General features: G+C 58.5%; 58 protein-coding genes, 1 tRNA gene and 1 riboswitch (1 of these 60 running past the window's edge). Of the genes, 33 read left to right on the top strand and 26 right to left on the bottom strand.

Annotation, left to right across the window (positions count from 1 at the left end):
* The 5 genes from ACS1BR_RS06205 to ACS1BR_RS06185 form a co-directional block, all read left to right on the top strand.
* On the top strand, positions 1–136 hold the end of the coding sequence (locus ACS1BR_RS06205; protein WP_463561090.1) for a cupin domain-containing protein. 269 nt of this gene lie to the left of the window's left edge; only the last 136 of its 405 coding nucleotides appear in the window; its start codon lies beyond the left edge, outside the window; it ends in the stop codon at positions 134–136.
* Between the two features lie 152 nt (positions 137–288).
* The gene (locus ACS1BR_RS06200; RefSeq protein WP_463561089.1) at positions 289–1,659 is read left to right on the top strand and encodes an FAD-dependent oxidoreductase; all 1,371 of its coding nucleotides are present in this window, start codon (positions 289–291) and stop codon (positions 1,657–1,659) included.
* A 120-nt stretch (positions 1,660–1,779) separates the two neighbouring features.
* Entirely contained in the window at positions 1,780–2,433 is a 654-nt protein-coding gene (locus ACS1BR_RS06195) for an isochorismatase family protein (protein ID WP_463561088.1), read from the top strand.
* Positions 2,430–3,203, top strand: coding sequence for an SDR family oxidoreductase (locus ACS1BR_RS06190; protein ID WP_463561087.1), 774 nt, complete (start codon positions 2,430–2,432; stop codon positions 3,201–3,203). The genes ACS1BR_RS06195 and ACS1BR_RS06190 overlap by 4 nt, the downstream gene beginning before the upstream one ends.
* Before the next feature lie 184 nt (positions 3,204–3,387).
* On the top strand, positions 3,388–4,386 hold the full coding sequence (locus tag ACS1BR_RS06185) for an isochorismate synthase (RefSeq protein ID WP_463561086.1): 999 nt from the start codon (positions 3,388–3,390) through the stop codon (positions 4,384–4,386).
* Between the two features lie 72 nt (positions 4,387–4,458).
* Here the strand turns inward: ACS1BR_RS06185 and ACS1BR_RS06180 are convergent, their stop codons facing one another.
* Positions 4,459–4,854, bottom strand: a complete 396-nt coding sequence (locus ACS1BR_RS06180) for a hypothetical protein (RefSeq protein ID WP_463561085.1) — start codon at positions 4,852–4,854, stop codon at positions 4,459–4,461.
* 126 nt (positions 4,855–4,980) lie between these two features.
* On the opposite strand from ACS1BR_RS06180, the gene ACS1BR_RS06175 reads away from it, so the two are divergent.
* On the top strand, positions 4,981–5,601 hold the full coding sequence (locus ACS1BR_RS06175; RefSeq protein WP_463561084.1) for a hypothetical protein: 621 nt from the start codon (positions 4,981–4,983) through the stop codon (positions 5,599–5,601).
* Positions 5,602–5,644: 43 nt separating this feature from the next.
* Here ACS1BR_RS06175 and ACS1BR_RS06170 read toward each other — a convergent pair whose 3' ends face one another.
* A complete protein-coding gene (locus ACS1BR_RS06170) occupies positions 5,645–6,463 on the bottom strand; it encodes a 4'-phosphopantetheinyl transferase family protein (protein WP_463561083.1) in 819 nt (272 codons plus the stop codon).
* A 132-nt stretch (positions 6,464–6,595) separates the two neighbouring features.
* Between ACS1BR_RS06170 and ACS1BR_RS06165 the strand changes: the two genes are divergently transcribed.
* Positions 6,596–7,516, top strand: a complete 921-nt coding sequence (locus ACS1BR_RS06165) for an RNase H family protein (RefSeq protein WP_463561082.1) — start codon at positions 6,596–6,598, stop codon at positions 7,514–7,516.
* Here the strand turns inward: ACS1BR_RS06165 and ACS1BR_RS06160 are convergent.
* From ACS1BR_RS06160 to ACS1BR_RS06135, 6 genes are all read right to left on the bottom strand, one after another.
* Positions 7,513–8,970, bottom strand: a complete 1,458-nt coding sequence (locus ACS1BR_RS06160) for a sensor histidine kinase (protein WP_463561081.1) — start codon at positions 8,968–8,970, stop codon at positions 7,513–7,515. The genes ACS1BR_RS06165 and ACS1BR_RS06160 overlap by 4 nt on opposite strands.
* A 2-nt stretch (positions 8,971–8,972) precedes the next feature.
* Positions 8,973–9,677, bottom strand: a complete 705-nt coding sequence (locus ACS1BR_RS06155) for a response regulator transcription factor (RefSeq protein WP_463561080.1) — start codon at positions 9,675–9,677, stop codon at positions 8,973–8,975.
* Positions 9,678–9,740: 63 nt separating this feature from the next.
* A complete protein-coding gene (locus ACS1BR_RS06150) occupies positions 9,741–9,986 on the bottom strand; it encodes a hypothetical protein (RefSeq protein ID WP_463561079.1) in 246 nt (81 codons plus the stop codon).
* Positions 9,987–10,053: 67 nt separating this feature from the next.
* A complete protein-coding gene (locus tag ACS1BR_RS06145; protein WP_463561078.1) occupies positions 10,054–10,620 on the bottom strand; it encodes a hypothetical protein in 567 nt (188 codons plus the stop codon).
* Positions 10,621–10,798: 178 nt separating this feature from the next.
* Positions 10,799–11,650 (bottom strand): alpha/beta hydrolase, encoded by an 852-nt coding sequence (locus ACS1BR_RS06140; protein WP_463561077.1) that lies wholly within the window; start codon positions 11,648–11,650, stop codon positions 10,799–10,801.
* Positions 11,647–12,687, bottom strand: a complete 1,041-nt coding sequence (locus tag ACS1BR_RS06135; protein WP_463561076.1) for a hypothetical protein — start codon at positions 12,685–12,687, stop codon at positions 11,647–11,649. The genes ACS1BR_RS06140 and ACS1BR_RS06135 overlap by 4 nt, the downstream gene beginning before the upstream one ends.
* 286 nt (positions 12,688–12,973) lie before the next feature.
* Between ACS1BR_RS06135 and ACS1BR_RS06130 the strand changes: the two genes are divergently transcribed.
* Entirely contained in the window at positions 12,974–13,522 is a 549-nt protein-coding gene (locus ACS1BR_RS06130; protein ID WP_463561075.1) for a DUF3027 domain-containing protein, read from the top strand.
* Here the strand turns inward: ACS1BR_RS06130 and serC are convergent.
* Positions 13,519–14,643, bottom strand: coding sequence for a phosphoserine transaminase (serC, locus tag ACS1BR_RS06125; RefSeq protein WP_463561074.1), 1,125 nt, complete (start codon positions 14,641–14,643; stop codon positions 13,519–13,521). The two genes, ACS1BR_RS06130 and serC, sit on opposite strands and share 4 nt — an antisense overlap.
* Positions 14,644–14,996: 353 nt before the next feature.
* Between serC and ACS1BR_RS06120 the strand changes: the two genes are divergently transcribed.
* From ACS1BR_RS06120 to ACS1BR_RS06110, 3 genes are all read left to right on the top strand, one after another.
* Positions 14,997–15,689 (top strand): metal-dependent transcriptional regulator, encoded by a 693-nt coding sequence (locus ACS1BR_RS06120; protein WP_463561073.1) that lies wholly within the window; start codon positions 14,997–14,999, stop codon positions 15,687–15,689.
* Between the two features lie 535 nt (positions 15,690–16,224).
* A riboswitch (cyclic di-AMP (ydaO/yuaA leader) is annotated at positions 16,225–16,369 on the top strand.
* A gap of 3 nt (positions 16,370–16,372) precedes the next feature.
* On the top strand, positions 16,373–17,005 hold the full coding sequence (locus ACS1BR_RS06115) for a C40 family peptidase (protein ID WP_463561072.1): 633 nt from the start codon (positions 16,373–16,375) through the stop codon (positions 17,003–17,005).
* Positions 17,006–17,254: 249 nt separating this feature from the next.
* Positions 17,255–17,476, top strand: coding sequence for a hypothetical protein (locus ACS1BR_RS06110; RefSeq protein ID WP_463561071.1), 222 nt, complete (start codon positions 17,255–17,257; stop codon positions 17,474–17,476).
* On the opposite strand, the gene ACS1BR_RS06105 is transcribed toward ACS1BR_RS06110, so the two are convergent.
* The 4 genes from ACS1BR_RS06105 to ACS1BR_RS06090 all read right to left on the bottom strand — a co-directional run bounded on the left by ACS1BR_RS06105 (position 17,432) and on the right by ACS1BR_RS06090 (position 22,150).
* A complete protein-coding gene (locus tag ACS1BR_RS06105) occupies positions 17,432–18,385 on the bottom strand; it encodes a DUF4031 domain-containing protein (RefSeq protein WP_463561070.1) in 954 nt (317 codons plus the stop codon). The genes ACS1BR_RS06110 and ACS1BR_RS06105 overlap by 45 nt on opposite strands.
* A 59-nt stretch (positions 18,386–18,444) precedes the next feature.
* Positions 18,445–18,517, bottom strand: a tRNA-Arg gene (locus tag ACS1BR_RS06100).
* A gap of 112 nt (positions 18,518–18,629) precedes the next feature.
* Complete coding sequence (locus ACS1BR_RS06095; RefSeq protein ID WP_463561069.1) at positions 18,630–20,396, bottom strand: amino acid ABC transporter ATP-binding/permease protein; 1,767 nt, start codon at positions 20,394–20,396, stop codon at positions 18,630–18,632.
* On the bottom strand, positions 20,393–22,150 hold the full coding sequence (locus ACS1BR_RS06090) for an ATP-binding cassette domain-containing protein (RefSeq protein WP_463561068.1): 1,758 nt from the start codon (positions 22,148–22,150) through the stop codon (positions 20,393–20,395). Before ACS1BR_RS06090 ends, ACS1BR_RS06095 begins: the two co-directional genes overlap by 4 nt.
* 70 nt (positions 22,151–22,220) lie before the next feature.
* On the opposite strand from ACS1BR_RS06090, the gene pcrA reads away from it, so the two are divergent.
* The 9 genes from pcrA to ACS1BR_RS06045 all read left to right on the top strand — a co-directional run bounded on the left by pcrA (position 22,221) and on the right by ACS1BR_RS06045 (position 32,290).
* The gene (pcrA, locus tag ACS1BR_RS06085; RefSeq protein WP_463561067.1) at positions 22,221–24,671 is read left to right on the top strand and encodes a DNA helicase PcrA; all 2,451 of its coding nucleotides are present in this window, start codon (positions 22,221–22,223) and stop codon (positions 24,669–24,671) included.
* A 265-nt stretch (positions 24,672–24,936) separates the two neighbouring features.
* Positions 24,937–25,890: a CAP domain-containing protein gene (locus ACS1BR_RS06080; protein ID WP_463561066.1), complete on the top strand. Its 954-nt coding sequence runs from the start codon at positions 24,937–24,939 to the stop codon at positions 25,888–25,890.
* Between the two features lie 171 nt (positions 25,891–26,061).
* Entirely contained in the window at positions 26,062–26,706 is a 645-nt protein-coding gene (locus ACS1BR_RS06075) for a sarcosine oxidase subunit gamma family protein (RefSeq protein WP_463561065.1), read from the top strand.
* An 89-nt stretch (positions 26,707–26,795) separates the two neighbouring features.
* A complete protein-coding gene (locus tag ACS1BR_RS06070) occupies positions 26,796–27,161 on the top strand; it encodes an SdpI family protein (RefSeq protein ID WP_463561064.1) in 366 nt (121 codons plus the stop codon).
* 1 nt (position 27,162) lies between these two features.
* The gene (locus tag ACS1BR_RS06065) at positions 27,163–27,615 is read left to right on the top strand and encodes a hypothetical protein (RefSeq protein WP_463561063.1); all 453 of its coding nucleotides are present in this window, start codon (positions 27,163–27,165) and stop codon (positions 27,613–27,615) included.
* Between the two features lie 258 nt (positions 27,616–27,873).
* Positions 27,874–29,052, top strand: coding sequence for an ADP-forming succinate--CoA ligase subunit beta (sucC, locus tag ACS1BR_RS06060; RefSeq protein WP_463561062.1), 1,179 nt, complete (start codon positions 27,874–27,876; stop codon positions 29,050–29,052).
* A 25-nt stretch (positions 29,053–29,077) separates the two neighbouring features.
* The gene (sucD, locus tag ACS1BR_RS06055) at positions 29,078–29,995 is read left to right on the top strand and encodes a succinate--CoA ligase subunit alpha (RefSeq protein ID WP_463561061.1); all 918 of its coding nucleotides are present in this window, start codon (positions 29,078–29,080) and stop codon (positions 29,993–29,995) included.
* Between the two features lie 275 nt (positions 29,996–30,270).
* Complete coding sequence (locus ACS1BR_RS06050; protein ID WP_463561060.1) at positions 30,271–31,299, top strand: hypothetical protein; 1,029 nt, start codon at positions 30,271–30,273, stop codon at positions 31,297–31,299.
* A gap of 13 nt (positions 31,300–31,312) precedes the next feature.
* Complete coding sequence (locus ACS1BR_RS06045; RefSeq protein ID WP_463561059.1) at positions 31,313–32,290, top strand: trypsin-like serine protease; 978 nt, start codon at positions 31,313–31,315, stop codon at positions 32,288–32,290.
* 3 nt (positions 32,291–32,293) lie between these two features.
* Here the strand turns inward: ACS1BR_RS06045 and ACS1BR_RS06040 are convergent, their stop codons facing one another.
* The gene (locus ACS1BR_RS06040; protein ID WP_463561058.1) at positions 32,294–33,379 is read right to left on the bottom strand and encodes a VIT1/CCC1 transporter family protein; all 1,086 of its coding nucleotides are present in this window, start codon (positions 33,377–33,379) and stop codon (positions 32,294–32,296) included.
* 400 nt (positions 33,380–33,779) lie between these two features.
* On the opposite strand from ACS1BR_RS06040, the gene ACS1BR_RS06035 reads away from it, so the two are divergent.
* Positions 33,780–34,139: an SdpI family protein gene (locus tag ACS1BR_RS06035; protein WP_463561057.1), complete on the top strand. Its 360-nt coding sequence runs from the start codon at positions 33,780–33,782 to the stop codon at positions 34,137–34,139.
* Positions 34,140–34,281: 142 nt separating this feature from the next.
* Here ACS1BR_RS06035 and ACS1BR_RS06030 read toward each other — a convergent pair whose 3' ends face one another.
* The 5 genes from ACS1BR_RS06030 to ACS1BR_RS06010 form a co-directional block, all read right to left on the bottom strand.
* Entirely contained in the window at positions 34,282–35,580 is a 1,299-nt protein-coding gene (locus ACS1BR_RS06030; RefSeq protein ID WP_463561056.1) for a phytoene desaturase family protein, read from the bottom strand.
* Positions 35,580–35,762: a hypothetical protein gene (locus tag ACS1BR_RS06025; protein ID WP_463561055.1), complete on the bottom strand. Its 183-nt coding sequence runs from the start codon at positions 35,760–35,762 to the stop codon at positions 35,580–35,582. Before ACS1BR_RS06025 ends, ACS1BR_RS06030 begins: the two co-directional genes overlap by 1 nt.
* Positions 35,749–35,910, bottom strand: a complete 162-nt coding sequence (locus ACS1BR_RS06020) for a hypothetical protein (protein WP_463561054.1) — start codon at positions 35,908–35,910, stop codon at positions 35,749–35,751. The genes ACS1BR_RS06025 and ACS1BR_RS06020 overlap by 14 nt, the downstream gene beginning before the upstream one ends.
* Before the next feature lie 353 nt (positions 35,911–36,263).
* A complete protein-coding gene (locus ACS1BR_RS06015) occupies positions 36,264–36,764 on the bottom strand; it encodes a Dps family protein (protein ID WP_463561053.1) in 501 nt (166 codons plus the stop codon).
* Positions 36,765–36,880: 116 nt separating this feature from the next.
* Positions 36,881–37,552 carry an HAD family hydrolase gene (locus ACS1BR_RS06010; RefSeq protein ID WP_463561052.1) on the bottom strand — a complete coding sequence of 224 codons (672 nt, stop codon included), beginning with the start codon at positions 37,550–37,552 and terminating at the stop codon, positions 36,881–36,883.
* A 41-nt stretch (positions 37,553–37,593) separates the two neighbouring features.
* Between ACS1BR_RS06010 and ACS1BR_RS06005 the strand changes: the two genes are divergently transcribed.
* The 5 genes from ACS1BR_RS06005 to clpB all read left to right on the top strand — a co-directional run bounded on the left by ACS1BR_RS06005 (position 37,594) and on the right by clpB (position 42,650).
* The gene (locus ACS1BR_RS06005) at positions 37,594–38,169 is read left to right on the top strand and encodes a hypothetical protein (protein WP_463561051.1); all 576 of its coding nucleotides are present in this window, start codon (positions 37,594–37,596) and stop codon (positions 38,167–38,169) included.
* Between the two features lie 136 nt (positions 38,170–38,305).
* On the top strand, positions 38,306–38,887 hold the full coding sequence (locus ACS1BR_RS06000; protein WP_463561050.1) for an NAD-dependent epimerase/dehydratase family protein: 582 nt from the start codon (positions 38,306–38,308) through the stop codon (positions 38,885–38,887).
* Between the two features lie 8 nt (positions 38,888–38,895).
* Positions 38,896–39,378, top strand: coding sequence for an RrF2 family transcriptional regulator (locus tag ACS1BR_RS05995; protein WP_463561047.1), 483 nt, complete (start codon positions 38,896–38,898; stop codon positions 39,376–39,378).
* An 8-nt stretch (positions 39,379–39,386) separates the two neighbouring features.
* On the top strand, positions 39,387–39,827 hold the full coding sequence (locus tag ACS1BR_RS05990; RefSeq protein WP_463561045.1) for an SRPBCC family protein: 441 nt from the start codon (positions 39,387–39,389) through the stop codon (positions 39,825–39,827).
* Positions 39,828–40,040: 213 nt separating this feature from the next.
* Positions 40,041–42,650 (top strand): ATP-dependent chaperone ClpB, encoded by a 2,610-nt coding sequence (clpB, locus tag ACS1BR_RS05985; protein WP_463561043.1) that lies wholly within the window; start codon positions 40,041–40,043, stop codon positions 42,648–42,650.
* 38 nt (positions 42,651–42,688) lie between these two features.
* Here clpB and ACS1BR_RS05980 read toward each other — a convergent pair whose 3' ends face one another.
* Together ACS1BR_RS05980 and ACS1BR_RS05975 are read right to left on the bottom strand one after the other, a co-directional pair.
* A complete protein-coding gene (locus ACS1BR_RS05980; RefSeq protein WP_463561041.1) occupies positions 42,689–43,261 on the bottom strand; it encodes an NADPH-dependent FMN reductase in 573 nt (190 codons plus the stop codon).
* A gap of 11 nt (positions 43,262–43,272) precedes the next feature.
* Positions 43,273–44,019: an SDR family oxidoreductase gene (locus tag ACS1BR_RS05975; RefSeq protein WP_463561037.1), complete on the bottom strand. Its 747-nt coding sequence runs from the start codon at positions 44,017–44,019 to the stop codon at positions 43,273–43,275.
* Between the two features lie 36 nt (positions 44,020–44,055).
* Between ACS1BR_RS05975 and ACS1BR_RS05970 the strand changes: the two genes are divergently transcribed.
* The 5 genes from ACS1BR_RS05970 to ACS1BR_RS05950 all read left to right on the top strand — a co-directional run bounded on the left by ACS1BR_RS05970 (position 44,056) and on the right by ACS1BR_RS05950 (position 48,945).
* Entirely contained in the window at positions 44,056–45,021 is a 966-nt protein-coding gene (locus ACS1BR_RS05970; protein WP_463561035.1) for a Sir2 family NAD-dependent protein deacetylase, read from the top strand.
* 143 nt (positions 45,022–45,164) lie between these two features.
* Positions 45,165–45,761 carry a DUF4956 domain-containing protein gene (locus ACS1BR_RS05965; protein WP_463561033.1) on the top strand — a complete coding sequence of 199 codons (597 nt, stop codon included), beginning with the start codon at positions 45,165–45,167 and terminating at the stop codon, positions 45,759–45,761.
* 143 nt (positions 45,762–45,904) lie between these two features.
* Positions 45,905–46,807, top strand: a complete 903-nt coding sequence (locus tag ACS1BR_RS05960; protein ID WP_463561031.1) for a polyphosphate polymerase domain-containing protein — start codon at positions 45,905–45,907, stop codon at positions 46,805–46,807.
* Positions 46,808–46,854: 47 nt separating this feature from the next.
* Positions 46,855–48,426 (top strand): carbohydrate-binding domain-containing protein, encoded by a 1,572-nt coding sequence (locus ACS1BR_RS05955; RefSeq protein WP_463561029.1) that lies wholly within the window; start codon positions 46,855–46,857, stop codon positions 48,424–48,426.
* Between the two features lie 303 nt (positions 48,427–48,729).
* Positions 48,730–48,945 (top strand): DUF3073 domain-containing protein, encoded by a 216-nt coding sequence (locus tag ACS1BR_RS05950; RefSeq protein WP_463561027.1) that lies wholly within the window; start codon positions 48,730–48,732, stop codon positions 48,943–48,945.
* Positions 48,946–49,102: 157 nt separating this feature from the next.
* Here the strand turns inward: ACS1BR_RS05950 and purM are convergent, their stop codons facing one another.
* From purM to ACS1BR_RS05925, 5 genes are all read right to left on the bottom strand, one after another.
* Positions 49,103–50,218 (bottom strand): phosphoribosylformylglycinamidine cyclo-ligase, encoded by a 1,116-nt coding sequence (gene purM, locus ACS1BR_RS05945; RefSeq protein ID WP_463561025.1) that lies wholly within the window; start codon positions 50,216–50,218, stop codon positions 49,103–49,105.
* Positions 50,215–51,954: an amidophosphoribosyltransferase gene (gene purF / locus ACS1BR_RS05940; protein ID WP_463561023.1), complete on the bottom strand. Its 1,740-nt coding sequence runs from the start codon at positions 51,952–51,954 to the stop codon at positions 50,215–50,217. Before purF ends, purM begins: the two co-directional genes overlap by 4 nt.
* Before the next feature lie 114 nt (positions 51,955–52,068).
* Positions 52,069–52,440: a hypothetical protein gene (locus tag ACS1BR_RS05935; RefSeq protein WP_463561021.1), complete on the bottom strand. Its 372-nt coding sequence runs from the start codon at positions 52,438–52,440 to the stop codon at positions 52,069–52,071.
* A 105-nt stretch (positions 52,441–52,545) separates the two neighbouring features.
* Positions 52,546–52,929 (bottom strand): sterol carrier family protein, encoded by a 384-nt coding sequence (locus tag ACS1BR_RS05930; protein ID WP_463561020.1) that lies wholly within the window; start codon positions 52,927–52,929, stop codon positions 52,546–52,548.
* A 1-nt stretch (position 52,930) separates the two neighbouring features.
* Positions 52,931–53,953: an asparaginase gene (locus tag ACS1BR_RS05925; RefSeq protein ID WP_463561018.1), complete on the bottom strand. Its 1,023-nt coding sequence runs from the start codon at positions 53,951–53,953 to the stop codon at positions 52,931–52,933.
* A 132-nt stretch (positions 53,954–54,085) separates the two neighbouring features.
* On the opposite strand from ACS1BR_RS05925, the gene purD reads away from it, so the two are divergent.
* Together purD and ACS1BR_RS05915 are read left to right on the top strand one after the other, a co-directional pair.
* On the top strand, positions 54,086–55,369 hold the full coding sequence (gene purD, locus ACS1BR_RS05920) for a phosphoribosylamine--glycine ligase (protein ID WP_463561016.1): 1,284 nt from the start codon (positions 54,086–54,088) through the stop codon (positions 55,367–55,369).
* Between the two features lie 98 nt (positions 55,370–55,467).
* Positions 55,468–56,400: a phosphoribosylaminoimidazolesuccinocarboxamide synthase gene (locus tag ACS1BR_RS05915; protein ID WP_463561014.1), complete on the top strand. Its 933-nt coding sequence runs from the start codon at positions 55,468–55,470 to the stop codon at positions 56,398–56,400.
* The last annotated feature ends 55 nt before the right edge of the window (positions 56,401–56,455 follow it).

Here is a 56,455-nt window from a genome sequence, read left to right as displayed (position 1 = left end):
TGTGGCGGTGGCCCGCAAGGGGGTAAAGCACTGGCACGGGGCCGCCCAGGATTCCTGGTTTAGCCACATTGTGGTTACCGCCGGGGCAACCGAGTTTCTTGAGCCGGTGACCGACGAGCACTACGGGTCTCTCTAGGGTTTGTCTGCGGACTCTTTGAGCGGTGTTCGTATGCCCGCTGTGAACCTCGATGGGGTCTCACAGCGGGCATATGTATGATGGTCGCGTTCGATAGTGCTGGCCGGGTCGGCTTCTGCTGTCCTTGAGCTACGGTTTGAGATTGGAGAGATATGCGCGCCCACTATGATTTGCTGGTGATTGGTTTTGGTAAGGCCGGTAAAACCCTTGCCGGAGCTTATGCCCGTTTGGGTAAGAAGGTGGCCCTGGTGGAGCAATCAAACACCATGTACGGGGGTACCTGTATCAATATTGGGTGTGTGCCCACCAAGGCTTTGGTGCATCGTGCCGATGAGTTCCGCATTCGGCAGCAGGGGGCAGATACTGCTTTTGAGGAGGCTGTTGCTTTCCGTGCCCGGCTCACCGATGCTATGCGGGCTAAGAATAAGCAGATTCTTGAGGCCAATGACACCGCTACGCTGATCGATGGGCATGCTCGTTTTCTCTCCGATACCGAGGTGGAGGTGACCGCGAGGGAAGACCGCATGGTGATTACCGCCGACTACACGGTGATCAATACCGGGTCAACCCCGGTTATTCCGCCCATTGAGGGTGTGCGGGATTCGCGGCGGGTGTACACCTCTACGGAGATTCAGCAGCTACCGGAGCGGCCTGCCCGGCTGGCGGTAGTGGGTGGTGGCCCTATCGGAACAGAGTTTGCCGGTATCTTTGCCGGATTCGGTAGTGCGGTGACTATTTTTAACTCGGGGACCAGGCTGTTTGCTCACAATGACGACGATGTCGCCTCGGTTGCCACCGAGATTTTGAGGGGGCAGGGGGTGGAGGTGGTGAACTCTGCCCGTGTGCTATCTGTTCGCGATGGGGACGGTGAGAGCGTGCTGACCTATGAGGCCGGAGGTGTGAGCGCTGAGCTGTCGGTGGACGCGGTGCTGTTGGCGACCGGGCGCCGTCCGGCGGTTGAGGGTCTGGGGCTTGAGAATACGGGTATTGAGCTGACCGAGAGGGGCGCGATACGGGTTGATGACAGGTTGCGCACCTCTGTTGAGAATATTTTTGCGGTGGGTGATGTGAACGGTGGACCGCAGTTTACCTATATCTCCTGGGATGATAGCCGGATTGTGCTGGGACAGCTGACCGGTGAGGGCGATCGTCGGGTGAGTGATCGTGTAGCTGTTCCCTGGGCTATCTATATGACTCCTCCTTTGGCGGCGGTAGGTTTGACCGAGCGGGAGGCCAGGGAGGCCGGTATGGATGTGCGGGTGGTATCGGCTCCGGTTGCGGAGGTGGCGGTGATGCCCCGGCCCAAGATAGTTGAGAGTCCCGAGGGGATTCTGAAGTTTGTGGTGGAGGCTGGGACCGAGAGGATTGTGGGTGCGCAGCTGCTGGTGGTGGATTCGCACGAGGTGATTAATACGGTGGCTTTGGCTATGCGGGCGGGGCTAACTGCCGGGCAGCTGCGGGATCAGATTTTTACCCACCCGTCGGTGACGGAGGGTATTACGGGGGTTCTTTCTAAGCTGTAGCAAAAATAATTCTTAGGTTACCCTTTGCAAATAGGTTAGGTTGGGCTTATATTGGCTAGGTGCTGTTTTAAAGCACCTAGCCAATACGGTTTTAGATGCCAATGATGTCTGGAGTCTGCCATGTCGCTACCGCTGATCTCGTCCTATCGGGCCTCTTTTGAGGGGGTGAAGAACAGGGTTGATTGGCCGGTTGAGGTGCTGCGGGCAGCCCTTTTAGTGCATGATCTTCAGAATCATTTTGTCAAGGTTTTTGAGCGCGATTCCGGTGGCCAGATTGATTCAGCGATAGCCAACACCGCCCGACTGGTGGCTGCCGCCCGGGCCGCGGGCGTTCCGGTCTACTACACGGCACAGCCGCCGAGGCAGGATCCGCAGGACAGGGCTCTTCTCACCGACTTTTGGGGGGAGGGGCTTCAGGACGACACCGCCGCAGAAATTCTAGCCGATGTGCGGCCGACCTCCGGTGACAGGGTGCTGACCAAGTGGCGCTACTCGGCCTTTGCTCGCACCCGGCTTGAGGAGGAGCTGAGGAGTGAGGGGAGAGATCAGCTGCTCATTACCGGTGTCTACGCGCATATCGGGTGTCTCACCACCGCCCTGGAGGCTTTTATGCGCGATATTCAGCCTTTCTTTATAGCCGATGCCATGGCTGACTTCAGTAGGACTGAACACGAGATGGCCTGCGATTACGCGGCAAAACGGTGTGCCCGTGTGGTGACTGCGGAAACGGTGCTCACCCGTCTGGGGGCCGGTGTGGACGGCGGTGCGGCGTGAAATATGTGGTGGTTACCGGTGCCGCCGGTGGGATAGGTGCGGCCACAGTTGCCCTTTTAGCGGAGGCTGGCTACGGTATTATTGCCGCGGATCTCAGTTTGGACGGTGGAGATGCCCTGGAGGAGGTTGTCGGTGACTCTTCTAGCCTGCACTATATCCAAACCGATGTGGCGGACGAGGAGTCCGTGATCAACCTTGCCTGGAGAATTCGGGCCCTCAATGTTGAGGTGCATGGGTTGGTGTGCTGCGCGGGGGTGGTGCTATCGAGGCCCCTGGTTGAGACTACCTTTGAGCAGTGGCGGGCGGTGCAAGCGGTTAATTCGGACGGTGTTTTTCTCACGGTGCGCGGGATTGCCCGGCTCATGGTGGAGCAGCGGGCTAAAGACCCGGCCAATGCGCGCTCGATTGTGGTGGTGAGCTCTAATGCGGCCCGGGTGCCGAGGGCAGAGTTCGGAGCCTACGGTGCCTCGAAGGCGGCGGCGTCGAGGCTTGCTTCAAGTTTTGGTCTTCAACTGGCCGGGAACGGGATACGGGTGAACACGGTGTGCCCGGGAACCACCCGAACCCCCATGGTGACTGATGGCTGGGCCGGTGAAGACAGGAGTGAGCTGCCTATTGCCGGGTGTGCGGAGACTTTCCGGCTGGGGATCCCTCTGGGAAGAATAGCTGAGCCGCGCGACATAGCGGACACCATCGGTTTTCTGGTCAGTGAACGTTCCCGTCACCTCACCATGCAGGAAATCACCGTGGACGGCGGAGCGACCTTCTAGGAAGTGCCGTGTTTTCGGTGTGTGAAGCATAAAATGCTGAATCGTTAGTGCGTGAGAATAGGTTTAAGAGATTTTTAGGAAAGGCTACCCCGTGCAGATAAAAACAGGATCAGGGTCTAGTTTTGCGCCCTTTCTTTTCTCCACTCCCAGCCGCAGTGTGCGTGCTTCTGGTGCTCTGCGGAGGGTGAACGAAAGTGATGCGCTGGATACAGCACGGCGGGTGGGCACCGGGGTGGTGGGGATTGTTCCCTTTGCGCCGGATGAACCGGCTTATCTTGTGGTTCCCGAACACCTTGACTTTGCTGGGCCCCTGGCGGGGCGGGAACACGTTTTTGCTGCTCCCGGATCTGTTGATGGCGTTGATAGCCCCGGTTTCCGGGCCGCTGTCGAGCAGGCCGTTTTACGCATGGGGCGGGGAGAGTTCGAGAAGGTGGTGCTTTCGCGCCTACTGCACGCCCACTACGATTCCGGGGCGCCGGCCCCGGAAGATATTTTTGAGACCCTGCTGGTGCAGCAGCCGGATGCCTATGTTTTTTCTGCCCGGCTTCCGGGCCGTCAGAGCTATCTGATGGGGGCCTCTCCCGAACTGGTTTTCTGTAGCGAGGGCGGAGAGTTCACCACTTTTCCGTTGGCGGGAACCGCGGCCAGAGGCGCCGAGATAGGCTCAACCGAGGATACGCAGATCGGTGAGCAGCTTCTGCGCTCTACCAAAGACAGGGCTGAGCATGCCACGGTTATCGACGATATTCGGAGGCGGTTGGGGCCTGTTACTCAAGAACTGACGGTGCCGTCTACCCCGCAGCTGCTAGCCACACCGCAGCTGTGGCACCTGGCAACCAGGATCACTGGCAGGCTGGCGGCGGGCATGAGCTCGCTTGACGGTGCCCGGGCGATTCACCCGACCCCCGCTATTTGCGGTTACCCGATGGAGACGGCGCTCGGGGTGGTGAGGGAGCTTGAAGATTTTGAGCGCGGCTATTTTGGTGGTCTTATCGGCTGGATGGATCCCGAGGGCAACGGTGAGTGGGCCCTGGTTTTGCGCTGTGCCGAGGTGGGCGCGAACAGGGTAACCCTGTTCGCCGGTGCCGGGATTATTAAAGATTCTGTACCCGCTCACGAGCATACGGAAACAGGCAATAAGCTGGGCTCTTTTGGCAGGGCCCTGGGAATTTCTACCCGGTAGCTCTATTTTTGTCTGGCAGGAGCGAACGGATCTCGGATAGGATGCAGGCAGATTCAATCTGACGAGTAGAGGTTAGTTGGTAATTTTATCTACGTTAGATTTGTAGAAATACTTCATTACTATTATGGCAATAACTGCAAAAATCAATCCGTATACCGCAGATTCAAGTATTGCCCCAAAATTCCTTGAATTAAGAAAATTTCCATATAAGGTAAATAGGAATATTGAAGAAAAAGCGGTGTAAAATAAAAAAGATGTGTTCGATACCAGTAGGGGAGTGTCTAATTTTTTTCTTAGGAGAACCCCGGAGAGATGTAATAAGAGGTAACCAGATGTCGCGAGTACGGGGAATACGAGAGTCCATCCTTCCAAAGAGTTGTTTAGAAGAGAAGCTTTAATAATTTCCTTGACCGAGCCAATGGAAGCTGCCCCCAGTGACATTACTAAGAACGTATATTTTGAAAACACGATAAACCTACTTCTTGACAGTATCCGTACTTTCTATTAGTGTAACATACATGTTGTAAATTTGAACTCATACGATTTAAATTTACAGAAATTAAACATGCTTAGTATATGACAAGGATGATCACTATGTCAAAGAAGACGGTTGAGACTTTGGTTGTCGCTGCTCTATGCGGCGGCATGATGTTGGGTGGGGGTGTTCCCGCCAATGCTGCTGTGGCTAAAGATGGGGTCACAGTCAGCGCGTCTCCAGTTAGCGCGAATAACCTTATTTATCTCTCGGAGGTAGAGCTAGGTAAGATTGGTTTAACTAAAGAGGATGCAGATAAACTGACTAGTGATATAATTGCCATTATCGAGAGAGAAAAGAGAGAGGGGAATATTTCTGCAAAGGATGCTGATATATTTTTCGATATATTTCTTACCGATAATTTAAATAAAAGAGATAATGAGTTTAGGGCTTTGCCGGTTTGGGCGGCTGCTGCGATTGTAGGCTGTGCAGGCAGTGTTGCGCTAGGTGAGGGCAAAGAGCAGATTAAAAATGCTTTGGAAGAGGGAAAATCGGTAGACGAAACTTCTAATATTGCAATCGGGGTTGCTGTTGACTGTGTATTTGGGGCTATGCCGGGTGGAGCGGTCGGTGCAACTATTAAGAATACTTTAACAAAACCGATTAAAGATGCTTTAAGACCTCATGTAAAGAAAATTGTTTCAGATATGGAAAAACGTTATCGCGAGGGAAATTTTTAGAATATAAATAATATGGGTTTTATGTGTACGCATGAAACCCATATTATTGTGTCTTTTGTGCGGAGAGAATGTTTTTCTCTATTATTTCTCTGACCTCGGTTGGTGTCCTTACCGGGTGGAGGGTCAGCCTGTAGGGAGTATCGAGGGCGGTGGCTAGCAGAAACCGGTCCACGATCTGCCATTGTAACCAGAAGTTTTGCGGTGGTGAGCTGCCCAGTGTGAGCTGCCCTCGGCAGGAAAAACCTGCCACTTGCCGGGGTGTATCCGGTGACCGGGGCAGGGAGATTTCAACAGACTGCGGACCGGCGGTAAGACCGTGACCGGTCGCTTTGAGTACCGCCTCTTTGGCGGTCCACAGCATAAGCCGGGCAAACTGTCTCCGCGTGTCGGGTAAACGAGCCACAGCGGCAGCTTCGTCGGGCGTTAGCGTGAGACGGTCAAAACCGCTAAAAAGGGTGTCTCGTATACCCTCGATGTCGACACCCAGCCGCGGTGATCCCTGCCAGGAAGAGGCATCAAGGCACAGTGCCCCGGCAACCATACCGCGGGACCGCGACATACTGAAATTAACCCCTCGGATACGCGGTTTCCCGTGAGGGTCGGGGCTATCGCAGAGTAGACAGGTGCGGTCAACGGGGATTTCCGGGGCCTTACCCGGCTCAAGCCCCAGCGCACCGGCGGCCAGAGTACGCATGAGAGCCCGGGTAGCCAGATAACCGAGCGCATCAGCACCGTTGCTAAATTGTGTTGCCCGGCTCCGCTCGAAAACTGCCGGGTAGGTGAGCCAGCCGCTACCGGTACGGACTGCGTCAGTGGGGAGGGCAAAAAGCTCGATACTGACCGGTGTCTGCGCGGAAACCATACCGCCAATTGTAGTAGATGCACGAACCCGATGAACCCGTATCGGCCTCGTGGATACCTGGCCCACATGCTAGCCTGATACTAGATGTTTTGTGCCGTATTCTAGGTCCAATCAAACTCACTGAAGAGAGCAATGATGACTGTAGCTGAACCCCTCGTGGCCGCGGCGGATGGGTCGTGCCTGGGTAACCCCGGCCCCGTTGGCTGGGCCTGGTACATCGACGAAAACTGCTGGGCAGCAGGCGGCTACCCGAGCGGTACCAACAATATGGGGGAGCTGAAGGCGGTCATCGATCTTTTTGAATCGAGCGCACACATGGCTGACCGGCCCCTCTACGTGCTGTGCGACTCCCAGTATGTGGTGAACACGGTGACCAAATGGATGCCGGGCTGGAAAGAAAAAGGCTGGAGGAAAGCAAACGGGAAGCTGGTGCACAATCTGGAACTCATCCAGGCGCTGGACGCGGCTCTCGAAGGGCGCACCTATATTTTTAAATGGGTGAAAGGCCACGCCGGGGTGAGACTCAACGAGCGGGCCGATGAGCTAGCACGTGCGGCATCCACCGCTATCCGCGACGGCGAAGAACCCGAGGCAGGCCCCGGTATGGTCACAGCATCGAGGCGGAGAAAGAACGACGCCCGGAAAGCTGAGACGCAGCAGACTGTTTTCGACAGCGAACCCGCAGAAGAGACCGTCGGGGAGGTGCCGGAGGTCAGCCGTGAAGAAGAGCTTGAGGCCCTTGCCCTGGAACTTGAAAGCCTGCCCGCCCGTAAGCGAGAGGACCTCATCGAAACAGAGGCCCTGCTCACCGATGACCTGGTATGGATTACCGCAACAGGCCGCAGAGTTGGCCGCGCCACCGTGCTTGAGTACCGTGAGCGCGCTTTCGCAGATGTTACAGTCCCGAAAATTGTGCGGGTGGAGGAGCTCGGAGACTCGGCCCTGCTGATCTGCACCATGGTAGAAAACGCCAGGGAAGAAGTTATACGCACCAGTATTTGGGTGAAGGCCGCCGGCTGGCAGCTTCATTTCCGGCAGGAAACTGCCTGCTAGCCGCGGTAGAGAGGGAAGCGCACAGTGAACGTTGCGCCCCCGCCGTCGGTTTCGCTAATCTCGACGCTGCCCTCGTGCTGCTCCACGATCCCGGCAACGATAGACAGGCCCAAGCCGGTGCCACCGGTTTCTCTGGTCCGCGAAGTGTCGGCACGGTAGAAACGCTCAAACACCCGCTGGCGTTCCTCACCGTGGATACCGGGGCCGTGATCGCGCACCTGAATCTCTGCCAGCTGCCGGCCCGCTCCATCGACGACTACACCCACGGCAATTTCTAGCGGGCTGCCGGCGGGCGTGTACCGGAGGGCGTTGGTCATCAGGTTAGCAACCACCTGCCTCAGCCGCATCTCATCACCGAACACGGGAGCCTCGGCCGGGGCCTCACCGGGGGTAAGGCCAACCAGGTTAACCTCGCGGTCCGGGGCGGTGGCAAAAGTGTCATTGGCGGCATCGCGGGCGATGTCGAGCAGACTGACCTTGCTATTCTCGGCGGCGCGGCGCTCATCGATTCGGGCCAGGGTGAGCAGGTCCTCTACCAGCTGCCCCATGCGCTTTGACTCGGCCTCGATACGGCCCATAGCGCCGGCAACAGCCTCCTCGGTTTGAAGGGCACCCTGGCGGTAGAGCTCCGAATAGCCGCGAATAGAAACCAGCGGGGTACGCAACTCGTGGGAGGCGTCCCCAACAAACCGGCGCATCTTAATCTCTGAGCGTTTCTGCGAGTCAAAAGCCTTCTCAATCTGCGAGAGCATGGTGTTTAGCGAGGCGGAGAGATGGCCGATCTCGGTGTAGGGGTTATAGTCGTTGATCCGCTGGGAAAGATCACCTGCGGCAATACGGGCGGCGGTCTGCTCAACCTGGGCCAGCGGCTCAAAAGTGCGGGTGACCATCACCCAGCTCATGGCAATGGAAGCAAACAGGGTAGCTAAACCAAAAGTCACCGTGAGCATAGTAACCAGGGCTACCGAACTATTCATCTGACTCAGCGGGGTCGCAATAATCACCGAATAGTTTGTGCCGTCGATACTCACCCGCAGAGGCATAACCCTCCAGGGAGTCACGCCCGAATCCGAGGGCACGTTAAGGCCGGACCCGCTGTACTTCTCCACCTTCTCTACATCCCAGCCCGAAATATCGGGGGCGGAACTATCCGAGGTGATGGAGGTGATGGAGGTGAGCCTATCTCCGCTGTCATTGAGCAGGTAAGCCTGAAAACGGATGAGAGGACCGTCTGAGGGTAACTCGGTACCCTGCACCATATAGGTCGTGAGGGTGGTGGCGTTTGATTTCAGCTCGTCGTCAATCTGGTCTGTCATCTGACTTCGCAGGGCCGAGATAGCCACCAGGGATGTCACCGAGATAGCCAGGGCAAGAAGCATGCCGGTTAAAAGAACCAACTGGGTGCGCAGTGAGAGCGCACCCAGTTGACCAAAGGTTCTTTTGAGTCTTTCCACGGCTATTTGGCGGTGCGCAGAAGGTAGCCTACACCGCGCTTGGTGTGGATGAGCGGAGGCTGGTCAGAGATATTATCGATCTTGCGCCGCAGATAGGAGATGTAGGATTCCACAATAGAGGCGTCCCCATTAAAATCGTATTCCCACACGTGATCGAGGATCTGCGCCTTGGAGAGCACTCGGTTAGGGTTGAGCATGAGGTAGCGCAGAAGCTTAAACTCGGTGGGGGAGAGGTCGATTTCGCGGTCGCCGCGGAAGACCTCGTGGGCGTCGTCGTCGAGCACCAGGTCGCCCACTCGTAGGCGGGAATCGTCTATTTCTGTGGGTTGGGTGCGGCGCAGGACGGCGCGGATACGGGCCACGACCTCGTCGAGGCTGAACGGTTTGGTGACATAGTCGTCGCCGCCGACGGTGAGGCCGGTGACCTTGTCTTCGGTGTCGTCTTTAGCGGTGAGAAAGAGCACGGGGAAGAGGCGGCCGGCGGCGCGCAGTTTGCGGGTGACGGTGAAACCGTCGAGGTCGGGCATCATCACGTCGAGTACCGCGAGATCGGGGTTTTCGGTTTCGGCTTTCTCCAGCGCTTCGCGGCCGTTGGAGGCGGTGACGACCTCGAATCCAGCGAACCTCAGGGAGGTCGCTAGCAGTTCTAGGATATTGGGTTCGTCGTCGACAACGAGTAGTTTTGCTTCGGGCTGGTTAGTGTTCACGGTGTCTATTGTGCCGACGGTTTCTGTGTGTTTGCTGTGCTGATTGCGGGTGATCGCTGATGGCTAACAGGGTGTTGGGTTTTTGCGGCGAATCACGGCGACCAGAAGTGAAGCTGCCATGAGGAGCACCGCCAGAGGGAGCAGGATCATGGCCAGCTGGGTCAGTATGTTCGGTGCCGGTTGGCCGGCCCAGCGGAGTAGGAGCATGGTGATACCGGATACCGCGCCCGCCAGGGCACAAATAAACCCGAGGGTCCCCAGAATACGGATGAGCAGGGCAAGAGTATCCACCTTTTTCTTCTGGCTCATGCTACTAAAATATCAGCTTCGGGTAGGGGGCACGGAGCCTGAGCATATAGCATCTGCCCGGTTGCGCCTAGCTTCTTGTCCCGGGTGTGTTGTCGGTAGGGCTTGTGCTGGGTGTGGGGAGGTTGTCCGGGTTGGGTTTATCGGCCGGGTAGGTGATGGGCTCCTCGGAGGGGCCCTCGTCCCTGTATTTATCGTAGAAGCTAGGGATACAGGGGGTTGAGGCACGAATGACTTCGCCACCAGCACCGGCTAGATATTTAAGGTGTATTCCGGAATCTGTAGTGGTGGTGATCTGTACGATATGGGGGTCTTCTGCTGTGTTGGTGGAGGTGATCTCCCAGCCTCGTGAGGCCCAGTAGGTTTTGACTTTCTCGATAGCCCGAGAGGTTTCTTCAGGGTTCAGTCCTAGGTCTTGGTTGTAGGTGCGGAAGCCTGTGCTAATGTGGGCGATTTCTTCGCCGTTACAGGTGGTGATGGATGGGTAGAAGTCTGTCCATTTGGCTTGTTCGGGGTAGGGGAAGTCTTCGCCCCCGTTGCGCCATTGGTAGCGGTCTCCGTGGACGCTGGCTGCCATGGTTCCGGTGACGGCTGAGTAGTAGTTTTGGAAGAGTTCGTTGGCGGTGGGTTCTGTCATTTTCTGTACTCCTGGGATCAGCCCGCACCCGGCCACCATAAAAAACAGGGCGGATAGACAGGTTATGATTCTTTGTCTGCTCGGGGCTGGCATGGTTGACCACCTTCACTCTGACCCCGGGGTTGGGTTATCAAAACACCGGGGTAAGGGGGCTAGGGTTTCTTGGTTTCTTCTCCTGCTATTCCTTTTCATTTTTCTTTCCTTCTGTGTGTTCGTGCTCGATCTTTTTCTGCCGGTATTTCTTCTCGTCCTCGGTCAGTTCCTGCTCGGTGATTTGCTCCTCCTGCCCCCGAATAATCTGGGCGGTATCCCATAAAGATGAGGTGTTCTCGGACAGGTAACCCTGTTCGGAGTCTCCGTCAGCCCGATACAGATTGTGTCCGTCTACATCCTCACGGCCCCCGGTGGCCTCGGCACTGAATTTGGTGATTCCTTCTACCATGACCGGGGCGTACTTAGCATCAGAAATACGATAACCCCACCGGTGAGTATCGTCCTTGGACGCATCGGCATAGTAGATATTCTTGGCCCCTTCCCTGTTCGGGTTGTCCTCCAGGGCGAGATCAAGCTCGCCCCGGTTATAGGCCTGTACCTGGGTCTTGTCCAGCCCGGCCGAACCGAGGAGGACTGCGGAGTCGGCTTTGGTGTTCATCTCGGTCAGGGCGGAGAAAACCACATCGGTACCGTAAGAATGACCGACCAGATTAGTCCGCACCGTATCGTCCCCGCCGCGGACGGTGTTGAAGGTATCGATATCCTGGGCTAACCGGTGCCCACCGGTATGGGCCCTATCATTGGAACGGACCTCAAGGCTGGGTAGGGCCTGGGGAGCTGAGTAGCTCATCCAGGCTACCGCGGCATGCCCGACAGCCGTTTGAGAATCTAGGTTTTGGTCTTGAACCTGGTCGTAGAGGCTGCCGGCGGCGCTGATCATATGATCAGCGCTTTTCTCAGCGTTATTATCCATCCCGTGCACCAACCAGGAAGAAGTCCCGGCCGAGTCCAGGTTACCAACCGAGACCGCTGTCATAATGTCGTCCCAGGAATTGCTATCACCGGATAGAGTGGAGAACTCCAGATTAATAACCTGGACATCGACGGGCACACCGTGGTTGTCTGTGATGTCTTGATTCTTATCAAGAATTTTGGCTGCGGTGTCCCCGATATGCTGGCAATATCACCCTCCACCGTGTAGGGAATATCCCAATTCTTCTGATCCTCCGGATCCGAAGACACCATGTGTAGCAGGGTCGTATTCGCCACCGACCGATGAGAATACGGCACCCCGTCCAGATTCCCGATCAGCCCCGGGGCATAAAGCATCAATACCTTCCGCTGTTCATAGGTGAGCATGCCATACTCGGGGACCTGCGCGTCTCCCGACGAAATATAGTTCCCCCTCTCATCAAAAGACAGTTCAGCGTTCCACCAGGTCTGGGTCTGCCGAACCTGTTCTATCGTGGTATCTCCCAGCCGCAGAGCATAAAGGGCTCTGTCCTGGTGAGACTCAAAATAGTCAGCCAACTCCTGGGGAGAGAGTTTGGAAAGGAAATTCAGCAGGGCAGTATAGTATTTCTGCGGGTCCTGCTGGGCCCGGTGAAAGGCTATATCCAGTTTCTGGGGATCAAACTCCCAGACCCGGTCACGAACCAGCTGCACGGTCGCGAAAGGGTTAAGAGACTGGACGCCCAAGGCCGTGGTGCTAGCACCGGTCAGCAGAACACCACCGGTGGCCGGGGCCAGCTGCCGGTAGAGCTCTTCCACGCTACGGATACGGTAATCTTCTTGGGTTTGGGCAAGGACCCGCTGGTACTCGTAGCGGATCTCATCGACCATTTCTTGGGCTATGGCAATTTCGGTGTCCAGGCCAAGAAGCTGCTCGCTCAACCCTGCGATCTGGGCGCTGATCATCGGATCGGGGAGGGGATCGGAGGCTGCTTCTTCTGACAGGAAGGTGATCTTGGTGTGAAGATCGTCTTTGTATTCTTGGGCGATCTGTGCTTTGCGCCGGGCATAGTCGGCGCGATCTTGCATGTCGGCCAGCCGGTTGGCCCAGTCCCTAATCACGAAGCCGGCATTCTGGTATTCCCGGAAGATTGACCCCTAAAGTATCTACAGGGGGCAGGTCGCTGTCTGCGGTCACGGCAAAAAGTCGGGGAAATATACGCTGCCGTAGTCTAAAATTTGTGGGTTATATAGGGGATAACCCGGCGGAGGTGCAGGCAGAAAAATTTTTTATATGACGCATTGTTACGCCCTGTTACGTCGGAAACCTGCGGCCCATGCCCGCTGCCCCGCTAAAAATAAACAGGGAGTGGAAGCTTCCGGCCACCAACCCTGTTTTAATAGGGGTATGTCTGAACAGGAAACACAAGAGACACCCCGCATAGGTTCCCCCACCAAACGTCGCCGCACCAGCAAGATTGACACCGTACTGGCTGAGGCCAAGGATACAGCCCTCACCGCGATCCTCGACATTACCGACCCCTCCTCGGTGGGAGCGATCCACCATCTGCGCGCTGAAGAAGACCGGCTCACCACCCACCTTTTCGAATGCACCCTAGCGGGTTACCGCGGCTGGTTCTGGTTCGCAACCCTGGCCCGGGCACCCCGCTCAAAAAAGGCAACGGTCTGCGAGGTGGGGCTCCTCCCCGGAGATGACTCACTGCTTGCACCGGCATGGGTCCCCTGGTCTGAACGACTCAAAAATATTAGCCGGGAAGATCTCGAAGCGCTCGAAGAAAGCAGGGAATACACCGCCGAACTCGACGAACTGGCAGAACTAGCCGCTATCGTGCAGGCTCCCGAGGCCCCGGCAGACACCGCAGGGGAAAACGCCGACGGGCAGAACAACGGGCAGACTAAAAACCGAGACAGCAGGGCAACGGTTAGCAGAGGCTAACGCATACCTTCTACCAGGTAGTCGATACAGCTCAAAAGCGCCGAAACATCGGCCGGATCAATAGCGGTGAACGTGGCAATCCGCAACTGGTTACGTCCCAGCTTACGGTAGGGCTCGGTATCCACCACACCCTGGGCACGTAGGGCCCTAGCAACCGCGGCCGCATCAACACGATCGGAAAAATCAACGGTGCAGATAACGTTTGAGCGCTCCTGCGGGTTGGCAACAAAAGGAGCGGCAAAGCTAGACTCCTCCGCCCACCGGTAGACCCTACCCGCCGAATCGGCGGTTCGCCCGGCAGCAAACTCAAGCCCACCATTATCATTGAGCCACTTCACCTGCTCATTGAGTAAAACCAGGGTAGCCACAGCCGGCGTGTTATAGGTCTGGTTCTTCCGTGAATTATCGGCGGCACTCACCAGATTCAGCGAATCGGGAATCCAGCGCCGGCTTTCGGCAATCTCCCGGGCGCGGGCGATAGCGCGCGGTGAAAAGAGAGCGACCCATAGCCCGCCGTCCGATGCAAAATTCTTCTGCGGAGAAAAATAGTAGACGTCCGCCTGCGAAACATCGACGTCAAGACCACCGGCCGCCGAGGTGGCATCAACAACCACCAGCGCATCATCGCTGATCCCCTCGGGGCGGATCACGGGAGCGAACACCCCGGTAGAGGTCTCATTGTGCGGCCAGGCATAGAAATCAACATCCGGGCGAGGCTCAACCCGCGGCCGGCTCCCTGGCTGCGCCGAAATAATCACGGATTCGGCAAGGAAGGGTGCACCGCTGGTTTCGTGGGCGAACTTGGACCCAAACTCCCCAAAAACCAAATGCTCGGCGCGATGGCGCACCAGGCCGAAGGTGGCGGCATCCCAGAAAGCGGTGGCCCCACCGTTACCAAGTACCACCTCGTATCCTTCCGGGGCACCAAAAAACAGGGACAGACCGTCCCGAATCTCTCCCACAAGATTTTTGACAGCTGCCTGCCGGTGGGAGGTTCCCAGCAGGTCGGTGCTGCCGCGTACAAGAGCCTCCACCTGTTCGGGGCGAACCTTAGAGGGGCCGGCGCCAAAACGGCCGTCCGCCGGAAGAAGATTTTTGGGAATCACGGGAAAATCTGTCACGGTATCTCCACAACGTGTATGCGGTATCTGCTCAGGGTAGACAGCCCGGCACAGGCAGAAGGCAGGAGCGGGCACGCCTATATAGGGTACGGGGCAATCCCCGAGCTTCCATTGTGCACCGAACGGGCTGAACCGGCCAGATAGCGGCCCGGAAACAACACCAAAATTTCGCATGGTGGACTCCGAGCGGGCGCGGAATAAGAAGGAGCAGGTAAACGTTGTGCCCGTACAATGCTCACGGGGACACAAACAACTATGATATGTATACACATTGCTTTGGGCTTGCGACCCCCGCACGGGCACGAGAGCGGCGAACCAGAAAGAACCAGAGAAAGAAGACGCGGTAAACAACGATGACAGATCTCATTGACACCACTGAGATGTACTTGCGTACCATCTTGGAGCTAGAAGAAGAGGGCATTACCCCCATGCGCGCTCGTATCGCTGAGCGTCTAGAGCACTCGGGGCCCACCGTCTCGCAGACCGTTGCCCGCATCGAGAAACACGGGCTGGTCAAAGTTGCCCCCGACCGCTCCCTCAAACTTACCGAGGAAGGCCGCAAGCGCGCCGTTGAGGTAATGCGTAAGCACCGCCTGGCCGAGCGCCTGCTGGCAGATGTTATCGGTCTTGATATCGCCTACATTCACGACGAGGCCTGCCGCTGGGAACACGTGATGAGTGAGCGGGTGGAGCGCCGGCTCGTTAGCCTGCTGCACAACCCCAAATACTCGCCCTACGGCAATGCCATTCCCGGCCTGGAAGAACTCGGGATGGAGAGCGAGAGTAACGACCACCGAACGGTCACAATGTCTATTGCCGCGCGCGACTCGGGCCCCAAGGACCGTTTTACGGTCTCGCGGTTTCCCGAGTTTGTGCAAACGGATATAGAGCTGATGAAGCGGCTGGGGGACGCGGGAATCCAGTATGGTTCCACTGTTTCTATCCTTGATGATGGCGACGGCTATGTGCTCGTTGCCGCCGACGGTGAAGACAGTAGCTTGCGTCTTGCCGCGGAAGTAGCCGACTCGATTGTGGTAAAACGCTAGCTTTTTCTGCCAGAGCATGGGTGCTCGCGGAGTCAGGGCCCCGGTTGCCGGTTGTGCGGTAGCCGGGGCCCTTGCGTGTTTGGGGCTGTCGGCCCGCCCCGCATATTCTTCCCTACCAATTTCTGACGGGGGACAATATCCCCCAAAATGGGGGCAAAAATGGGCTTTTGTCGCCTCCTTGAGGGGAGTTTTGCTCGCGCGAACGCGGTGTGCGCTGTTTCTCAACAAAATTTTTTAAGATTTGTTACCAAAAATTTATGTTGGTTTATCTGTGTATGCTGCCGAAGGGGAGGGGTAAAAATCCTTGAAAAATCGGGGATTCTGCGGAGGGTTGGAAATAATCCCACCGTAACACGTGTGTGTTTTGTGGGTTTATGTGCGATTTTTTGTCACCAAAATACTCCGGGTTTGTTATCAAAGCGTGACATTCGGTGTGCGGGTGTGTAATGTTTTCTTCGTGCCAACCACTGGTCGGAGCGGCACCCTCAGGGACAGATCGCCTAGTTCTGCCACTGTTCATCGCTGAGGAAACACGAAAACAAATACGCTTGGCAGAAGCGGGGGACCCACTTTCCGGGTTCCTCCAAGAGGAGCCCTAGGGGTGAAGCTACACACGTAGCCGAGTGAACCTTCTACTCGAACCCGACAGCTTACCTCGTGAGGCAATGGAGGAAATACATATCATGGCAAAGCACTTGGCACCGAAAAAGTCCAACATGGTTCGCAATGCAGGCATCGCAGCAGTAACCGGTGCAGCACTTGTTGGTTCAATGGTTCCCGCAAACGCATTCGCGGTTGCTACCCCCTCTGCGCCCGCATCCAAGGCGCCGACCCTGGCAACCTACGAGACCGCTTCCTACGAAACAGCATCCTACGAGACCACCTCGTACACCACCGAGGGCGCCACCCAGGAAAACACCGCCAACGTGAGCGCTCAGGCAGCGTCGACCGCTGACCTCACCGGCGCCCGTCAGGCTATCGTCAACGCAGCCTACGACGGCATCGGCGGCAGCTACGTTTGGGGCGGCAAGACTTACAAGTCGTGGGACTGCTCAGGTTTCGTTTCATACGTTTACGCACAGTCGGGCATTAACCTGACCGCCTACACCTATGCAATGGCCGGTGAGCTCACCCCCACCTCCAACCCCCAGCCCGGTGATATTGTCTTCACCAACGGCTACGCACACGTGGGTATCTACGTTGGTGACGGTCAGATGATCTCCGCCCTCAACCCCTCACAGGGCACTCTGCTCAGCAGTGTTGATGGCGGTGGCTACATGCCCGTAGACGGCTACTACACCTACGCAGGTCTCTAAAGACTTTCACTGGAGGGGAGCGGCTGCTCCCCTCCAGCCCTATCCGGGCGCTGGTCAAGTTCGCCGCGCGGGTAGGCAGTAAAAATTCCTTACGCTTCTTTTCTCAAAGGTGGGCTGAGGACATGATCGAGGCGTGAGCACAGCTTACCGTCACTCGGTGAATGCGACCCCCGAACGACCAGCAGCAGGGTCGCATTTTTTATGCCCAAAACTTTTGTGCCGCACCGTATAGTGCATAGAATGGGCACTATGCCAACACAGTTTGAAAGCCCCACCAGCAGCTCGGATCGAGAGTTCACCTATATGGCTACCGGTATGGCTGCCGGAGCTGTACCCGGTATTGTGATCGGCCTGATTATTGCGCTCTTTGTGGGGCATGCAGCCATGTGGGTATCTATCACCGGTGGTGTCGGTATTGTGATTGGCCTACTTATCTCCCGGGTACTCTACCGGAGAAAAACGAGGAAGTAGCGCGGTATTCCAGCTCGTAGCGCAGGTTAGATCGCGCTTTCTCCTCGTACAGTTGTCGACCCCGGTCTGTAGTGTAGATGAAATCGCGGCGTAAAAACCTCTCGAGAAAATCGATCCGCCCCCGCCTAAAGACGGCGGAGGGCAGCCGCGAATACTCCTGTTCAACACCGCGCACATACCTGTTGTAGCGGGCCCTCCCCGCGGCGAGAATCGCCAGTCGGAATCCAGGAAAAAGCCCGCATCGTTGGCCCCCAGGTGCGCTGACACCGTGACGGTGCCGGGGAGGTGGTCGGCGGTCATCTCAATCAGAGCGCGCACGTACAAAAGCTCGTCGGCCCCGAGAGAATGCCCTACCAGCGGCCCCAGCATGGTGGCGGCAAGCTCTGACGATTCAGACTCATCTCGACCGGGACTACCGGTATAGACCGCGTCGTGAAACCAGGCGGCAAGTTGCACGGCGCGCGGAGGTTTGACCGGCGTATAGAACCGATCGAGGGCGGTCAGCATCTCCAGCAGGTGGGCACTGTTATGGTAGGCGCGGTGGCTCTCTTCCCAGCGGTCAAGCAGTATTTCCGCAATCCGGTCGCGGTTGGGCAGCAACCGGGTAAAGCGTCCTCGAAGAGTGTGACGGATCTTGGCGGGGCGTTCTCTGAGGGGAACACGCAGACCCGAAGCAATGAGCCGGCGGGTGAGCTCACTGCCGGTCAGGGCAGTGGCACCGGCGGCAACCAGCCGGTGGTAGAGCTCGGCGGGAACATCGTAGTGGTCGAGGTCAAAGGCACGGTCAGAAATATTGTGAGCGCGGGCAAAAGCGTGAAGCTCACCCATATCGCTGTCCGAGACCAGGTGCGAAAAAAATGTCCCGTGAGCTGGCCAGCGGGGCTCATCAATAAGAATCACTGGGGACACGGCCCTTCTTCACAGGGCCGCCCCGGAACCGGGACGGCCGCCGCAATCACGGTTTACTGTGCCCTCGAATGGATTCGAACCATCGACACCCGCTTTAGGAGAGCGGTGCTCTATCCCCTGAGCTACGAGGGCCAATTACTGCATGTATGGCTCGGTGAAGGGGCTCTTCACCCAAGAAACCACCCTCTTTACTGTACAGCATAGAAACCCGCAACCTAAATCTCACCGGCCACGTACGGGCCTTTCAAGAGGAGATATATCCTTTATCTTTTGAGGGGCGGCGTGCCCGCCCGCCTTCCACGGTGTAGACCCTTTGCCCGCGGTCGAGGTGTTCAAGGCGGTGGGATATCTCAACGATGGTGACGTTCTGCAGCGAATCCACGGTGTTTCGGATTCTTCGCTCCATCTCTGAACTGAGGTGGGCGGTGAACTCGTCGAGTACCAGCACCCTGGGGTTCATGAGTAGTGCACGGGCTAGTGCCAGCCGCTGTAGCTGCCCACCCGACAGTTCACTACCTCCGCTCCCCACCGGGGTGTCCAGGCCCTCTGGCATGGCGGTGACCTCGTCGGCGAACCCGGCTCTATTGAGTGCCCGCCACAGTTGTACATCGCTGGCCGCGGGGGCACCCAGACGGAGGTTTTCGGCGATACTGCCGGCCAGTACCTGCGTCTGCTGAGAAACCAGCACCACCTGCGATCGCAGAGAATCCAGGGTGTAGTTGGTGACCGGTGTACCGTTGAGCAGAACGTGTCCGCTCTGGGGGTCGTCAAAACGCAGCAGTAACTGGGCTGCGGTTGTTTTGCCCGAGCCCGAGGCTCCGATGAAAACGGTGGTTTTTCCGGGCTCGGCGGAGGCGTTGAAACCGTTGAGTGTCGCCGCCGAATCCGGGGAGGCGCCGGGGTAGCGGTAGGTGATATTCTGCCATTCAATGCGGGGCGCTGCGGATAGTTTGAGGGGTGTGGGGCCGTCGAGCACCGTGGGCGGCAGATGACAGAGCTGCCAGAGACGGTGCGCGGCAGCGAGCGAGTGGTCGAGGTAGCCGACGGCGTTCTCGATACCGCGGGGTGCCTCAAAAAGTCTTGTGGCCCCCAACGCCAGGGTTGCTGACCAGACCGGTGGGATACCGCTAGCGGGGCCGATGAAGGCCACCGAAATGAGGCAGATAAGGCTGAGGAGGATGTTGCCGGCGCGGCGGTTGGCGCGTATGCGGGCAGACACCAGGGAGGAGGAGAGCACCCTGTCGCCCAGGGCTTTCATGGTGTCGGCCCGCTGCTGCTGGCGGCCGTAGGTGAGTACCTCTGAGACACCGTGCACAGAATCGCTGGTGTGCACGGTGAGTTTGGCACGGTGGGTGAGGGTGTCGTCGGTGGCGGTGCGGCTTGCCCGGAATCCCGCTGCGGGCACGACAAAGATTGAGATGAGTAGACAGAGAGTCGGCAGCGCGATCACGGTAAAACCGAAGGTGTAGCCGCTGACGGCCAGGGTTAGGGTGGGGACCAGTATCGCCGAGACGAGCGGGGCCAGCGTGTGGGCGTAGACTACCTCGATGCGGTCGACATCGCGGGTGAGCCCGGTGAGTAGGGAGCCGCTGTGCATCGAAGATTCTCGGTCTGCGGGCGCACCCCGGCCAGCCGGTAGCGGAGCCCTGCGCCACAGCTGGGAGAAGGCGTGGCCGCGCAGTAGTTCTAGCGCTTTAAAGGCCACGTAGTGGCCGGTGAACTGTTCACCGTAGTGGGTGAGTGCGCGGGCCAGAGCCAGGCTCGGGAGCAGGATCCAGCCCGCCACGGGGACGCCCAGAAAAACGGCACCGGTATAGCCGCCGACCAGCACGGTGGCCACGCTCCAACCAGCTGCCGCAAAAAGGGCGATATCCAGCAGTTGGGTGAGCACGCGAAGAAGGGTCGAGACGGCTAGTGGCCGGTGTACCGGTGCTGTGATCGAGGCCAGCCAGCGAATCAGCTGCACGGTGGAGGGCCGCTGCGGGGCGGGTGCCCGGTTGTTTCGGTTCACCGCTGACTCCCTTTCCCCGCCGTGTGCGCCGGCTTGCCAGCGGATCCGGTGCTCTTTACCCGGTGGAGGCCCCGCCGATCGAGAAAGAGCACCGTATCGGCGATCTCCAGGAGGGCGGGCCGGTGGGTGACCATCACCAGGGTGGTGTCCGGACCCAGGGCACCGAGGGCCTCAAGAATTTTTTGTTCGGATTCTGCGTCAACCTGAGATGTCGGTTCGTCAAGCAGGAGCAGGTTGCGCCCGGTCAGCAGTGCCCGCGCCAGGGAGATACGCTGTATCTGCCCGCCCGAGAGCCCCAGTCCTTCTTCGCCCACGACGGTGTTGAGGCCCGCCGGTAGAGCCCTCACCTCATCGGCCACCCTCGCCTGTCTCAGGGCATCCCACATCTGCTGTTCGCTGGCACTGTCTCGGGCAAAACGCAGGTTGTCGGCGATACTGCCGGCAAAAAGCCTGCTCTGCTGGGAGAGCAGGGCACTTTCCAGGGGTACCCGAGACGGGTCGATGTCAGCCAGGTTTGTTCCGTTGACCGCCACCGCGCCGTCCTGGATCTGTAAAGTGCCGTGAACCAGGGAGAGGAGGGTGGATTTACCGGTACCGGACTCCCCCAGCAGGGCGGTTTTAGACCCGCGGGGAATATCGAAGCTGAGACGGTTGAGCACCGTGCCCCTGCCAAAGTCGTGGCTGAGCCCGCGCACACTCACCGCAGAGTCAGGGCTGGGCGTGCCGGTGTCGGTACCCCGCGGCGGAGAGGTTGGGGTGATGTTGTCGGCTGCCAGAGCCCGGGCAATAGCCCGCTGTGAGGCCCGCCCACCCATACCGATGTAGAAGAAACCGGCAACCTGGGTCAGCGGCTCCAAGAGCAGGGGAAGAAGCAGAAGAGCGGACAGGGCTCCACCGGTGGTCAGCGCCCCGGTAGTGGTTCGCCAAGAAATAACGAGCGTAGACCAGCAGATGAGAAAGAGAAGAAAAACCGAGTCCATCACAACAATAACCAGCTGGTTTCCGGCCAGCAGCCTCATCACCGCTCGCCGGTTTTCCTCCCCTCGCTCGCGCAGGGTGTTCTCGGTGCGCTCGCCCGCGCCATAGAGCCTGATCAGGGTCAGCTGGCGAATCGAATCGAGATAGGAAACTGTCAGCGCCTCACGGCGGGCCCGTGAACGCGCCGAAACACCGCGAAAAAAGTGAAAAAAGACCCAGAGCGCGGCCGGAACCAGGGGGACGGCAGCAAAGATGCTCAGCCCGCTCACCCAGTCCAGGGCACCGATATACAGCAGAATCAGTAGGGGGCAGATGAGGGCTGCCAGCGTGGAACCCAGGTATATCTGCCGGTAGTCGGCGGTCCTTTCCACCGCATCGGTCATGAGGGAGACAGCGCGCCCCGGCGAGGATGAGGACGCTGATCTCAGATGCGTCGAGAAAAAACTGTGCAGTAGCCTACCGCGCACATCTTTTTCGGCTTCCCTGGCCCCGCGCACGCCGACCAGAATCTCAGCCCGGGCGCAGGCCGCAGCGCCGGCGGCACCAATACAGAGCAGCCACCAGAGATACCCGGGGGCCTCCGCCGGCGAACCACCGTCAAAAGCCTCTGCCAGCGCCCAACCCGCGCTCCCGGCAACCAGAGCAGAAAACGCAACGGTAGCCGTCCGCAGTAGGGCCACCCCGCGAAGGGTTCTCTGCCCACCGGACGTTTTCAGCGCAACGAGCGGTGGGGAAGAAGAAATCAGGGGTCGGACGCCGGTCGGTGAATCGTGCACTGTCTTAGCTTAGCTCACCGCAAAAATCAGCCTCCCTCGAAAACCTGTTCGGTCTACACTGGATAACGCGATGGATAACATGTTTGATGAAGAAGACAGCTTCATGCCCACCCCGGTCTCCGAAGCAGACGCCCGCGGCGATAGTGATACTGGTTACCTTACCGATGGACTCAACACGCAGCAGAGAGAGGCGGTCACCCATTCCGGGTCCCCCCTGCTCATTGTTGCCGGAGCAGGATCCGGCAAGACCCGCGTGCTCACCCACCGGATCGCCTACCTGCTGGCAACCGGACGAGCCCACCAGGGGCAGATTCTCGCGATCACCTTCACCAACAAGGCCGCAGCCGAGATGCGGGAGCGGATCGAACAGCTCATCGGCCCCCGTGCCCGCCACATGTGGATCTCCACCTTCCACAGCTTCTGCGTGCGCCTACTCCGCCGTGAAGCAAAAATACTGGGGCTCAAAACAACCTTCTCCATCTACGACTCAGCAGACTCGGCACGCCTGATCACCCTGGTGGCAAAAGGCCTTGACCTCGACCCCAAACAGTTTGCCCCCAAGGCCATACAGAATAAGATCAGCCAGCTCAAAAACGAACTGATCGACGCCCAAGAATACGCCCGCAGCATCGACCCCACCAACCCCTGGGAACAGGCTGTCAGCCGGGTCTATACCGGCTACACCGAGAGACTGCGTGCCGCCAACTCTCTTGATTTTGACGACCTCATCTTTGAGACCGTGCGCCTGCTGCGTCATCACCCGCAGGTTGCCGACTACTACCGGCGCCGCTTCCGCCATATCCTCGTCGACGAGTATCAGGACACCAACCATGCCCAGTACGCCCTGGTCCACCAGCTGGTAGGCCCCACCCCCGCACCGGCCGACGATCACACCCCCTACCCCGAAAGCACCCGGCCGGCGGAACTCACCGTGGTGGGAGACTCAGACCAGTCGATCTACGCCTTCCGCGGGGCAGACATTCGCAACATCACCGATTTCGAAAACGACTACCCCACCGCCCGCACCATACTGCTCGAACAAAACTACCGGTCCACCCAAAACATTCTCAGCGCGGCAAACGCAGTCATCGAAAAAAACCGGGACCGCCGACCCAAGAAACTCTGGACAGCCAGCGGAGACGGCCCCAAAATTACCGGGTACGTGGCAGAATCCGAACAGGCTGAGGCGCTTTTTATCACCCGGGAGATAGATCTCCTGCGCGATGAACACGGTATCAAACCCGGCGACATCGCTATCTTCTACCGCACCAACGCCCAGTCCCGTGCTCTCGAAGAACTGCTCATGCGCACCGGCCACCCCTACCGGGTGGTGGGCGGCACCCGGTTCTACGAGCGCAAGGAGATCAAGGACGCGCTCGCCTACCTGCGGATGCTGGTCAACCCCGACGACGACGTGAGCGTGCGCCGTATCCTCAACGAGCCCAAGCGCGGTATCGGCGCGAAGACAGAGGCTGCGGTGGCGGATTTTGCTGAGCGGCAGCGTCTTTCGTTTATGGGGGCCCTGCGGGTGGGTGCCGATGTTCCGGGGCTGGGGTCGGCTGCTGTCAAAAAAATTACTCTTTTTGTGCAGCTTGCCCACGATCTTATGAGGTTGGCGGAGAGTGAGCCTGCCGCTGCATGTCTTGAGGCCGTGCTGGAGCAGACCGGCTATTTGCGGGCCCTGCGAGAGTCGGATGATATTCAGGACGAAAGCCGTCTTGAAAATCTGGCTGAGCTGGTTGAGGCGGTACGGGATTTTGAGGTGGATCATCCGGAGTCCGGTCTTGAAGATTTTTTGGAGCATGTTTCCCTGGTGGCCGATGCTGATCAGATCCCCAATAGGCCCAGAGCAGCCGATGAGGGCGGAACCGGTCCCAGTGCCGCCCAGATTGCAGCCGAGGTGGCTGAGGCCCGCAGCCAGGGGGTGGTGACGCTCATGACCCTGCACACGGCCAAGGGGCTGGAGTTTCCGGTGGTTTTTCTGACCGGTATGGAGCACGGCCTTTTTCCCCATCAGAGGGCTTTGACCGATGTCAGCGAGATGAGTGAGGAGCGCCGTTTAGCCTATGTGGGGCTGACACGTGCGATGGGGAGGCTCTATCTGACCCGGGCGGAGAATCGTTCGATGTGGGGGCAGCGGCAGTTTAACCCGCCGTCGCCTTTTCTTGAGGAGATCCCCGAGGAGCTTATTCAGTGGAGGCGGCTGGGAAGCGGGGAGGGCTTCCGTGCCTCGATACCCGGTGGACCGCGCACCGGTTTTTCTCAGCCGACGAGTAGTGCCGTTAACGGTTCTGCGGCTTACGGTTTACGGGCTGCAACCCGCGGGCAGGGGACCGGGCGGGTGCAGCCGCGTCAAGAAATTCCGCGTTTGGCGGTGGGGGACCGTGTGCAGCATAGCAGCTTTGGTGAGGGCACGGTTCTTGCCCTGGAGGGGAGCGGGGATAAGACCGTGGCAAAGGTGGATTTTGGTGATGAGCAGAAGCGTTTGCTGTTGCGTTATGCGCCTCTGACCAAGGTGTAGCTCATTCTGCACACCTCTCATATGCCGCCATAGATGGGGTGTTTTGTGGGCCGTTGTGTGGTGTATGTCGGCGGAGGGGCCACAGCGTGTAACTGCTAGAGGGGATTCATAAGCCTGCATAGTGTCAATAGTGTGTTCTACTGTTGCTCGTTAATCGAGGTATTTTGATGACGTGCAGCCTGCGTATCGAAACCAAATAGATACGTTGAACCCCGATTAGATATTCTAAGGACTGTTTTTGATGAACAAGGCGTTCTCAAAGGGCATGGCTATTGCACCTCTTCTGGTGATGGGCGCAGCGGGTATTACTTCTGCGAATGCTCTGGATAGCACCGCGACCGTTGACGATACGTCAAACCCGGTTTCATCGGTGAGTACCGATAGCACCGCCGGCAGCGCTCAGGCCGATCTTGCGTCGGCCCGGGAGCAGATTTTAGCTGAAACGAATGCTGTGCGTGCTGAGGCTGGGCTGGCACCGGTCAAGCTGAGCGAGTCGCTGAACTCTATTGCGCAGAGCTGTTCTGAGGAGCAGGCGGCTAACCAGCAGATGGCGCACTGCACCGGATTCTATGACAAGTACCCCTCGGGCTGGACGACCGCGAGCGAGAATGTCGCCTACGGTTACAGTCTCGATAAGGTCACCGAGGCGTGGCGGAATTCGTCGGGGCATTACGCCAACATGGTTGATTCTAAGGCAACCCATCTGGGTATCGGTATCGCCTACGATTCGACGGGCACACCCTACTACACCCAGAACTATGCCGGTTACGAGAGTGACCCCGACGGTGATAGTAGTTCGCCGGATTCGTCAACGGATAGCACGGCAACCGTTGATGACACCGCAACGACCGATACCGGTGACGCCACCGATACTGTAACGGAGCAGGATAGCACCGTTACCGACACCGCGGATAACACGACTGTTGATACCGCTGATACCGCGACCGAGCAGGACAGCACTTCTGACAGCACCGATACCACCGATCAGACCACCGATGACTGGGCACAGTGGGATAGCTGGTCACAGGATGACAGCTGGAACAACTGGGACTATTCCTCCTGGTGGGATTACTCCTGGGACTGGTGGCAGGATTATTCGGCTGATACCGGATACGACTACTACGGTGGGCAGGAGAATGCCGGTTGGCACGGTGACAGCGTTGAAGGGGACTACTCTTCTGGTTGGGCACAGTGGGGTTCCTGGCCGAGTTGTGCCTAAAACCTAAAAGAGGTTCGTATCCGGGGAATCGGGTATGAGTCGAAGGTTGCCGGGCCCGCTGCCGAAAGACAGCGGGCCCGGTTTTGTGCTGCCGGTGTCCCGTGTTTTCTCGTTAGAATGGGGGTGCACACTGGTGAGAGTGGGTGAGATGTCGGGGAGGAAGAATAATATATGGTGGGGGACGGTGAGGTTCGTTCTATTGCTTCAGATTTTGCTGTGGCGATGGACCGGGCAAGCGATACCGGTGTTCAGATTCGGGAGGTAGCCCGGCTGACGCTCATTCGTGTTGAGGTTGACCCGTTGTCTGCTGCTGCTCGGCGGGTTGAGCGGGTGCTGGGGGTTAGTTTTCCGCGGGAGGCCGGGGAGGTGACCGGTGATAGTAGCGCCCTTGACATTCTGTACGGTACCCGCCAGATTGTTGCCTGCCTGTGGGTGCACGATGACAGTTTTTTGGTGGTTACCCGGGTAGATGGTGTGAAGCTGGGGCGTGCTTTGAGCTCGGCTTTGGGTGATGAGGCGGGGCTGGTACTCGATGTTTCTGCTAACCGGTCTGTGGTTGAGCTGTCGGGGCCGGAGGCTGAGCGGGTGTTGGAGAAGACCGTGACCTTTGAGTCGGCCCCGGACTCTTTGGGGGAGGGGGTGGCCCTGCGCTGTTGCGTGGGTGCGGCAGAGATGATGCTGTGGCATACCGACCGTCACCAGTATCTGCTGTTGCCCAGGTCGGCAGATACCGCGCCTTTTCTGGTGGCTATGCTCGATGCTATCGACGAGGTGTCCGGAGGCAGAGAGGCGCGGCCTGGAATACCTGGGCACTAGAGGATTGACATCCTTGCTTATATAGCTCTGTCAGCTAGAGTACTTTATAGCATTTGTTTGAGTATAGATATAGTTGCCTGAGGAGAACCGTGGAGCAGATAGTTTCTCTTGGGGGCTACATGATCTTGATAGCTACCTTCGCTCTGCTCTGTCGGGGTATATCGAGTGGATGGCTCACTCCCAACCACATTATTGGAGTCAGAACCAGCCAAACGATGAAGAGCGAGGAAGCGTGGAACCTGGCCCATCGGCACTTTTTCCCATACGCAATAGCTGTAATTATAGTAGCTACAGTATTTTCAATAATTATTGGTACACTAACATTCTTAGATTTTTCGAATAAATATTTTGGGCTAATTTTAATTTCCGGCTACATTCTTATAATGGTAATCACTTTAGTTGGCGGTGTCAGATCGCATTTAGTTGCAAAAAAGTTTAACTCTCGAGGAGTTTAATATGTTTAAAAATATTGTTGGAACTTCGCCAATATATTTTTATGGATCGTTAATTGTAATGTTTCTAGCGGCGTGGACTAGAGCTGCGATCTACCAGCTCAACCGTGATGAGATCCGTGAAATGTCACGAGCGAGTTCGATGGTGGCAGATAATAACCGCGAATTTCTTGTAGCTATCCAAGATCCGCTCAATATTGCCTGGATCCTAGCTCCGGTCATTGTGACGGTCTTGGTGCTGGTGCCGCTATTTTTTGGGGTCGGGCATATGATACTTATTTGGATAACCGGAGTTATTGGGTCCGTACTCTTTGTTACCGGTTTTCTCTTTCCGACAACAATATTATCGAGAACTCTAGCCGTGGTGTTCATGGCAACACTGACAGCTGTTGTTTATTGTGTGGTAGCTGGGGCCGACAGGGAATCCTTATCCACGGGTTCCCGCGCTCCCGCGTAAGTTTATGCTGTCAGTCAATCACTCAGCCGTGGTGCGGGCCTGAGATACTTTGCCGCAGCCGGTTCTTGAATCTAGCGGTGCACAATTTTGGTATATAAGCCGGTCTTTGGGTTAGAGTTTACAGGGAGGGACGTGCTGTGCCCTGGCTCTCGGCGTGAAGGTTGAGCGCACATGAACCGTGACCGGGCAGATGTCGTCTTGACAACAATAAGAAAGCCGAAATACTTTTCGGTACTACTTCAACGAAGAAGGAATCCAGTGGACCTGTTCGAATACCAGGCACGCGATGTGTTTGAGAAGCACGGTGTTCCCGTGCTCAGGGGCATCGTGGCTACCACCCCAGAAGAAGCAAAGGCAGCAGCCGAAGAACTCGGTGGCGTTACCGTGGTCAAAGCCCAGGTGAAAGTTGGCGGCCGGGGTAAAGCCGGCGGCGTTAAAGTGGCAAAAACCGCCGAAGAGGCATACGAATACGCGCGGCAGATCCTCGGCATGGATATCAAGGGCCACACCGTACAGCGCGTGATGATCGCCGCCGGCGCAGATATTGCCGAAGAATACTATTTCTCCCTCCTCCTCGACCGAGCAAACCGGTCTTACCTGGCCATGTGCTCGGTAGAAGGCGGCATGGAGATTGAGCAGCTGGCTAAAGAACGCCCCCAGGCACTGGCCAGGGTTGAGGTCAACCCGGCCGTGGGGCTGACCGCGGATGTTGCCGCAGAGATCGTGAGAGCAGCAGGTTTCCCCGCAGACCTACACGAACCGGTTGCCGAGGTTCTGGTGAAGCTGGGGGAGGTCTTTGATCAAGAAGACGCCACCCTGGTGGAGGTCAACCCGCTGGTCAAGACAGCCGACGGTAAAATTCTGGCCCTCGACGGTAAGGTGTCCCTCGACGATAACGCCGAGTTCCGCCAACCCGACCATCTGGCTCTGGTCGATAAGAGCACGGAGAACCCGCTTGAGGCAAAAGCAAAAGAACACGACCTCAACTATGTCAAGCTCGACGGTGAAGTAGGGATCATTGGAAACGGCGCTGGGCTGGTGATGTCCACCCTCGACGTCGTTGCCTATGCCGGTGAAAACCACGGCGGGGTGAAACCGGCTAACTTCCTCGATATCGGCGGCGGTGCCTCGGCGGAGGTGATGGCTGCCGGCCTCGACATTATCCTCAACGATGAGCAGGTCACATCAGTCTTCGTTAATGTTTTTGGGGGAATCACCTCCTGCGATGAGGTTGCCAGGGGCATTGTGAAGGCTTTGGAGATTCTCGGTGATAGGGCTACCAAACCCCTGGTGGTGCGTCTTGACGGCAATAGTGTTGATGAGGGGCGCCGGATCCTGGCGGAGGCCAACCATCCGCTGGTCCACCAGAAAGACACCATGGATTCGGGTGCTGACCGGGCAGCTGAGCTGGCCCACACCGCACAGGTTGACCGCTAGTAACTGTTTTGAAGAGGGTTTTGAGATGTCTATTTTTCTGAATAAGGATTCCCGGGTTATTGTTCAGGGTATTACAGGCGGTGAGGGTTCAAAGCACACCGCCCGTATGCTGGCCTACGGCACCAACATTGTGGGTGGGGTCAATGCCCGTAAGGCCGGTAGCACCGTGAGTCACACCGATAAGAACGGCCGGGAGGTTGAACTTGAGGTGTTCGGTAGTGTTGCCGAGGCTGTTGCTCAGACAGGCGCAAATGTGTCGGTTGTTTTTGTACCCCCGGCCTTTACCAAGGACGCGGTGATTGAGGCAATTGATGCCGAGCTGCCGCTGGTTGTTGTGATTACCGAGGGGGTTCCGGTGCAGGATTCTGCCGAGTTCTGGGCTCATGCCCGGTCTAAGGTCGATGCTGAGGGCCGGCAGATTACCCGTATTATTGGGCCTAATTGTCCCGGTATTATTACACCCGGTGAAGCAAATGTGGGTATTACACCCGGTGATATTACCGGTAAGGGGAGGCTGGGCCTGGTTTCTAAATCGGGTACTCTCACCTACCAGATGATGTATGAGCTGAGGGATCTCGGGTTTACCACCGCTATCGGTATTGGTGGAGACCCGGTGATTGGTACCACCCATATTGATGCTTTGGAGGCTTTTGAAGCGGATCCCGACACCGAGGGCATTGTGATGATCGGTGAGATTGGTGGTGATGCCGAGGAGCGGGCCGCCGAGTTTATCAGGCAGCATGTCACCAAGCCCGTGGTGGGCTACGTTGCCGGGTTTACCGCCCCCGAGGGTAAGACCATGGGGCACGCCGGTGCGATTGTCTCGGGGTCATCGGGCACAGCCCAGGCTAAAAAGGAGGCGCTTGAGGCGGCGGGCGTGAGGGTGGGGAAGACCCCCTCCGAAGCGGCAAATCTTATGCGCCAGATACTGACCCAGGGTTAGGGCTCGCTGAGGTCCTGTAACCTGATAGGGGTGTTCTACCGTACTATGGTGGAACACCCCTATTTTTATATCCTCCGGTAGAAGGAGAAAAACGAGGAGATAAAAAAATCATACTCCCCGCGAATGATTTTTGCTTTAAGAATGTAGAGGGCCTTCTTCAAGGACACCGTGAAAGAGAAGAAAACGGCGATCACGGATTTACTGGCATCGGTTGTGTGTAATACGGTGATACCGCAGTCATAAATTCTATTATTGTTTAGGTAGAAGTTTTATCCATGAATAGCTCTCTAGTGCAGCTACCGTCGGCGGGGCGGGGTCGTATTGTTGCGGTTGATGTTGCCAGGGCTCTTGCCCTGGTGGGGATGGTTCTGGCTCACCTGTATAGCCCGCACGGGTTGCTGGGAGAGATAACGGAGGGTTTCCCTTCTTCTCTCTTTGCCCTGCTGTCGGGTGTGTCCCTGGCGATTATGGCAGATTCAGCACAGAGAAATAATCTGAGTATTCTGGTTTTTAGGTACCGCACGGTTGTGCGCGGGATACTGCTCCTGCTGATTGGAATGCTTATCGCTCCTTTTGCGGGGGGCATAGAGATTGTTTTGTTTTCCATTGGAGCTGTTTATATTGCGCTTCCCTACGCCCTGGGGCTTTCTAAGCGTGCTCAGCTGGGTCTGACGGCTCTGCTGGCAATATGTTCTGCGGCAATTTATCTGCTTCTGAGCTTTAACCTGATCCCCTACCGGGAGCTTGGTGGATCCTACCCGGTTTTTGCCTGGGCGACCTATGCGCTGGCGGGCGTGGTTTTCTATCGCAGCTTGATGGGACGAGGAAAGCTCGCGCAGAGAGATACCCTGTGGCTGTCCCTGCTCACGGTGGTGGGTTTTGTGGTGACCATCTGGGGCGTGACCCATCGAAGCTGGGCCCCCTACGGTTTACCCTACTGGGTTATCCGGGTGCTTAACCTTGAGGCACATACGGGAAGTTTGGGGGACATTATCTTAACCCTGGCCGGTTCTCTCAGTGTGCTGGGCCTGTGTCTGCTCCTCTTCCGCCTGTCTGTATTGGCCTATATATTCTTCCCACTCCAGGCCCTGGGGTCAATGTCGCTGAGCGCCTATATTGCCCATATTCTCTCTGCGGGAGCCGTGATCTCATCGGTATCGGCTATCCGATACGAGCAAGCAACATGGGCCACCATCGTCTTTTCTCTGGTCATTGCAACGATTATTAAATGCTTTTTCTCTAAAGGTCCGGCTGAGTACTTAATGGCTGAATCCGTTAAGAAACTCACCTCAACAAAAAACTAAGAAAGTAGGAACCGTGAAAAAAACACTTTCAGCTCTTGCTCTTGCCGCAAGTCTCTCATTATCTGCCCTACCCGCCGCGATGGCAATTGATAACAGTAATTTTGCAACTAACCGGGAACAGGCGCAGACTGTGGCTTCTTTTCAGGTGACCAAGGACGGTGACCCCGAGGGCGACTGCACCGCCACCGCAATCTCTCCGCAGTGGGCTGTGACCGCCCACCACTGTGTGCAGGATGCAACAGAGTACGGCGGTAAGCTCCGTTTGGGGGAAGAAGGCAACTACAAGTATTACGATGTTGACTACTGGGAAAGTGCCAAAGACGGCAGTGACCTTGCCCTGGTCCACACCTCTCAGAAAATGGAGCTTGACCACTACGCTGAGGTTGATGACAAGCCTCTGACCCCCGGTGAGGGCGTGCTGTACGGTTGGTCGCCGGGCGGTATGGGTAAAACCGGTAAACTGCCGGAAGCTAAACTTTCTGTTACCCAAGAAGAACTCTCAGAATCCGGCCTGAACGGGGGCTCTTCATCGGGTGAGAGCCCGATACTCTTCACCAACATACCGGGCCAGGCCACTATCCAGCCGGGTGACTCCGGTGGACCATTCTTTAAAGGCAATAAAGTGGCTACCGTCACCACGGGTTCGACTGCTGATACCCCCGGTGCTCAGGCTGTGCTCACCCCGGTGGCTAACCACCACTCGTGGATACAAGAGCGAATAGCTCACGAACCTACCGACCAAGAGAAGGTTCAAGAGCTTGAGGAAAACAAGAAGCGGCAGGAAAGCATGAGCGCAGTAGAGGGTGCGGAGGGCCATGAAGAAGAGGGCGCTGCTGGTGAAAGCAGTGAGCAGGCCGGGGAAACCCAGCAGGCGCAGGCTGCCTCATCGACCGAAACCCCCTCATCGACCCCCTGGATTGTGGGAGGTGTGCTCACGGTCCTTATTCTGGCGGGGTCAATAGCGTTTGCCCGGACGCGTAAACAAAAATAGGGCCTAGCTTGCGTCGGTGCCAAAGAGTAGGCCGAGCAGGTAGGTTACCGCCGCGGCACCCAGCCCGATAGCGATCTGCCTCAGACCCCGCTTGAGCGGTGACGCCCCGGAGAGCAGCCCGACGATCCCGCCAGTTATACCCAGGGCCGCTGAGACCAATACCAGCGAAAGCACGGTAGCCAATACTCCGGTGGCCCCAAAAACAAAGGGAATAATCGGGATCAGCGCACCGGAGGCAAAAAAACAAAATGATGCCGCCGCGGCACCAATATCGGTGCCGAGGGCGGCATTGTTGTTTTCGCCGGTATCCTGCCGGGGGTCCTGCCAAGAGAGTGAGGGGTCGCAGTCGCAGCTGAAATACCCCAGACGCTCCAGGGCTCGATGGTGGGCCGCCTCATGACTCATACCCCGCGCCTTGTAGATGAGTTCCAGCTCATTCTGTTTAATGTCAAGCTGGTGGGCCACGTCGAGGGTCACCTGGGTGGGGGAGGAGGCGTCAAGCATCTCGCGCTGGGACCGTACCGAAACAAACTCACCGGCGGCCATGGAGAGTGCTCCGGCCAGGAGGCCGGCGATACCCGAGAGCAGAACCATCTGCGATGAGGCCCCGGTGGCCCCGATTCCCATAATGAGGGCGAGGTTGGAGACCAGCCCGTCGTTGGCCCCGAAGACGGCGGCACGAAAATTGCCCGAGAGTTTTTCCCTGCCGCTGGTGGAAAGTGCCCGCATGATTTCTTCGTGAATGGCCTCGTCGGCGGCCATGGCTTGGGTGGCGTCGGGGTCTTCGGCGTAGGGGGAGCGCTGTTCGGCTCTCTGGGCCAGGGCCAGCACGAAGACGGTGCCGAAATGTTTGGCCAGGAACTGGAGGGTCCGTGCTGATAGCGAGGGTTTAGGTTCGGGTTCGGCGTGTTGGCCTAGTAGGGTTCGCCAGTGGTTTTGGTGGCGGTGTTCTGCCTCTGCTACCCGGTGTAGAATTTCTGCCTCATGTCCGCTGGCTCGTTCCGCCAGGGTTGCATATAGTGTGGTTTCGGCTATTTCTTCTGCCAGGTAGCGCCGCCAGCGGCGGATCTGGGAGGTGGTGGGCTCCATGCGGTTACCTTATCGTGGGCCGGTTGCTGTGATTGAGCCGCGTGCCGGGCGGGTGCGGCCTCCCACAAGATTCTAGACTATGTGCCGGGTTTTACGACGCCCGCCTAAGCTCGTGCAGGACAAGCCGGGGAATCACAAGCGGTAGCTGATTCGTTGGGAACAAAGTAAGCAACCAAGGTTGTGGATATGAGAGCCAGATACGTAGTTTCAATGGTGTTGGGATAAATTTGACGAAACGTGGATAAAAATACGTGATTTCGTTAGGACTCTTCTGTAAAATTATGATCTGTATTATTTATAAAAATAAACAGCTCTCTAGGGTAAGATAAAGAGTTTTAAGAGGGGGTGGAAGTTTAGTCTGAATGATTGATTTCGACTCGTATATGATCAAGGAGTCAGATTGAGCGAAGAGTTATTATATCTTAATATTTTATTAATTATCCTGGGCTTACTTTGGGTGACGGTAGCATTTTATTCAACGAGAAAAGGTGCAGGTGAGTTTTCTTTTATGGGAGTCACAACTCCAGAGACGACAAAGTCTCCTAAGGCGTGGATGGAGGCTCATCGGTCGATTAAATTCCCCCTGATTATTTTTGGTTCATTGATGTTGTTATCCGGTGCTTTGCTTCTGGTTTTATCACATATAAGCGGTTTGACTTCTATTAGTATAGGCAGGTTTGCACTTTTTACCAATGTGCCTTTCGTGATTTATTGCTACTTTAGGGCAAATGGTGTTGCGAAAAAAATTAATCATTTATGATGTATCTCAATCTTTGAGATTTGGTTTACTTATAGCCGCTGTTCGTGTTTGGAAGGGTAGTGATTTAAGCCGGTTTGATGGGGTACTAAAAAATCAGCGTAAGCAGAGCCCCGGTGGTGAGTCTGCGCCGTAGCAAGATCTGCTATACCGTCGCGGTAAGCTCGTGCAGAGCAAACCGGGCCGCTAGATAGCCGCTCATACCGTGGACCCCTGGCCCAGGCGGGGTGGCTGCCGAGCAGAGGTACCAACCCTTTCTGGGTAGGCTCCAGGGTGCGGCGGCTAGCCTGCTCGGTAGAGTAAACGCCCGGGAAAGAGCCTGCCACCGGGGACTGGCTGCGCCCGTCTGCGGGGTTTCTGCGCGCAGAGTTCCGGAAGTGAGAAGCTGCCAGCCCCGTAGGGCACCGGTGGAAATGTCACCGCCCACATAGTTGGGGTTGTAGCTGGCGAATTCATCTGCCCTCCTACTCGTGGAGGCGAGCACGGTAGCTGAGAAGCCGGGAGCAAAGCGTTCGATTTCTGCCGTGATAATTTCGACCGGGTCCGCAGGCGAGTTGTTGGGCACGTGGGCATAAGCCCATACGGTGTGCAGCCCGGCCGGTGCCCGAGAAGGGTCGAAGAGGGAGGGCTGAGAGACCAGTACAAAGGGGTGCTGGGGTAGGTAGCCGCTATTGACCGCTTCTTCTGCCGCGGAAACGGCAGACCAGCTACCGCTCAGGTGCACGGTGCCGGCTTCACGTAGTCTTGGATTACTCCAGGGAATCGGGGCACTGGTCACGAAATCGGCTTTTGCTGCCCCCGGCCCGTACCGCCTGACCGGTGGTTCCCGGTGGGGGCTGGCAGCCCGTGCCGCGGTCTCTACGTCCGTATCCCAGAGAACCAGATCTGCACCCCGGAGTTCGTCGGGAAGATCGTGTGGGGCGACCGCTGTATTGCATGAAACGCTGCCGCCGTGGGAGCGGAGTGTTGTGAGGAGGAAATCGGCAATGTTCTGGGAACCGCCCCGGGGGATTTTCCAGCCGCTGGTGAGGCCCACCCCGCCCAGGAGTAGGCCGGTTCCCAGGGCCAGGGGGTGGAAGGGCGGAAGCATGGAGTGGGCGGCAACACCGGCAAAAGAAGAGGTCAGGCGGCCACAACGATGCGTGAAGCGGTGGCTTTCTGCGTGATGGTTCGACACTGCCTGGGCCCAGGGTTTGGGAGGGCTGATAAAGTCTACTTCCCGGTGGAGCCCAATACCGCGGAAGAAGGGAGAGGCAAGGGCTAGGGGGTGCACCGCCGAGCAGTGATCGTGCAGGGTCCCGTAGCGGTCGTGACGAAAAGAGCGCAAACCGCCGCCGGGTGAGGGCGCTGCTTCGAGCACTCTCACCCGCAGACCGGCCCGGGCCAGAACAATAGCCGCGGACAGCCCGTTGGGACCCGAACCAATAATAAAGGCTGTCCGCACTAGGATCCTTTGTTGGGTTTATTAGGTTTATGGAAAATAAAATATGAAGGTATAGCAGTAAGTATAGCTGCGAATATAGCACGTGACAGTGGGTGCATATCCCAGCTTTGCACAACCCCAAGGAACATGAGAAAAACAGCTGTCGTGGCAAATACCGCAATAAATTTTTCAAACACTTTCATAGTCCCACCTCTTCTTTGCGGTTAATTTTCCGGCACCGTTGTTACCCGCGAACCCGGTCACGTAGCCGGATGGAGGGTTGAGTGGCACATTCTTGAGAGCCTGCGTCTCTCCAAAAGAATGGGTAATCTCCTGTAGAGATATATTCATGAAAGCTCCTTTGCCTCAGAAAGAATCCAGTAGAAATCGCGTTCTTTACTTTCCTTATCACGGGTAAAAGTCTGCTACCCGGTGCGTTCAAGTGAATACGCATATTTTTTAGTAAGTACCTTTATGGCGGTGGGCGATAGAATATTTTACCGGTTGCCTACGAGTCTATTTGTCAGTATACTGTGCGTCAAGAGTTTTTTGAAAATTTCGTCAAGAATTTTTAAGAATCCGCACATCGGTGGCTGACTCGACCTGCTTTCCGGGTCGCGCCGGGCAGAGAAAAGCGTCCGTCGGCGGGGGCCTAACGGACGCTTTCTCTCTATCTTTGCCTATAGGTGGTGCGGTGCGGTCTCTTAAATATCGCCCTCTGCGTTTTCGAGGTGGGCGCGAACAAACCACTGGAATTTTTCCAGCTCCGCGGTCTGGCCGATCAGCAGGTCCTCGGTCACGGGATCGATGTCGCCTACCTTAGCGATAGCCGCGCGGTGATCCTCAATTACACCGGTGTAGACCTCGTTGAGAGCCTTCAGGTGAGTCTGGGTATCTGCCCGGCCCACGGAGTAGTCGCTCCAGGAGCGCTTCTTCACCAAATCGCCGGGAGTGCCGTTGGGGGAGACCCCCAGGGTGGCCATGCGCTCGGCGAGTTCGTCGGCAAAATTACGAACCTGGTCAATCTGCGGGTCAATCATCTCGTGAACACTGATGAACGAGGGGCCGATAACGTTCCAGTGGGCGTGCTTGAGTGAAAGTTGAAGATCGTTCATGGAGTGCAGGCGAAGCTGCAATATTTCTGCTACCTGGTGTCCCGATGACTCGGTGAGACCGGGGACGGTAAAGTTTGCTGCTTTGGACACGGATTTTCCTTTCCTTGTACTGCGGTGTTTGGGGCGGAGATAAACGGTGACTACCGCTGTGGGACCTCCCCGCCGGTAGTTATTAGTTTATCAAAATAAGAGCCCAAAAACCAGCTTTATTTTGAGTTATTCAAAATAAGTATTTCCTCAAGGGTAAGCCTGTCGTGGCTAATTCGTAGGTTACCCCTACCTTCGGGAACCGGAACCTCGCCCGGTAAAACAATAACCTTCATCCCCGCCTCGGTGGCACTCTGTACACCCGAGGGTGAGTCCTCAACAGCAATGCAGTGGGTGGGGTCAACCCCCAGCGCCTCTGCCGCCAGAAGATAGGGCTGCGGATGCGGTTTGGGGTGGCTGGTTTGCTGATCGCCGATTACGGCCTGAAAAACGCCGGGAGCCTTAGAGGCAGTATTCTCCGCCACCGCGGTGGTGGCATTGGTGACGATTGCGGCCGGTATACCCGCCTCGCGCACCTCGGCAAGCAGCTGCGGAATACCGGGTAGAAAGTCGTAGGTGGACTCGGAAAAAGCCTCCCGCATATAACCGATGAGTTTCTCTTCGATGTCGGAAAGCGGTAGATCTACCCCCACCTGCTGGAGCCTTTCAAGAGTAACTTGAATAGAATAGCCCAGAACGGCGCGGGTGTCCGCGGTGGTCCAGGTGGCTCCGTGCTCTTCACTGATTTTCTGCTTTGCCCTCTCCCAGATGGGCTCGGTGTCAACAAGGGTGCCGTCGTGGTCAAACAGAATGGCCGCGGGTTTTTCGATGCCAGAATCGGTGAAGCTCATAGAACCACCCTACCGCGAACCGGCACGTTTAGGATTATCTTGTGAGCGTCAAACAAGCTATTCCCCAAACCTTGGATCGTCCCGCACCGAGGGGCGGTATCTTTACCCGAGCGGCCCTGCACCTCTCGGTGCCGGGGGCGGTATTTTCTGCACTGTGGATTACCGCCGGCCGAATACTCTTTGGTGCTGGCGGCGAGCTGGTGCCGATTTTTGCGCTCACCTTCGGGCCGCTACTTTTAGCGGTGCTACTGTGCGCCGCCTTCTATAGCTACCGGGACGCCCGGCGCTACCGGCCGGGTGCGGGTACAACCCCGATGATCGCCTACCTTCAGGTGACTGCCTGGCTGATGGCTTTTATTTTTGGTCTGCTCTGCCCCGACCGTATTGGCGGGCGCACGGTCTCGGCAGCGGCCAACCTGCTGGGAGAGGATTTTATAGGGCTCTCGGCGGGGTTCGGAAACACCTTCGGGATACTCACCTTTGTGGCCGCGTTTGCGCTGTTTTTTGTGGCGCGCGGAGAAGAGGCGCGTTCTCGCAAGCTCAGCGCCGGCATCACCGAGGAAAAAGAAGAGGAGCTTGCCCGCCAGCAGAGCGCATACGACTTCTTGGGCGACTAGTCCGATGTGGTCGGTATGTTTTGGGTGCGCTCCGGCGCCCTTGAGTGTGTGAAGGTGTTTGCGCGGGGCAAGAAAAAGGGATAATCTATATCCATAGATATTAAATATCTATCTCATAGCATTCAGGAGAAACCCCATGACAACCACCCACGTTCTACTCGGCGGCAACGGATACCTCGGCCGCGAAGTCACCCGCCAATGGCTCGCCGCAGACCCCCGGGCTCATTTCATCGCGGTCTCAAGCTCCGGGGCCAATCGGCTTACCGACCCCCGAGTTACCACCATCACCGCAGACGCTACCAGCTATGACTCTCTTGCCGCAGCCCTACCCGAGCACATCGACACGGTCGTCAACTTCCTCGGCCGCCCCGGCAAAAATGACGAAGACAATCGCAGTATCAATATCCTTCCCGTGGAGAACATGCAGAAACTTGCCGCCGAACGCGGTGCCACTGCTCTGGGATACATTGGTGGTAGGCTCGGCCCCAAAAAATTTACCGCCACCAAGGCCGATATGATCGACCAGCTGCGTTCGGGCGACCTCCCCGTCGCCGTGGTTGAGCCCACCCTTATCTACGGTGGTGGACGCTCCGACGCTATGGCCAGAATGGTCCCCGTCTTCAAATTCCTTGGCCTTTTCTCCGCTACCTTCAAACCCGTTGAGGTGGATGAGGTGGCTCGCGACCTCGTAGCCCAGCTCACCCGCCTATACCGCTAGGGATTCTCATGAAGATGAACCGCAGTACCGAGCAGGCCCTCTTTGTCTTGCTCGTGCTTGGCTCCCAGGAGGGGCATGCCCCCGTCAAAAGCGGAACCCTGGCCCGTGTCCTCGATGTTTCAGACTCCTACCTTAAAAAAATCCTCAAACACATGGCGAGCACCCGGCTTATTCGGTCCCTGCCCGGCAGGGACGGCGGCTACCAGCTTGCTCGCCCGCTTGCGGATATCACCTTCGCCAATGTCTTTACCTCCCTTGAGGGGTTTGAGGCCCCCTCTACGGCGGCACTGCTGGCTCGCGCTGTCTTTGAGCCGGGCCAGCACCTTGAAGAGAGTCTGGAGAGGGTGACAACTACTTTTCAGGATGCGGCCCGCGCCTTTGAAGATCGGCTGGGCGCCCTCACTCTCGACCAACTTCTCACCCCCGAGGCCCTGGAAAAGGGAGCCGTTGACTGGGTGTCACACGCAGCTGGCAAACCGCCGAAACGGTAACAGCAGCCATGTCACAGATAACTATTAGCCGCACCTACCCGGCGCCCCCGGATCAAACCTTTGAGTGGTTTGTGGACAGCACCAACTACACTGCCTCACTCATGGTTGCCAAGGTGACTCTCGGTGATCCTGTAAAGCCCCGGGGTCTAGGGGCTGGAAGTCGACGCACTATCTACATGCTCGCCGGAATCTACCGCGAGCAGATAACAGAAATTACTCTCGATCGGTCCATCACCTACCGCGTGGAATCCTCCGTTCCTCCGGTCATACAGGACTTTACTCAAGTCAGGTTTTCTTCACTACCCGAAGGTGGCACCCGGGTTGAATGGGAAATTCATATTGATGTCCCGATTCCTATCCTGCGCCCGCAGGTATCTGCGCTGGCCTGCCGTATTGCGGCTAGACTCTACTCCACTGTTATGAAAGCCGCCAGTCGTAGTCTCGGGTAAATCTCGCCGTTTAACTGCGGGCGGCGGTTTGTGGTCAATCTATGCGGATAAATTTGTGGAAAATAATGTGTCGGTTTCTTGTCAACCTGGGTTGAGTGATATAGACTCAAGTTAGTTATTCTGCTTGGGCGCATGGTGAGGTGGGAAGAACCTGCCGCAACACTCGGCCCGGGCCTCACAGAGAACGTTAGACACAGAGATAGGGAGAAAAATATGGATGCAAAATTTACCACCAAATCGCAAGAAGTTATCAGCAGCGCAAACATGAACGCGCAGACCGCCGGCAACCCCAGTATCGAACCCGCCCACCTGCTCAAAGCCCTCATAGACCAGCGCGAAAGCGTGGCGGTTGCGGTGCTCAAGGCCGCCGGGGTAGATATCGAGGCGGTTTCGACAGCCGCCTCCGGCGAAATCTCAAAACTGGCAAAAACCAGCGGGGCCAGCGTTAACCAAGCACAGTTCAGCCGCGACTCGCTGCGCGCCCTACAAACCGCCCAAACCAAGGCACAGCAGTTCGGAGACACCTTTGTGTCAACCGAAATGATTCTGCTGGGCCTTGCCTCCAACGACGATTCCACCGCGCGAGCCCTAGCAGCGCTGGGGGCCGGTGCGCAGACCATTGAAGAGACCATTCCGCAGGTAAGAGGAGACCGAACCGTGGACACCCCGGACCCCGAAGGCACTTTCCAGGCTCTTGAAAAATACGGTACCGACCTCACCGCGGTAGCCCGTGCGGGTAAACTTGACCCGGTGATCGGCCGCGACTCAGAAATACGACGAGTGGTTCAGGTGCTCTCGCGGCGCACCAAAAACAACCCGGTACTCATCGGTGAACCCGGCGTGGGTAAAACCGCCGTGGTCGAGGGGCTTGCCCAGCGCATGGTCTCCGGCGACGTGCCCGAATCTCTGCGCGGTAAAACCCTCATCAGTCTCGACCTCGGCTCCATGGTCGCCGGCGCTAAATACCGCGGTGAATTTGAAGAACGCCTCAAAGCCGTACTCGACGAAATCAAAAAATCTGAGGGGCAGATCATTACCTTCATCGATGAGATTCATACGGTGGTGGGAGCCGGCGCCTCCGAGGGTTCCATGGACGCCGGTAACATGCTCAAACCCATGCTGGCCCGCGGTGAACTGCGCCTGATCGGTGCAACAACCCTCAACGAGTACCGCGAAAACATCGAAAAAGATGCCGCCCTGGAACGCCGCTTCCAGCAGGTATATGTGGGGGAGCCCAGCGTGGAAGATACCATCGGTATTCTGCGCGGTCTCAAGGAGCGTTACGAGGCCCACCACAAGGCAGCTATTGCGGACTCAGCCCTGGTGGCGGCAGCCAACCTCTCCAACCGCTATATCCCCTCGCGCCAGCTGCCGGACAAGGCGATTGACCTGATCGACGAGGCGGCCAGCCGACTGCGCATGGAAATTGACTCGGCACCCGAAGAAATAGACATGCTCCGCCGGCAGGTAGACCGGCTGACCATGGAAGAGCTGGCCCTCAAAGATGAAACCGACCCGGCCTCCATTGAGCGCCTGGACAACCTGCGCGCCGAGATGGCCGACAAGAAAGAAGAGCTTGACGCCCTCAACGCCCGCTGGGAAGCAGAAAAGGCAGGACTCAACCGGGTAGGAGATATTAAAAACCGGATCGACGAACTGCGGTCCCAGGCAGAGGTTGCCCAGCGGGAGGGAAACCTGGGCGAAGCTTCACGTATCCTTTACGGAGAAATTCCGGCCCTGGAGGGCGAACTGCACGATGCGCAGAAAGCTGAAGAAGACAAGGCCGGCACGGAAAGTATGGTCTCAGAAGAGGTGACCGCCGATGATATCGCCGAGGTGATCTCCTCCTGGACGGGCATACCCGCCGGTAAAATGCTTCGGGGAGAAACCGAGAAACTCCTGCACATGGAAGAGGAGATCGGTAAGCGTCTGATCGGGCAGAAAAAGGCGGTTGTTGCTGTTGCCGACGCTGTGCGCCGCTCCCGCGCCGGGGTCTCCGACCCCGACCGCCCCATCGGATCCTTCCTTTTCCTGGGCCCCACCGGTGTCGGTAAAACGGAGCTGGCCAAGGCGCTTGCCGAATTCCAGTTTGATGACGAGCACGCCCTGGTTCGTATCGATATGAGCGAGTACGCCGAGAAGCACACCGTTTCCCGCCTGGTCGGTGCCCCTCCCGGATACGTGGGCTACGACCAGGGCGGTCAACTGACCGAGGCTGTACGCCGCCGCCCCTACTCGGTGGTGCTCCTCGACGAGATTGAGAAGGCTCACCCCGATGTCTTCGATATTCTGCTACAGGTACTCGACGACGGCCGGCTGACCGACGGGCAGGGCCGCACCGTGGACTTCCGCAACGTGATACTCATTCTGACCTCTAATCTGGGGTCCCAGTTCCTGGTGGACCAGGACCTGGGCCAGGAGGAGAAAGAGAAAGCGGTCATGAATGTGGTGCAGGGGTCCTTCAAACCGGAGTTTTTGAACAGGCTCGACGACATTGTGATGTTTGAACCCCTCAGCGTTCAGGACCTCTCACGGATTGTTGATCTGCAGATCGCCTCCATGGCCCAGCGCCTGGAACCGCGCAGGATCAGCCTGGACGTTACACCGGCGGCCTCCGAATGGCTGGGGCTGACCGGGTACGACCCGGCCTACGGTGCCCGCCCGCTACGCCGCCTGGTGCAGACCGAGGTGGGGGACCGCCTGGCCCGCGGTATTCTCTCGGGAGCAATTCACGACGGAGACACGGCCCGGGTAGATGTCAACCCCGATGTCACCGCCGACGGCCTGGTGGTTACCGCCCTGGAACAAGAGGACCGAGACTAGACCGGGGAAGCCCCCTCACGGGGCGGGGCTACCTTCACTCAGCCCCGCCCCTGTGAGGAGTGCGAGGAGGCCTGGGCGAGCAGATTCTCGTGGGTTCTGCTCAGAGGCTCAACAAGCGGCTCAAAAATTTCGGGGACGTTAACAAAGGTAAAATCACTGAGATTATCGCGCCCCAGCGTGTAAAGAATATGGGGTAGAAGGGGCCTCATCTCCAGGCCCGTGAGCACCTGCTCAAGCTGCTCAGCCGCCAGGTTACCCCCGTGGAAACCGTAGGCAAGGATTTGAGCCGGCTTCCCCTTCCACTCCAGCGAAAGAAAATCGATAGCGTTTTTTACCACCGCGGGGTAACCGTGGTTATACTGCGGGACGACAAAAACAAAACCGTCGAAAGAGTCGATGGTCTGTGCCCATTTCCGCGTGTGTTCGTGCTGATAGTTCTGCATACGGGGCGGGTAGGGTTCATCGAAAAAAGGTAGGTTCACCTCGCGCAGATCGATATAGGTATACCGGGCTCCGGGGTGGGTATTGAGCTCGTCGGTTACCCAGCGGGCCAGCTGCTCACTCAGCCTCCGGGGCCTGGTGGAACCGCCGATAACAGCAATCTTCTTCATGGGGACCCTTCCTATACCTGCTCTTCTAACCATCTATCCAGCGAAGGCTCCAGAATGAGGGCGCTATCGGGAGCATAAAGACTGCCGTCCTCAAGTGCCGGCAGTGGTGCGGAGGTGGCCACCACGGGGCGAGAATCACCGCGGGCCTCCAGGACAGAGCAGGTGAGCTGGGGAAGGGTGAGCTTGTGCGGGCCGGCTACGGTAATTACATCTTCACCGCGGACACCCTCGGCTGACCCCACCAAAAACCCCGCCACAGAGTCCATAGCGGCAGGTTGAATAGCCCAGTTTTGTACCCGCACCTCCGAGTCGGTTTCCACCGTCGCCGCCGGGTTAAGGGCAAACTCAAACCACTGCACGCTGCGCACCACGGTTGCGGGCAGACCGGAGCCCAACACCATATTTTCTTGTTCATAGCGAGAGAGGTAGAAGGGAAACCGCTGTAGGCTCGGCTTCTGCACCCCGTTAATGGAGAGCATAACCAGCCGCTGCACACCGCATTTTTGTGCCGCGGTGAGAAGATGATCGGTGGCCTGCAGAATAGGGGTGCGGGTGTCTTCGGCAAGAGGATCAACCACCTGCGAAACGTCGATGAGGGCATCAACACCGGAAAGAGCCCGGCTAAGACCCTCACCGGTTAATAAATCAATGCCGCCACTCCGCGATAACTCAACCACTCGGTGCCCCCTTGCCCGCGCAATCAGGACCACACTTTTTCCAATAAAACCGGTCGCCCCGGCAACAGCAATCGTAGACATACCTACGAGCATACGTTATTTGAAATAATAGAACCCGTGAATTTTGAATCCTCCCCCCGAGCCTCAAACTACGCAGGGGACCGGGAACCCCTGGACAGACCCGACATAGCGGCCGCCCACCGGTCTGCGCTGCGCTCCATTCAGCGGGTAGTCGAGGAGACCGCCACACCCCAGGACCCGGACACGGCCCGCGCGGGAATTGCCGATATGCTCTCCCGCGGTAAGGTGCTGCTGGTTACCGGCGCCGGGGTTTCCACAGGATCGGGTATACCCGACTACCGCGGCCGGAACGGCTCCCTCAAAGACCACCGCCCCATGACCTACCAAGAATTCCGCTACGATGACAGCGCCAGACAGCGCTACTGGGCACGCTCCTACGTCGGCTGGCGGCGCATGAGACGTGCGGAACCCAACGCCGCCCACTACCTCATTGCCAAGCTGGAGGCCCGCGGTAGCCTGGCCGGGCTGGTCACCCAAAACGTTGACGGGCTACACCAGCGGGCCGGCTCACGCAAGATGGTGGCCCTGCACGGAGACCTGGGGCGGGTTATCTGCCTCATGTGCGGAAAGCACGAGGACCGCGCACAGATGGATCAGCGCATGGAGGCAGCCAACCCCGGCTACCTGGCCCGGCTCGACAACCAGAAACTACGGGTCAACCCCGACGGCGACGTGAACCTGGCGGACTCCCTCATCACCGAATTCACCATGGTGGGCTGCACCCGGTGCGGCTCAAACAGGCTTAAACCCGATGTGGTCTACTTCGGTGAAAACGTGCCCCAAGACCGCAAGGCACGCGTGCAAGAAATGCAGGAAAAAGCCCGCTCCCTCCTGGTGGTAGGCAGCTCTCTTGCCGTGATGAGCGGTTTCAAACTGGTGCTCGACGCCGCCAAGAAAAACCGGGAGATCGGCATCATCAATGGCGGACCCGGCCGGGCCGACACACGCGCCACCTACCTGTGGCGAACCGACACAGCCGCGGCCCTAGCCCAGCTCATCTAGGGCAGAAACAGATATCTCGACCCAAAAATTGTTTTCATAACTGAGCACTAAGCTGGTCATAGGTTCTACACAGCAAATGAGAAGAATCTGGATATTAGGCAACCATTTGCAGCCAGACCCCTAGAATTCGGAGAACTTCTCACATGGACAACTTTTTCATGATGCTAGCCCTCGACCTCGCAGCAATCCTCATCCTCTGCACCATGTACGTGACCCGACACCGCCGCCGCGACCTGGTGGTCTCCTACCTGGTGATCAACGTCGGGGTCTTTGCGGTAACCGTGGCCCTGGCCAACGCCGACGCCACCAGCGCCGGAATGGGCATGGGGCTATTCGGCGTGCTCTCCATCATCCGCCTACGCTCCACCGAGCTCGACCAGCGAGAAGTCGCCTACTATTTTGCTGCCCTAGCTCTGGGTCTACTCACCGGTATCGGCCTTGAACCCGTGAGCATGGCGGTAGTACTTGTGGCACTGATGCTGCTGGTCATGCTGTGCGTTGACTCCGGCAAAATCCTGGCCAACCTGCGCTCGCAAACCGTCACCGTAGACCGTGCGATCAGCGATGAAGCGGTGCTCAAAATCTACCTGCAAGACCAGATTGGCTACGAAATCGTGACGGTCAACGTGAGCGAGCTCGACCTGATCAACGACAAAACCGTGGCCGATATCCGCTATAACGCCGACAAAAAACTACGGCAGAACTCCCGCACCCAGCACGCCGCCGCACCGCAGGTGTAACGGACGGGCTAGAAAAATTTTTAGGGTCATATCTCTGCCCTAAGTCCGCCACAGCTGAGACATAGCTTCGACCACCAGACTTAAAACAAGAGACACATGCTTAGCCCACCGTGCAGCACAACCACACCAAAGAAAGTAGACACATGAATGCCACCGCAGTTCTAACACGGAGACAGCGTTCCGCCCAGACCCCGGCTCTGGTAGCCCCATTCTGGCCCGGTATCAGCCTGGGTGAGCTCAACGCAAAAGCCGCCATGCAGACCAGGACAGACCGCAAGTACATTGTGGACGCCAACTATGCGGCCCGGGTGCTGGCAACGCTTCCAGCCCGGGCGGCGGTGCTGACCATCGACGGTTCGCGAGACTTCGCCTACGATTCGGTCTACTTCGATAACCGGACTCTGGACAGCTACCGGTTGGCCGCCCACGGCAGACGTAACCGGTACAAGATCCGTACCCGCACCTACGTCGATACCGGGGACACTTTTCTTGAGGTCAAAACCGAGGGGGCGCGGGCGGCCACGGTTAAAGAGCGGATCCCCTACCCTCGGGCGGACCGTGACCGTCTCAACACCGCGGGTGCGGACTACGTGGAGGAGGCCCTGCGCGGCATGATCGACTGCCCGGCAACCGAGTTTCAGCCGGTACTGGCCACCGCCTACCGACGCACCACCGTTTTTCTACCCGCCAGCGACACCAACCCGGTGGATTCGCGCATGACCATTGACACGGGCCTGGTGTGGACCCCCCTGAGCGCGCTTGCTCTGACCCCCAATTCCCGATTTGAGGTGGGGGCAGGCTATACCGCCGAGGGCATGGTTATCATCGAAACCAAATCTTCAACCGCCCCTTCGGTAGCCGATAAGCACCTGTGGCGAGCCGGAGTCCGCCCCAGCAAAATCTCAAAATTCGCCACGGGCCTGGCAGCCCTCAACCACCGGCTGCCCTCAAACAAGTGGAATAGGACCATTTCCCGAAACCTCAACCTCCAGCCGGTGGACACCGAATCCGGTGCCACACTGACGAGTCACAATTACGCCGCCTAGGACGGCCCCGGACAGTACAGAGAACCCCAACAGGAAAGAGAATATCAGTGAGATTCAACCATAAAATCACCACGTCGGTTACCGCGGCAGCGCTCATAGGGCTGGTGGGCCTTACCGGCTGCGCCTCCGGCAGCTCGACCAGCGCGAGCGCCACGGCATCGACCGGTACCGCCACTACCACCACCTCCGGCAGCACCGCAACCGAAACAGGGGCCAGCACTATCAAGTACGACACCCACTACGACAGCGATGACCTCACCTGGGACGACTCGTCGGTGACCACCGTTGATCTTTCCAACCCTACTTCCGGCGACGGCGTAACCGTTGACGATAACGCGATCACCATTACCGCCGCCGGTAACTACCGCCTGACGGGCACCCTGACCGACGGGCAGGTCGTGGTCAACGCCGGCGACAACGATACAGTGAGGCTGATCCTCGACAACGCCGCAATCACCAACACGGACGGCTCAGCGGTAGACATTGAAAACGCCGACGAGGTAGTCATCTACACCGTATCGGGCAGCACCAACAGTATCTCTGACGGCTCAAGCTACGCGGCGGCAACCGATGAAGACCCCGATGCGGCTATCTTCTCCCGCGCCGACCTCACCCTGGCCGGAGAGGGCACCCTGAAAGTGTCCGGGAATTATAACGACGGTGTAGCCACCCGCGACGGCCTGGTGATCGCCTCGGGCACCCTGGAGGTCACCGCCCAAAACCACGCGATCAAGGGCAAGGACTACGTTGACATAATCGACGGTACGGTGACCGCGACCGCCACCGGGGGAGACGGCATCAAGTCGACCAACTCCACCGATGAAGAGCGCGGCTGGGTGCGCCTCTCCGGCGGTACCGTGACCATTACGGCAGCCGACGACGGGTTCAAGGCCGAGAAAGAACTCGAAATCAGCGGTGGGGCTCTGACCGTCACGCAGTCAAACGAGGGTATCGAGGCCCAGTACATTACGGTGAGCGGCGGAGAGATAGCGGTAACTTCTACCGATGACGGAATCAATGCCACCGTGCCCGATACCGATGAGACCGGTGAGGAAAGTTCGACAGACACCGGCATGTTTTCCGGTGGCCCCGGGGATACCCCGCCGAACATGAGCGGAAATGCCCCCGCAGATATGGGCGGCCAGGCACCGGCTGACATGGGCGGCGGTATGGAACAGGTGGAAGACGCTTCCATCACCATCACCGGCGGCAGCCTGAATATCACCGCCGAGGGTGACGGCTTTGATTCCAACGGCACCGCCTCCATGAGCGGAGGAGTTCTCACCCTCAACGGTCCGTCAAGCGGCGGCAACGGTGTCTTTGACACGGCCGGCGAGTTTACGGTGACCGGTGGCACTATTGTGGCCGGTGGTACCTCGGATATGTTTGTTGCCCCGAGCAGCGACAACCGGGGATACATTGCAACCACCAACCTGTCCTCAACCTCAACCGGGGACACGGTGACGGTGGTCGATTCCAGCGGTAACACCGTGGCAACCTACACCGTCACCGATAAAGGTACCCGGCTTTTCTTTGCCACCGCAGAGGGGATCACCCCGGGCGGCACCTACACGGTTGAGGTCAACGGCAGCGAGGCAACCACCGTCACCGCTTCCTAGTCGCGAAGGAGGCGGCCGGTGCCGGTTTCCCACCGGTGGGAAACCGGCACCGGGCCCCCGCCCCGTCGCCGACACCCGTGTAACGAAACACATAAAAAATGGTATGGAACAGTCGCCGCGCGGTGGCGGTACCGCAAATATTGGTCAACAGTCCCAAGAAATCTCGGATAGGGAGAAAACATTCTGCATACATTGCAAAAAACATGTACCCTAGACACGGAAAGACTGTAAGAATTCCGGTGGCTACGGCACGGCGGCAGGTCGGCTGTAGACGGAAACGATGGATAAAGAGGGGGTCACGCCATGGGGCGCGGCCGTCAAAAGGCTAAAGCAACACGGCAGGCTCGGGAGATGAAATACTACAGCCCCGAGACCGACTACTCTGCGCTCGAACGCGAGCTCAGCGGAGCTAAGAAGAAAAATTCATCTCAACCAGCCTCGAACTATCGCTACGATGACGAGGACGACTATTCGGAGTATATCGACAAATACGCCGATAAGTATGCGGATGAGGACTAGGGGCTAGACCACCCCTGTACCTCCGGCGCAGGCATGACAGCCCGAGCACCAGTGCACGGGCTGTTTTTGCGTCCCCAAACACCCCCGCGGTGGGCCTCCCGTCGCCGGGCGACCGCGGCACAGGACAGTCACGGTTCTCCTCTGGAGAACCGTGAGGCTAGAGCAGTACCGCCGCACCGCCGTCCACGCCCTTGGCCCCCTGCACATAGTCGGGGCTGTGGGCATGACCGCCGTCATCTTCGGCGACACTACCCAGAATCCAGGCCGGCACCCCGCGCCGATTGAGACGGTCAACCGCCGCCTCCACAACCTCGGGGGCAACCACCGCGACCATGCCAACACCCAGGTTGAGGGTGCGCTCCATGTCGGCCCGCGGCACCGAACCCAGGTCACCCAGCAGCCGGAAAATCGGTGGCACCTGCCAGCTGGAACGGTCCACCAGCGCTACGGTGCCCCGCGGCAGCACCCTCGCCAGGTTAGCGGCAAGCCCCCCGCCGGTCACATGCGAAAACCCGCGAACACCCCCGCCAGGGGCGTGATCCGGGAACGCCTCGATCATATCCAGGCAATCGGCGGTGTAGATGCGGGTGGGCTCAAGCAGCTCCTCGCCCAGGGTGCGGCCAAGCTCGTCAACGTGACGCTCTAGGCCCCAGCCGGCCACATCAATAACCCGCCGGACCAGGGAGTAGCCGTTGGAATGAATCCCGGAGGAGGCCATGGCCACCAGCATGTCGCCTCCGCGCACACGGTCGGGACCCAGCAGCTCGTCCGCCTCAACAATACCGGTGGCCGCCCCGGCCAGATCGTATTCGTGCTCGGACAGAAGACCGGGGTGCTCTGCGGTCTCACCCCCCACCAGCGCGGTGCCGGCAAGCGAGCAGCCTTCGGCGATACCGCGCACAATATCGGCAATCCGCTCGGGCACCACCTTGCCGGTGGCAATATAGTCGGTCATAAACAGCGGTCGGGCCCCGGTCACCACGATGTCGTCAACCACCATACCCACGAGATCCCGCCCAATGGTGTGGTGAATATCCAGCTCCTGCGCGATCGCCACTTTGGTTCCCACACCGTCGGTGGAGGTCGCCAGGTAGGGCCTGCGATAGCCGGAGAGTACCGAGAGGTCAAAGAGGCCGGCAAAACCGCCCACTCCGCCCACCACGCCGGCACCGTGGGTCGCCTGCACAGCACCCTTCATGAGCTCAACGGCGCGGTCGCCGGCTTCCACATCAACACCTGCTGAGGCATAGGTTACTTTCTTGGACTCGCTCATGGTTGGTTGCTCTCCTCGGCGGTAGCGGGCAGGGAATCGGCGGACACAGTATCTTGGGGCAGAATAAAATCCTCCAGCTCGGTATCGGGGCCGGGATTACACTGCCCCGGCGGCTCAACCTCAGAAAAACGCGGGGGAACCTTACAGTCAAAATCTTTGCTACCGGACCGGGTATCAATAGAGACGGCACGGGCGTTTTCGGGTTTGTGGGCGACCGGACGCTCGGCGGTTACCTCTGCGATAGAGCTGGACAGCGGGCCGCCGGTATCGCTACCGGTATCAAAAAGGTTCTTCCCGATCCTCTTCGGGATAGGAATCGGGTAATTCCCGGTGAAACAGGCGGTGCAGAGGTCAGACCGCGGCTGGTTGGTGGCGGCTATCATGCCGTCCTGAGAGATAAACCCCAGCGAATCAGCACCCAGAGACTGACCGATCTCTTGAACGGTTAGACCGTTGGCAATCAGCTCCGATCGAGACGCGAAATCGATCCCGTAAAAGCAGGGCCACTTGACCGGGGGAGAAGAAATACGCACGTGCACCTCGGCGGCACCGGCCTCACGCAGCATACGCACCAGGGCCCGCTGAGTATTACCGCGCACAATGGAATCATCGACAACAATCAGCCTCTTACCCTCCACCACCGATTTGAGCGGGTTGAGCTTTAGCCGAATACCCAGCTGCCGGATAGTCTGAGAGGGCTGGATAAAAGTTCGGCCCACGTAGGCGTTTTTGACCAGGCCATTACCGTAGGGGATACCGGACTCCTCGGCGTAGCCGATTGCTGCCGGCACACCCGATTCGGGGGTGGGCATCACCAGATCAGCCTCCACCCGGTGCTCACGGGCCAGCTGCCGGCCCATCTCCACGCGAGACTCGTAAACGGAGCGTTTGCTAATGGTGGTGTCGGGACGCGCCAGGTAGACGTACTCAAACACACAGCCGGCAGGCTGCGACCGGGCAAAACGCCATGAGCGCAGACCGCCGTCCTCATCGATAGCGATAAGCTCACCGGGCTCAATTTCGCGGGCAAAAGCGGCACCCACAATATCGAGGGCGGAGGTCTCTGAGGCCACCACCCAGCCGCGGTCAAGCCGGCCAAGGACCAGCGGGCGCACTCCCTGCGGGTCACGGGCGGCGTAGAGGGTGTTTTCATCCATGAAGGTGAGGCAGAAAGCTCCTTGCAGGGTGGGCAGCAGGTCCAGCATCGCCTCGTGGAGAGAGCCAAACTCGTGGTTTTCAAGCAGGGCGGTGACCAGGGCGGTGTCGGTGGTGTTACCCCGGGCGATCTCACCGCGGTCGGGTGCTGCTCCGGCATTCTTATCGAGCACCCGGTCGTAGAGGTCTGCCGAGTTGGTGATGTTGCCGTTATGGGCCAGAGCCAAGGTGCCGTGAGGTGTTGCCCCCAGCGTGGGCTGGGCGTTGGCCCAGTGCGAGGCGCCGGTGGTTGAGTAGCGGCAGTGCCCCACCGCCATATGCCCGCGCATGGAGTTGAGCGTGGGCTCATCAAATACCTGGGAGACCAGCCCCATATCCTTGTAGACGCTGATACGACTGCCGTCACCGGTTGCGATACCGGCTGATTCCTGGCCCCGATGCTGGAGGGCATAGAGGCCGTAGTAGGTAAGTTTTGCCACATCCTCGCCGGGGGCCCACACACCAAAAACGCCGCATTCATCTTTGGGTCCGTGGTCGAGGGGGTCGAGGTCGTGCGATAGTTTTCCGTCAGGACGAACCAATTCTTGCCATCTTTTCGAAAGGTAGGGGTGCAATTTTACTGTCTGAAGCCGGTTCCTCTGGGTGTTGCGAACAGAGTTGAACCGAGACCTACAGCAAGTCTAACCGATACACCGTTATAAGGTGTCTGCGGGGTCGTCACCGGGGATAGCGCGCACGGTCTCGGAGCGCCGTAGTGAGCGGCGGTCGATGAGCAGGGCGAGGGCCAGGGCAAGAGCGGCGCCACCGGCGGACAGCGCTACAGCGAGCACACCAAAGACAGAGAAGGTCGAGTACTCCTGAGTGTAGCGGTCTACCGGTTCCCCGCCGCTGAGCAGCCCCTCAGGCCAGGGTGCCAGGCTGAGTGCGGCGGCAAGCAGGACACCGGCGAGAGCGCCGGTGATACCGAAGGCGAGGAGGGAGGGGGCCCTGCGCAGGGTCATGAGCTGGCCGCTGTCCTCTGCGGGGGAGCGGCTCGGTTGCTGGGGGTGCTGGGACTGGGTATTCATCGTTTACCAGAATACAGATAAAGCCGGTGTTCGAGCAGCAAAGGGGCACCGACAGGCCCGAAGGCTAGTGAGCCACCGGGCCCCGGCTATGTGCCCGCACCGTCGCTAGAGCAGCGGCATCTTGTCGGCCAGGTTGGATCTGGCCCCGGAGGCTGAGATTTTACCGGCCGCCGAGTCCCAGGGCAAAAAACCGAGCGCCACCGAGCACCAGGTGAAGGCATCGGTCTCCACCACACTGGGCGGGGTGCCCCGCCTGTGATGCGGGCCGGCTACACACTGGGTTACCCCGTAGGGAGGTACCCGCACCTCCACCGAGTTACCCGGTGCTAGAGCGGCCAGTTCTTCAAGAAGGTAGCGGACCGCTGTCGCCCGGGTAGCCCTGGGCAGGGTAGCAAAGGCAGAGTCCGCCTCGGCTGTGGCGAGGGCAGAGCGCACCGCGTCGATAGCCGCGGTGCCGTCGCGGTGAGAAATTTTTCTGCGGGCTACCATCTCAGCTATCCGCTCCGGTGAGTGAGGAGATCAGCTCCGAGGCATCGACGCCAAGCCCGATAGACCCCACGGGTCTGCCGGCCCCGGCCACCGGGCGCACGGCCAGTTCGATACCGCGGGCAGCGGTTTCGGGGTCTATGTAGCCGCAGGCCTCAAGCAGGCTCAGGGCGATCAGCGCGGTGGGGCGGGACGAACCGTCGAGCACCTTGACCACCGCGGCTGCTCCCGAGCGCAGCCCGATAGCCAGCACCCCCTCCGCGCCGTTCTTGACCACGCCGTTGAGCAGGGTCGAGAGCAGGGTGGCCGGGCGGCCGGGCCCCTGCACATACTCGGGGTAGTCGACCATGGCGGTTGCTACGGTGGCCAGGCGGGCATCGGCGTGCACGTTGTCAATTCCGGCCCCTAGCGCCGAGTAGACGCGGGCCAGCCCCAGCACAGAAAGAGCCGGCGCGGGGGCCCCGCACCCGTCGATACCCGTGAGCGGCGGCTCTTCGCCGGCGAGTTCCACCAGAGTCTCCGCCGTGTATGTGTGCAGGGGGTGGTCGGGGCTGAGGTAGTTCTCGGTATCCCAGCCCGACTTGGTGCAGCCCCACAGCATGGCGGCGTGTTTGCCCGAACAGCTGTGGGCCAGCCGCTGCTTGCCGCGGTGGGCGAGGATAAGGGCGCGGTGGGTTTCCTCATCTTCCGGCCAAACGGGTGGGCAGGCCAGGGAGTCTGCGCCGAGAGAAGCCTCGTCGAGTATGGACTGGGCCACCCTCATGTGGTCCAGGGAGCCGGTGTGGGAACCGGCGGCCAGGGCTATCTGGGCACCCTGAAGTTCAGCACCGGCCCGCATAGCCGCTATGGCCTGCACCGGTTTGAGCGCTGATCGCGGATAGATGGGCGCGGCGGGGTCGCCCAGGGAGGCTACAGGGTCACCGGCGGGGGAGAGCACCAGCGCCGTACCGGCATGACGGGATTCAATCAGGCCGCTGCGGGTGACGGTTGCTAGCTCGGCAGCCTGCGACAGGTCAAGAGTCTGCATACAGAACAGTATTTCACAGCGCTGTAGGCCGCCGCCGCTGGCGCGGTTTTTTCGTGGTTTTGGCCGCGGACATGGGTGTTGTTAGCCCGTCCGCTGAGCATCAAAAGGGGGCCTATCCGGTAGCCTTGAAGAATGAAGGTTTTGGTACTTGGTTCTGGCGGGCGCGAGCACGCAATTATTCGAGCACTTCTCAAGGACCCGAGGGTGCTCCAGGTGCACAGCGCCCCCGGCAACGCGGGGATCGCCGCTGATGTTCCGGTCCACGATATTGACGCGGCCAGCCCCCAAGCGGTGACAGCCCTCGCCGGGGACCTTGAGGCTGACCTTGTGGTGGTGGGCCCCGAGGCGCCGCTCGTTGCCGGTGTCGCCGATACCCTGCGGGCTGCCGGCTTTGCCGTTTTCGGCCCCGACGCAGCGGCCGCTGCGCTGGAGGGCTCAAAAGCTTTCGCCAAAGAGGTGATGGCGGCAGCCGAGGTACCCACGGCTATAGCGCGGGTGGCCACCACCATCGACGAAGCCGCGGAGGCCCTGGACTCTTTTGGCCCCCCCTACGTCGTAAAAGACGACGGTCTGGCTGCGGGTAAAGGCGTGGTGGTGACCGAGGACCGCGATACCGCTATCAGCCACGCCAGGGCCTGTTTTGACGCGGGCAGCTCGGTGGTGATTGAGGAGTACCTCGACGGCCCCGAGGTTTCACTCTTTGTGATTTCGGACGGTACCCGCCTGGTGCCGCTGGCACCGGCCCAAGACTTCAAGCGCATATTTGACGGCGACACCGGCCCCAATACCGGGGGTATGGGCGCCTACAGCCCGCTACCCTGGCTACCCAAAAATTTTGTTGACGAGGTGGTTCAGCGGGTTGCCCGCCCCACCGTGGTCGAGATGGCCCGCCGCGGGACCCCGTTTGTGGGGCTGCTCTACTGCGGGCTGGCCCTTACCCGCCGAGGTATTCGGGTCATCGAGTTTAATGTGCGTTTTGGCGACCCCGAAACCCAGGCTGTGCTTGCCCGCTTGCAGAGCCCGCTGGGGCAGCTGCTGCTGGATGCCGCCCGCGGAGAACTGGACCCCGATACGGTCCTTGCCTGGGACCCTCGCGGCGCGGTGGACGTGGTGATGGCCGCGGCAAATTATCCCGACCGGCCGGCCACCGGGGACCCCGTGGCCGGTGTGGATGCGGCAGCGGCTCTCGACGGGGTGCAGGTGCTGCACGCCGGTACCCGCACCGTTGGCGGGGCGACGGTAACTTCCGGTGGCCGGGTACTCGCCGTCCTGGGGCTGGGTGACACCCTGGGTGAGGCTCGCAGCCGCGCCTACTCGGGTGTGGCACAGATCTCGTGGCCGGGTGCGCAGTACAGAACAGATATCGCCAAGGAAGCGGCAGAGGGCAGAGTGAGTGTCCCTTCAACCGAGGTGTAGACCGTCTCGGTGGCTGTCATCGATAGGGTGTCAGCTGCCGCTTGTGTACCCAACCTTTTGACACACCCTAAATCTATTCATCCAGACACAGGAGAATCATGAGCGCTCAGCAGCCCCCCCTCGATATACCCGGGTGGACCCACATTTACCGAGGTAAAGTACGAGACCTCTATGTTCCCGAGGAGGAAAGCCTTGACCCCACCGGTGTCTCCCTCAGAGACGATGCTGAGCTGCGTGCCGGATCCGTGCTGGTGGTTGCCTCAGACCGTGTGAGCGCCTTCGACCGGGTGATCCCGACCGAGATACCCGATAAAGGCAAAATTCTCACCCAGCTATCGCTGTGGTGGTTTCGCCAGCTCAGCGGTGTGCCCAACCACGTGCTCTCTACCGATGTTCCCGAGCCGGTGGCCGGTCGCGCCATGATTTGCAGGTCTTTAAATATGTTTCCCGTGGAGTGTATTGCCCGCGGGTATCTTACGGGGTCGGGTTTGCAGGCTTACCGGCAGAGCGGCGGTATTGGCGACATTAAGCTTCCGCCCGGCCTGGTTGACGGCTCCCGGCTTGAGGCACCCATTTTTACGCCCACCGGTAAAGCGGAGATCGGTGAGCACGATGAGCTGATTACCTATGACGAACTCTATGCCGAGGTGGGCCAGCCTATCGGCGAGCGTCTGCAAGAACTCACCCTTCAGGTGTATTCGGCCGCCGAGGATATTGCGAGGGACGGCGGAATTATTATTGCCGATACCAAGCTTGAGTTCGGCACCGATTCCTACCGCGGCGAAATCACGCTGGGGGATGAGGCTGTTACCCCGGACTCGTCGCGTTTTTGGGATGCGGCAGACTACCGGCCGGGGAGCCCCCAGAAGAGTTTTGATAAGCAGTTTATTAGGGACTGGCTGAAATCTCGGGAGTCGGGCTGGGACGGTGTGGGTCCTATCCCCGAGCTGCCGGCAGACATTGTTGAAAAAACTCGCCAGCGCTACGCCGAGGCCTTTAGGCGTATCACCGGCCAGGACTTTACCGCCTAAATCACCGGCAACCTACCCGACAGCGGTAAAAGGGGGGGTGGGGGCAACCGGGTAC

This window comes from Rothia sp. 18CD1-1, from assembly GCF_055285355.1.
Note: the sequence above shows the minus strand (reverse complement) of the source record. Positions and strands in the feature narration are given on the sequence as shown.

Excerpts from the sequence above, each read along its gene's own strand:
- ACS1BR_RS06110 (WP_463561071.1), top strand. The coding sequence starts at position 17,255 with ATGCCAACACAGTTTGAAAGCCCCACCAGCAGCTCGGATCGAGAGTTC.
- ACS1BR_RS06195 (WP_463561088.1), top strand. The coding sequence starts at position 1,780 with ATGTCGCTACCGCTGATCTCGTCCTATCGGGCCTCTTTTGAGGGGGTG.
- ACS1BR_RS05965 (WP_463561033.1), top strand. The coding sequence starts at position 45,165 with ATGGACAACTTTTTCATGATGCTAGCCCTCGACCTCGCAGCAATCCTC.
- ACS1BR_RS05980 (WP_463561041.1), bottom strand. The coding sequence starts at position 43,261 with ATGAAGAAGATTGCTGTTATCGGCGGTTCCACCAGGCCCCGGAGGCTG.
- ACS1BR_RS06130 (WP_463561075.1), top strand. The coding sequence starts at position 12,974 with ATGTCTGAACAGGAAACACAAGAGACACCCCGCATAGGTTCCCCCACC.
- ACS1BR_RS06065 (WP_463561063.1), top strand. The coding sequence starts at position 27,163 with ATGTTTAAAAATATTGTTGGAACTTCGCCAATATATTTTTATGGATCG.
- ACS1BR_RS06145 (WP_463561078.1), bottom strand. The coding sequence starts at position 10,620 with ATGACAGAACCCACCGCCAACGAACTCTTCCAAAACTACTACTCAGCC.
- ACS1BR_RS05950 (WP_463561027.1), top strand. The coding sequence starts at position 48,730 with ATGGGGCGCGGCCGTCAAAAGGCTAAAGCAACACGGCAGGCTCGGGAG.
- ACS1BR_RS06020 (WP_463561054.1), bottom strand. The coding sequence starts at position 35,910 with ATGAATATATCTCTACAGGAGATTACCCATTCTTTTGGAGAGACGCAG.
- ACS1BR_RS06200 (WP_463561089.1), top strand. The coding sequence starts at position 289 with ATGCGCGCCCACTATGATTTGCTGGTGATTGGTTTTGGTAAGGCCGGT.
- ACS1BR_RS05935 (WP_463561021.1), bottom strand. The coding sequence starts at position 52,440 with ATGAATACCCAGTCCCAGCACCCCCAGCAACCGAGCCGCTCCCCCGCA.
- ACS1BR_RS06175 (WP_463561084.1), top strand. The coding sequence starts at position 4,981 with ATGTCAAAGAAGACGGTTGAGACTTTGGTTGTCGCTGCTCTATGCGGC.
- ACS1BR_RS06150 (WP_463561079.1), bottom strand. The coding sequence starts at position 9,986 with ATGAGCCAGAAGAAAAAGGTGGATACTCTTGCCCTGCTCATCCGTATT.
- ACS1BR_RS06010 (WP_463561052.1), bottom strand. The coding sequence starts at position 37,552 with ATGAGCTTCACCGATTCTGGCATCGAAAAACCCGCGGCCATTCTGTTT.
- purD (WP_463561016.1), top strand. The coding sequence starts at position 54,086 with ATGAAGGTTTTGGTACTTGGTTCTGGCGGGCGCGAGCACGCAATTATT.
- ACS1BR_RS06170 (WP_463561083.1), bottom strand. The coding sequence starts at position 6,463 with ATGGTTTCCGCGCAGACACCGGTCAGTATCGAGCTTTTTGCCCTCCCC.
- ACS1BR_RS06115 (WP_463561072.1), top strand. The coding sequence starts at position 16,373 with ATGGCAAAGCACTTGGCACCGAAAAAGTCCAACATGGTTCGCAATGCA.
- ACS1BR_RS06165 (WP_463561082.1), top strand. The coding sequence starts at position 6,596 with ATGATGACTGTAGCTGAACCCCTCGTGGCCGCGGCGGATGGGTCGTGC.
- ACS1BR_RS06140 (WP_463561077.1), bottom strand. The coding sequence starts at position 11,650 with ATGACAGCGGTCTCGGTTGGTAACCTGGACTCGGCCGGGACTTCTTCC.
- ACS1BR_RS06075 (WP_463561065.1), top strand. The coding sequence starts at position 26,062 with ATGGTGGGGGACGGTGAGGTTCGTTCTATTGCTTCAGATTTTGCTGTG.
- ACS1BR_RS05915 (WP_463561014.1), top strand. The coding sequence starts at position 55,468 with ATGAGCGCTCAGCAGCCCCCCCTCGATATACCCGGGTGGACCCACATT.
- ACS1BR_RS05990 (WP_463561045.1), top strand. The coding sequence starts at position 39,387 with ATGTCACAGATAACTATTAGCCGCACCTACCCGGCGCCCCCGGATCAA.
- ACS1BR_RS05925 (WP_463561018.1), bottom strand. The coding sequence starts at position 53,953 with ATGCAGACTCTTGACCTGTCGCAGGCTGCCGAGCTAGCAACCGTCACC.
- ACS1BR_RS06120 (WP_463561073.1), top strand. The coding sequence starts at position 14,997 with ATGACAGATCTCATTGACACCACTGAGATGTACTTGCGTACCATCTTG.
- ACS1BR_RS05975 (WP_463561037.1), bottom strand. The coding sequence starts at position 44,019 with ATGTCTACGATTGCTGTTGCCGGGGCGACCGGTTTTATTGGAAAAAGT.
- ACS1BR_RS06000 (WP_463561050.1), top strand. The coding sequence starts at position 38,306 with ATGACAACCACCCACGTTCTACTCGGCGGCAACGGATACCTCGGCCGC.
- ACS1BR_RS05995 (WP_463561047.1), top strand. The coding sequence starts at position 38,896 with ATGAAGATGAACCGCAGTACCGAGCAGGCCCTCTTTGTCTTGCTCGTG.
- pcrA (WP_463561067.1), top strand. The coding sequence starts at position 22,221 with ATGGATAACATGTTTGATGAAGAAGACAGCTTCATGCCCACCCCGGTC.
- sucD (WP_463561061.1), top strand. The coding sequence starts at position 29,078 with ATGTCTATTTTTCTGAATAAGGATTCCCGGGTTATTGTTCAGGGTATT.
- ACS1BR_RS06080 (WP_463561066.1), top strand. The coding sequence starts at position 24,937 with ATGGCTATTGCACCTCTTCTGGTGATGGGCGCAGCGGGTATTACTTCT.
- ACS1BR_RS06050 (WP_463561060.1), top strand. The coding sequence starts at position 30,271 with ATGAATAGCTCTCTAGTGCAGCTACCGTCGGCGGGGCGGGGTCGTATT.
- ACS1BR_RS06040 (WP_463561058.1), bottom strand. The coding sequence starts at position 33,379 with ATGGAGCCCACCACCTCCCAGATCCGCCGCTGGCGGCGCTACCTGGCA.
- clpB (WP_463561043.1), top strand. The coding sequence starts at position 40,041 with ATGGATGCAAAATTTACCACCAAATCGCAAGAAGTTATCAGCAGCGCA.
- ACS1BR_RS05930 (WP_463561020.1), bottom strand. The coding sequence starts at position 52,929 with ATGGTAGCCCGCAGAAAAATTTCTCACCGCGACGGCACCGCGGCTATC.
- purM (WP_463561025.1), bottom strand. The coding sequence starts at position 50,218 with ATGAGCGAGTCCAAGAAAGTAACCTATGCCTCAGCAGGTGTTGATGTG.
- ACS1BR_RS05960 (WP_463561031.1), top strand. The coding sequence starts at position 45,905 with ATGAATGCCACCGCAGTTCTAACACGGAGACAGCGTTCCGCCCAGACC.
- ACS1BR_RS06025 (WP_463561055.1), bottom strand. The coding sequence starts at position 35,762 with ATGAAAGTGTTTGAAAAATTTATTGCGGTATTTGCCACGACAGCTGTT.